We start from the raw sequence: 57,671 nt of genomic DNA, 5'->3' as shown, positions 1-57,671 counted from the left end.
GGCCTGCGTCGCGTAGCCGCGCAGCACTTGCCGCGCCGGCTCGGACAGGAAGGCATCCTGGGTTTCCATGTGCCGGCCCCAGCTGTAGCTCAGGCCGATCATCAGCAGGCAGAAGCCCACCAGCAGGACGGTCAGTTTCCAGAACAGCGAGTGACGGTCGAGCACGGTTCAGTCGGCCTCGCCCGCGCCGAACACATAGCCCTTGCCCCACACGGTACGCACCTGCCGCTCGTGGTAGCCGATGGCCTTGAGCTTGCGGCGGATCTGGCTGACGTGCATGTCCAGGCTGCGGTCATGCCGCGAGTAGCCACGCTGCAGCACCTGCTGGTAGAGGAAGGGCTTGCTCAGCACCTCGTCCTGGCTGCGGTGCAGGGTGTCGAGCAGGCGATATTCACTGGGGGTAAGCCCGGCCCAGGCGCCGGCGAGGCTGACATCGGTGGCCTGCTCGTCGAAATGCAATTGCCCGGCCTCCACCCCACGCGGCGCCCGAGCGCGCCGCTCGAAGGCCACCCGGCGCAGGATCGCCTCGATGCGCACCCGCAGCTCGGCAAAGCTGAACGGCTTGGGCAGGTAGTCGTCCGCGCCGCGCTCGAAGCCGCTGATGCGGTCGGCCTCGGCGCCCAGCGCCGACATCAGGATCACCGGCGTGGCGCTGCGTCGACGCAGGCTGGCCAGTGCGTCCAGGCCGTTGAGCCCGGGCAGCAGGATGTCCATCAGCACCAGGTCGAACACCTGCCGGCCCGCCGCCTCCAGGCCTTCCAGGCCATTGCGGCACCAGGTCACCTGGAAGCCGCCGCGCTGCAGCTCGTCATGCAGGTAGGCGCCCAGCACGGGATCGTCCTCGATGGCGAGGATGTTGGTCGCGTGAATCGCTTCAGGATGCATTGGCAACTGCCATCAATTCTCAATTACGCGATTATTGGACAAGCGGTCCGAACAAGGCAACCTCCGTCCGACTGGCGTGACATTGAAGTGCCCGCACCGGCAACGCCAGCCGAGAAAAGCAAAAACCATTACAAATCCTGTGCATTACCCCTCAGCGCAGAGTAACGTTCCCGCTGATGCGCGAACCGCGCCTTTAACAGCACATGACAGGAGACAGGTGTGCTCGACCGTTTGGGAATCCGCAGCCGCGTCCTGCTGCTGGCCTTGCTGCCCGCCAGCCTGATGGCCCTGGTGCTGGGCAGTTACTTCACCTGGCTGCAACAAAGCGACCTGCGCACGCAACTGCTGCAACGCGGCAAGATGATCGCCGAGCAGTTGGCACCACTGGCGGCACCGGCCCTCGCCCGCCAGGCTCCGGCGCAACTGGAGCGCATCGCCGCCCAGGCCCTGGAGCAGGCCGATGTGCGCGCCGTGGCGTTCCTTGCCGCCGACCGCACGCGCCTGGCCCATGCCGGCCCCAGCATGCTCAACCAGCCGCCCAGCGGCGGCACCGGCACGCAGCTGCTGCAGCGCACGGGCAACGACGCCACCCGCTACCTGATGCCGGTGTTCGGCCATCACCGCGACCTGGCCACCGACGCCGTGCCGGCCGAGGCCGAGCGCCTGCTCGGCTGGGTGGAGATCGAACTGTCCCACGACGGCACCCTGCTGCGCGGCTACCGCAACCTGTTCACCAGCCTGCTGCTGATCCTCGCCTGCCTGAGCCTGACCGCGCTGCTGGCCCTGCGCATGAGCCGCACCATCAACAACCCGATCAACCGCATCAAGCACGCGGTCAACCAGCTCAAGGACGGCCACCTGGACGAGCGCCTGCCGGCCATGGGCAGCCACGAGCTCGACGAGCTGGCCGCCGGCATCAACCGCATGGCCGAAACCCTGCACAGCGCCCACGAAGAGCTGCAGCACAGCATCGACCAGGCCACCGAGGACGTGCGCCAAAACCTGGAGACCATCGAGATCCAGAACATCGAGCTGGACATGGCGCGCAAGGAGGCCCTGGAGGCCAGCCGCATCAAGTCTGAGTTCCTCGCCAACATGAGCCACGAGATCCGCACCCCGCTCAACGGCATCCTCGGCTTCACCCACTTGTTGCAGAAGAGCGAGCTGACCCCGCGCCAGCTCGACTACCTCGGCACCATCGAGAAGTCCGCCGACAACCTGCTGGGGATCATCAACGAGATCCTCGACTTCTCCAAGATCGAGGCCGGCAAGCTGGTGCTCGACAGCATCCCGCTGAACCTGCGCGACCTGATCCAGGACACCCTGACCATCCTCGCTCCGGCCGCCCACGCCAAGCAGCTGGAACTGCTGAGCCTGGTCTACCGCGACACGCCGCTGTCGCTGGTCGGCGACCCGCTGCGGCTCAAGCAGATCCTCACCAACCTGGTGAGCAACGCCATCAAGTTCACCCGCGAAGGCACCATCGTCGTGCGTGCCATGCTCGAGGACGAGCAGGAAGACAGCGTGCAACTGCGCATCAGCGTGCAGGACACCGGCATCGGCCTGTCGCCCCAGGATGTGCGTACCCTGTTCCAGGCGTTCAGCCAGGCCGACAACTCGCTGTCGCGCCAACCCGGCGGCACCGGCCTGGGGCTGGTAATCTCCAAGCGCCTGATCGAGCAGATGGGCGGCGAGATCGGCGTCGACAGCACCCCTGGCGAGGGCTCGCAGTTCTGGATCAGCCTCAACCTGCCCAAGGCCCACGACGACGCCGAGGAACAACCCGCCCAGGCCCTGCTCGGCCGCCGCGTGGCCATCGTCGACGGCCACGACCTGGCGCGCCAGGCACTGGAGCACCAACTGGAGGACTGCGGCCTGGCGGTCAGCGTGTTCGCCTCCTGCGACCAGCTGCTGCAAGGCGTGCAGGCCGCCAGCCAGGCCGGGCAGCCGTTCGAGTTCGCCGTGCTCGGGGTCAACCTGGGCAGCCTGGCCCCGGAACAGCTGGGCCAGTACCACCAGCAGCTCGAACGTCTCGGCTGCCAGTGCGTGGTGCTCTGTCCGACCACCGAGCAGCCGCTCTACCACCCTTACCTGCCCAATGCCCATGGCCAACTGCTGGCCAAGCCGACCTGCACCCGCAAGCTGCGTCGCCTGCTGCTGGAGCTGGTGCAGCCGCGCCGCCCGGTGTGCGAACAGCGCAACCACGGTGGCCAGCGCATGCCGAAGATCCTCTGCGTCGACGACAACCCGGCCAACCTGCTGCTGGTACAGACCCTGCTCGAAGGCATGGGCGCCGAGGTGCTGGCAGTGGACAACGGCTACGGCGCGGTACAGGCCGTGCAGGACGAACCGTTCGACCTGGTGCTGATGGATGTACAGATGCCCGGCATGGATGGCCGCGCCTGCACCGAGCAGATCCGCCAGTGGGAAAGCAGCCAGAGCGGCCCGCCCCTGCCGATCGTGGCCCTCACCGCCCACGCCATGGCCAACGAAAAGCGCGCCCTGCTGCACAGCGGCATGGACGACTACCTGACCAAGCCGATCAGCGAGCGCCAGCTGTCCCAGGTGGTGATGAAGTGGACCGGCCTGAGCCTGGGCTCACCGCCACCGGAACGCGCCAGCGAACGCCTGGCCGACAGCAGCGAGCTGAAGGTGCTCGACCCGGAGGAAGGCCTGCGCCTGGCGGCCGGCAAGCCGGACCTGGCGGCGGACATGCTGGCCATGCTGCTGGCCTCGCTGGAGTCCGACCGTGAAGCCATCCGCGCCGCGCGCAACGCCGCCGACCGCACGGCGATGATCGAGCGCGTGCACCGGCTCAACGGTGCCTCGCGCTATTGCGGCGTGCCGCAGTTGCGGGCGGCCTGCCAGCGCAGCGAAACCTTGCTCAAGCAGGACAGTCCCCAGGCGCTGCAGGCGCTGGATGAACTGGACCAGGCCATCAGCCGACTGGCCGAACAGGCGCGCGAGAGCGCGTAGGTAACTGTCCCCTGTGGGAGCGGGTTTACCCGCGAAGAATCCAGCGCGATGGATGGCACCGGCTGCGCCGGTGTTCGCGGGCAAGCCCGCTCCCACAGGGACCGCGCCAGATTCTAAAAATTGAGCAAGACAGTTGCTCCCGCAGGGTGCGCGGATCACCTGTGAAGTCAGTTCCCAGCGCGACAGCGCAGCCCGACGGACTGGGCGATCTCCCACAGGAGACACAGGTCAACGCCCAGACTGACCATTTGGCTAGACTGGTGGCATTTCAGATAGGACTCAGACCATGCGCGCCCTGTTGTTCAGCAGCCAGCACTACGACCAGGAAAGCTTCACCCGCGCCGCCAGTGCGGGCACGGTGGAGCTGCACTACCAGCCCGCCCGCCTGACCCTCGACACCGCGCCGCTGGCCCAGGGCTTCGAGGTGGTCTGCGCCTTCATCAACGACGAGCTCGACGCACCGGTGCTGGAACGCCTGGCCGCCGGCGGCACGCGCCTGATCGCCCTGCGCTCGGCCGGCTACAATCATGTCGACCTGGCTGCGGCGCAGCGCCTGGGCCTGACCGTGGTCCGCGTGCCGGCCTACTCGCCCCACGCCGTCGCCGAGCACGCCGTGGCCCTGATCCTGGCCCTCAACCGCCGCCTGCACCGGGCCTACAACCGCACCCGCGAAGGCGACTTCACCCTGCACGGGCTGACCGGCTTCGACCTGCACGGCAAGACCGTCGGCGTGGTCGGCACCGGCCAGATCGGCGCCGCCTTCGCCCGCATCATGGCCGGCTTCGGCTGCCAGCTGCTGGCCTACGACCCCTACCCCAACCCCGAGCTGGTCGCCCTCGGCGCCCGCTACCTGGAACTGCCCGAGCTGCTGCGCCAGGCGCGCATCATCAGCCTGCACTGCCCGCTGACCGAGCACACCCGCCACCTGATCAACGCCCAGAGCCTGGCCCAGCTGCAGCCCGGCGCCATGCTGATCAACACCGGTCGCGGCGCGCTGGTCGACACCCCAGCGCTGATCGACGCGCTCAAGAGCGGCCAGCTCGGCTACCTGGGGCTGGATGTGTATGAAGAGGAAGCGCAGCTGTTCTTCGAGGACCGCTCCGACCTGCCGTTGCAGGACGACGTGCTGGCGCGCCTGCTGACCTTCCCCAATGTGATCGTCACCGCCCACCAGGCATTCCTCACCCGCGAGGCCCTGGATGCCATCGCCGCGACCACCCTGGACAACATCAACCGCTGGGCGGCAGGCAATCCGCACAATCTTGTAAACGGTTGATGCTAGGATACGCGGCAATTTTGGAGGACCCATGGTCGAACACGATTTTCGCTACACCCTTTTCAACCCGCAACACACCCTGATCGAGTGCCGCGCGCTGGTGCCTGGCCGCTACCAGGTTACCGGCAACGGCGGCTCGATCCAGAAGGGCGACGTCCTGCTGGTCACCCTCAAGGGCAGCAAGGACCTGTCCATGCGACTGACCGTCGAGACCGTGCGCCACCTGATCAACCCGCATGGCCAGTGGGTCGCCGTGGCCCAGGGCCCGGCGTTCAACGAGCTGGAGATCCTCAACTGGCAGGTCAAGTGCGACAGCTGCGACGCGGTGCTGGACTTCGAGTTCGCCAACGACGCCAAGCTGGGCAAGAAGGGCCAGGCCCCGGCCGCCAGCGCGCGTATCCAGGAACTGGGCTGGGCGAGCAAGGGCGACAAGCACCTGTGCCCGCAGTGCCGGGAGCGTGGTTGAGTGAAACAGCTGCTGACCGGCGCGCTGATCGCCTGCGGCCTGCTGGGCTGCGCCGCACAACCCTCGAAGCTGCAGCAGGAGCAGAGCTACGTGCTGGAGTGGATCGGTGAGCGCCCGCTGATCGACTACAGCCACCTGACGCTGACCCTGGCCAGCGATGGTCGCGCCTACGGCAACGGCGGCTGCAACCACTGGTTCGCGCCCTACACGCTGGAGGGCGAGCGTATCAGCTTCGGCAAGGTCGGCAAGACCCGCAAATTGTGCGCGCCAGCGCTGATGGACCAGGAAAAACGCTTCCTGCAGGCGCTGGAAACGGTGCAGCGCTGGGATGTGTCGCCGATCGAGCAGATCCGTTTCTGGCCGGCCGAGGGCAAGCCGCTGCGCTTCTGGCCTGAGGAAGGCTGATCATCGCCGGGGGCTGCTTTGCAGCCCATTCGCGGCACAAGGCCGCTCCTACAGGGGTTCGCATTCCCTTGTAGGAGCGGCCTTGTGCCGCGAAAGGGCCGCAAAGCGGCCCCAGGATCGATCAGGCGCCGCCTTTCAAAGCCCTGATCTTCGCCTGCAGCCCTTCAAGCGTCTGCTCACCCATCAACTGCTCACGCACCTTGCCCTTGTCGTCGATGATGTAGGTCACCGGCAGCGCCTCGCTGCGCGGCAACTCGTAGCGCTCGGCCGGGTCCTGGGCCAGCACGGTGAAACCGATCCCCAGGGTATCGGCGGCGGCTTTCAGGTCCGGCCCCTGCAGGCCATCGAAGTTCACCCCCACCACCCGGATGCCCTGCGCCTCCCACTGCTTGGCAGCGGCATTGAGTTCAGGGATTTCCGTACGGCACGGGCCGCACCATTCGGCCCAGTAGTTGAGCACCAGCCAGTGCCCGTCGATCTGTTCGGCCTTTACCGTGTTGCCGTGCTGGTCCACGCCGTAGTCCGCACCGCAGCCGCCGAGCAACAGGCTCGCGGTGATGGCCAGTGCAGCTGCCAAACGCCTTGCCATGGGTCAATCCTTCTCGAAGTTTTCAAGCATTGAAGTCGGTCGCTGCGGTTAGAATAGCCGCCACACCCAGCTGGATGCGACCCGTCATGACCGATCTGACCCTCTATCATAACCCGCGCTGCTCGAAATCCCGCGGCGCCCTGGAACTGCTCGAGGCACGCGGCCTCGCGCCGACCATCGTGCGCTACCTCGAGACCCCGCCGGACGCCGCCACCCTCGAACAGCTGCTTGCCAAGCTGGGCATCGGCGCGCGCCAGCTGCTGCGCACCGGCGAAGACGAATACAAGGCCCTGGAGCTGGCCAACCCGGCCCTGAGCGACGCCCAGCTGATCAAGGCCATGGTCGAGCATCCCAAGCTGATCGAGCGCCCGATCCTGGTGGCCGGTGACAAGGCCGTGGTCGGCCGCCCACCAGAGAAGGTCCTGGAGATCCTGCCGTGAGCGAACCCTACATCCTGGTGCTGTACTACAGCCGCCACGGCTCGACCAGCGAGATGGCCCGGCATATCGCCCGCGGTGTCGAGATGGCCGGCCTGGAGGCGCGCCTGCGCACCGTGCCGGCAATCTCCACCGAGTGCGAGGCCGTGGCCCCGGACATCCCGGCCAGCGGCGCGCTTTACGCCACCCTCGACGACCTGCGCCACTGCGCGGGCCTGGCCATGGGCAGCCCGACCCGCTTCGGCAACATGGCCGCGCCGCTCAAGTACTTCCTCGACGGCACCAGCAGCCTGTGGCTGGGCGGCGAGCTGGTGGGCAAGCCGGCGGCGGTGTTCACCTCCACCGCCAGCCTGCACGGCGGCCAGGAGACCACCCTGCTGTCGATGCTACTGCCGCTGATGCACCACGGCATGCTGGTCACCGGCCTGCCCTACAGCGAATCAGCGCTGCTCGAGACCCGTGGCGGCGGCACGCCGTACGGCGCCAGCCACCATGCCGGCGCCGACGGCAAGCGTGAGCTGGACCCGCACGAGATCACCCTGTGTCGCGCGCTCGGGCAGCGCCTGGCGAAGACGGCCAAGGCCCTGGGTGGCGAACGTGGCTAGAAAGCCGAAGGTATTGCCGCCACTGGACTGGCTGGCCCCCCGGGTGCGCTTTACCCGCGCCCTGAGCCTGGCCTGCTTCTTCGGCCTGATCGCCCTGCTGGTGGTGAACAACCTGTGGTTCGCCGACCTGCACGGGGCGCGGGTCGAGGTGATCATGGCCATCGAGCTGATCCCCCTGCTGCTATTGCTGCCGGGCATGCTGATGGGCAGCGCCCGGGCGCACGCCTGGACCTGCTTCGTGGTGAACATCTATTTCATCAAGGGCGTGCTGGCGGCGTTCGATCCGGCGCGGGCGCTGTTCGGCTGGGTCGAGGTGCTGGTGAGCCTGGGGTTGTTCGTCAGCGGGTTGCTGTTTGTGCGCTGGAAGTTCCAGCAGGAGCGGCGCCTGGCGGGTGAAGGGCAGTAGACCTCGTCTGGCCTCTTCGCGGGTAAACCCGCTCCCACAGGATCTTCACTGCATCTGAAAGCAGTGCAGTACCTGTGGGAGCGGGTTTACCCGCGAAGAAGGCAACACCGATATCAGTGGTTGACGGTATGCGCCAGCATCACCGACAACTGGCACAGCGGCCGCCCGCTCTCGGCATGCCACTGGTTGAACGCCTGCTGCACCAACGCCAAGTCACGCTGGCTGGTCGGCGGCTTGTCGATGATCTTCTGCGCGATCAGCGCCGCCGCCATGTCGTCGGTGGGGATGAAGGTGTCCTTGCCGACCATCCGCAAGAACCGCGGCGCCGACAACCCGCCCAGCTGGTTGCCATGCTTGGCCAGGTACTTCCACAACCCGACGATATCGGTCTCAGGCCAGTCGGCGATGAACGCGCCGAAACTGCCCTTCTCCTTCGCCACGTCCAGCACCATCTGCGCATTGCGCGGCACGCTCTTGAGCTTGCCCAGGTGGCGGATGATGCGCTCGTCGTGCATCAGCCGCTCCAGGTGCTCGGCGCCCATCAGCACCACCTTCTGCGGATCGAAACCGAAGAACACCTGCTCGAACGCCGGCCACTTGGCGTCCACCAGGCTGTGCTTGAGCCCGGCGCGGAACACGCGCAGGGCCAGGGTCGACAGGTAGCGATCGTCAGGGATGTCGCGCAGCTGCGCGGGCGTGCGCGGCTGCGGCAGGAAGGCTTCCAGCGCCTGGGCCGAACCGAAGCGGTTCAGGCAGTACGCGTGCAACCACTGATAGTCGCGCATGCGGTCAGATGTTCAGCACGTCGAGGAAACGCGGGGTGGCGCTCTCGTCGATCTTCAGGCTGGTGAAGTCGAACAGGTTGCGGTCGGCCAGCTGCGACGGCGCGACGTTCTGCAAGGCGCGGAAGATACTCTCGGTACGGCCCGGGTGCTTGCGCTCCCACTCCACCAGCATGTCCTTGACCACCTGGCGCTGCAGGTTCTCCTGCGAGCCGCACAGGTTGCACGGGATGATCGGGAATTCCTTCATGTCCGAGTAGGCCTGGATGTCCTTCTCGCTGCAGTAGGCCAGTGGGCGGATCACCACGTTGCGGCCGTCATCGGCGCGCAGCTTCGGCGGCATGCCCTTGAGCGCGCCGTTGAAGAACATGTTGAGGAAGAAGGTCTCGACGATGTCGTCGCGGTGGTGCCCCAGGGCCATCTTGGTCGCGCCGATCTCGTCGGCGAAGGTGTACAGGGTGCCGCGACGCAGGCGCGAGCACAGCGAGCAGGTGGTCTTGCCCTCGGGTACCAGCTCCTTGACCACCGAGTAGGTGTCCTTCTCGACGATGTGATACTCGACGCCCAGCTCTTTCAGATAAGCCGGCAGCACGTGCTCGGGGAAGCCCGGCTGTTTCTGGTCCATGTTCACCGCGACGATGTCGAACTTGATCGGCGCCACCTTCTGCAGGTGCAACAGAACGTCGAGCATGGTGTAGCTGTCCTTGCCGCCGGACAGGCAGACCATGACCTTGTCGCCATCCTCGATCATGTTGTAGTCGGTGATGGCTTCGCCAGCGAGACGACGCAGGCGTTTTTGCAGTTTGTTCTGGTTGACCGAGAGGGTGCCCATAGCGCTTGGATCCGCGAGGTGTGACAAAAGCCGGCTATTTTACGCACAAACCGCACGGCGCAGTAGGTGAATCCGATAAAGACTTCAAGGGAATCAGCACCACGCCTGACAGCGCAATTTGCTCTAAAAAGCCGGTTTTGTGCCGGGATCCGCTTCCTATACTGCGACATAAGGCCACATTGGCGCAGCACTTGGTGTCCTGGCCTCGGGCCATAGGCGCTCCATCCGGGGGGCGTTTGGCAACGACGATAGGAGTGACCCGTATGATTCATCACGTTGTTGGGCTGTTCACCCACCCTGACCAGGAGTGGCGGGAGATCCGTGGCGAGGAAGAAAGCATCAGCCACATGTACCTGACGCACACGCTGATCCTGGCGGCGATCCCCGCCGTCTCGGCGTTCATCGGCACCACCCAGGTCGGCTGGGTGATCGGCGAGCGGCCAGCGGTGATGCTGACCATGGAAAGCGCGCTGTGGATGAGCATCATGTCGTACCTGGCGATGCTCGCCGGGGTCGCGGTGATGGGCGCCTTCATCCACTGGATGGCGCGCACCTACGACGCCAACCCGAGCATGGCGCAGTGCATCGCCTTCGCCACCTACACCGCCACCCCGCTGTTCATCGGCGGCCTCGCGGCGCTGTACCCGCACCTGTGGCTCGGCATGCTGATCGGCACGGCGGCCATCTGCTACACCGTGTACCTGTTGTATGTCGGCTTGCCGACGTTCATGAACATACCGTCGGATGAAGGCTTCCTGTTCTCCAGCTCCGTGCTGGCGGTGGGCCTGGTGGTACTGGTGGCGATCATGGCCGCGACCGTGATCATCTGGGGACTGGGCGTGGGGCCCGTCTACACCAACTGAACGCATACCTATCAGATCCAACCAACACTGGGGCATCACCCGAGGCCGCCGCAAGGCGGCTTCGTTTCGTGTGCCTGACCGGCGGCTCGGCAGCCGGCCATTGCCTGCGGCATAATGCCCGGTCAGGAGAACTGCCCCGCCATGCCCGAGCTGCTCAGACAACGCGTCGAAACCTGTTACCAGCAAGCCGAAACCTTCTTCAAACGCCCTTTTCCGCGCCCGCAGGTCAGCTTCAAGCTGCGCGGCCAGAAAGCCGGTGTCGCCCACCTGCACGAGAACCTGCTGCGCTTCAACCTGCAGCTGTACCGCGAGAACCAGGACGACTTCCTGCGCCAGACCGTGGCCCACGAGGTGGCCCATCTGGTGGCCCACCAGCTGTTCGGCGAGCGTATCCAGGCCCATGGCGAGGAGTGGCAGTTGATCATGCGCGGGGTGTACGAGCTGCCGCCGAACCGTTGCCACAACTATGAAGTGCAGCGGCGGGTGACGACGCGCTACATCTACCGCTGTCCGTGCCCGGAGAGTGATTTCCCGTTCACCGCCCAGCGGCACAAGCTGGTGCGCCAGGGCCGGCGGTACCTGTGCCGGCGGTGTCGGGAGATTCTGGTGTACAGCGGCGAGACCCGCGTCGAGTGAAAGATTGCATTCGCGGGTAAACCCGCTCCCACAGGTACCCCACCGTCCTGAGGGCAGCATTTTCCTGTGGGAGCGGGTTTACCCGCGAAAGGGCCGGCACTGACAGCACAGAACTCCCGGCACAAAAAAGGCGACCCGAGGGTCGCCTTCTTCATTTCACATCGCGATCAACGCGCCGGGCCTTCGGCCACGCCCAGGTCGTCGGTCGGACGGGTGTCGATCAGCGGCGAGCCGCCGGATGCCAGTTCCGCCTGCAGGGTGTCGGTGTCCAGCTCCTTGACCCACTTGGCCACGACCACGGTGGCCACGGCGTTGCCGATCAGGTTGGTCAGGGCGCGGGCTTCGGACATGAAGCGGTCGATACCCAGGATCAGCGCCAGGCCCGCCACCGGCAGGTGGCCGACAGCCGACAGGGTCGCGGCCAGCACGATGAAGCCGGAACCTGTGACGCCCGCAGCACCTTTGGACGCTACCAGCAGCACCAGCAGCAGGGTGATCTGGTGGGTGATGTCCATGGTGGTGTCGGTGGCCTGGGCGATGAACACCGCGGCCATGGTCAGGTAGATCGAGGTACCGTCCAGGTTGAACGAGTAGCCGGTCGGGATCACCAGGCCAACCACGGATTTCTTCGCGCCCAGGCGCTCCATCTTGGCCAGCATGCGCGGCAGGGCCGACTCGGAGGACGAGGTGCCCAGCACGATCAGCAGCTCTTCACGGATGTAGCGGATCAGCTTGATCACGCTGAAGCCGTGGGCGCGGCAGATACCGCCCAGCACTACCAGGATGAACAGCACGCAGGTGATGTAGAAGCAGGCCATCAGGTAGCCCAGTTGCACCAGCGAACCCACGCCGTACTGGCCGATGGTGAAGGCCATGGCACCGAAGGCGCCGATCGGGGCCAGCTTCATGATCATGTTGATGATGTTGAACATGACATGGGCGAAGCGATCGATCAGGTCGAGCACCGGCTTGCCGTAGCTGCCCAGGCGATGCAGGGCGAAGCCGAACAGCACCGAGAACATCAGCACTTGCAGGATATCGCCGTTGGCGAAGGCGCCGACCACGGTGTTGGGGATGACGTTGAGCAGGAAGCCCACGGTGGTCTGCTGCGCGCCGGCGGCGGCGTAGGCGGCCACGCTGCTGGCGTTCAGGGTGCTGACGTCGACGTGCATGCCGGCGCCCGGCTGGACCACGTTGACCACGACCAGGCCGATGATCAGGGCGATGGTGGAGACGATCTCGAAGTACAGCAGCGCGTAACCGCCGGTCTTGCCAACCGACTTCATGCTCTGCATGCCGGCGATGCCGCTGACCACGGTGCAGAAGATGATCGGGGCGATGACCATCTTGATCAGCTTGACGAAGCCGTCACCCAGGGGTTTGAGGGCTACGCCGGTTTCCGGGTAGTAGTGGCCGAGCAGGATACCGATGGTGATGGCGACGATCACCTGGACATACAGCGATTTGTACAGCGGCTGACGAGTCGTCATGGCTAGTTTTTCCTCAAGTGGGCCGGCGCATCCTTCCCAGGATGTCGGGGCACCTGAATCGCGAACCCTCCTGTACCCGGAGGGATTTGTCGTTGTGGGCGAGTGCCTGGGCAGGCCTCTGCCAGCTGAATAGCAAGGGCGATGCCAAAGTGCCCGCTTGAGGTGCACAGCCAATGATTACAGGGTGTGAATGCCCCGGGACGGGGCGAAGAACCACGTAGGAAATGGCGGATTTCCGCCCGATGGCGGAAATCGTACAGGGCAGGTTGGCGGGAATCCGCCTCAGAGGTATTCAGTGGGACTTTCCGGTGGGAGCGGGCTTGCCCCGCGATGAGGCCCGGGCCGGATGGCACCGGCTTCGCCGGTATCGCGGGGCAAGCCCGCTCCCACGCACCGCCCCCTGCACTGGAAAGGCAGAATCAATCGAGTCGGAAAGCGATGCGGAACGCAGCCCCGCCCAACGGCGAATCGCCCAGGCTCAGCTCGGCGTCATAGCTGTCGATGATGTCCTTGACCACCGCCAGCCCGATCCCCTGCCCCGGGTGCTGGCGGTCAAGCCGCTCGCCGCGCTCGAGAATCCGTTCGCGTTGATCCGCCGGCACGCCCGGCCCGTCGTCCTCGACGCACAGCTGCAGCAGCCCCGGCGACTGCTGCAGGCTGACCCGCACCTGCCCCAGGCATAACCGGTAGGCGTTTTCCAGCAGGTTGCCCAGCAACTCCAGCAAGGCGCCCTGCTCCATCGGCACCCGTGCCAGGGCCGGAATATCGAGGCTGACCTCGACGCGCTTGTCGCGATAGACCTTGGCCAGGGTGCTGCACAGGCTGTCGAGCAACGGCTTGAGCTCGACCTGGTGCTTCACCAGGCCGCTCTTGCGCAGGCTGGCGCGCTGCAGCTGGTAGTCGATCTGCTGGCTCATGCGCTCGATCTGGCTCTGCAGCACCCGCGCCTGTTCGCGGTCGCCCTGCTCCATGCTCTCGCCAACGCCCTGCAGCACCGCCAGCGGGGTCTTGAGGCTGTGGGCCAGGTCGTCGAGCGAGTCGCGGTAGCGCTGACGCTGCTCGCGCTCGCTGCGCAGCAGGCGGTTGAGCGAGCCGGTCAGGCGCAGCAGCTCGCGTGGATGCTCGCGACTCAGCCCATCTCTGGCTCCGCTCTCCACATCGTCGAGCTCGGAGCTGAGCCGGCGCAATGAACGCAGGCCCCAGGTCAGGCCGGCCCAGAGCAGCACCATCAACGCCAGCAGCGCCGCGCCGAAGCCCAGGTAGAGTTTCTCGCGCAGGCCGTTGAGGGTGTCCTGGTATTCACGCACCGGCTGCAGGGCGACGATGCTGAACGCCGCGCTCTTGCCGCCGAGCAGCTTGACCTCGACGTCGTAGACGAAGAATTCGTCGCCGTCGTCCTGGTGAATGCGGGCGAACTCGTTGCCGCGTCCGTCATAGCGGGGGTGATAGTTGATATTGCGGTTACGGGTGGCCCGCGACTGCCACACCAACGTGCCCTGGCGGTCGAAGATGTAGCCAAGCAGACCGGTGTAAGGCAGGTTGTAGCGTTCGTCCGGCAGCAGCGCCGGCATCTGCAGCTGGCCGCGCTCGATGCGCGCGGCCGAAATCAGGGTGGTCACGTCCGAGGCCAGGCGCTGCTCGATCGACTCCTGCAACGCCAGGCTGAAGGCCTTCTGCAAGGCCGGCAGCAGCGCCAGCATGAACAGCAGCGCCAGCAACGCCGCCGCCAGCATCAGGCGCACCCGCAGCGAACGGATCATCGGCAGCGCTCGGTGAACAGGTAGCCCAGGCCGCGCACGGTGTCGATCGGCTTGAAGCCGTTGTCGCCCTCGAGCTTGCGGCGCAGGCGGCCGACCAGCACCTCGATGACGTTCGGGTCGCGCTCCTCGTCGTCCGGGTACAGTTGCTCCATCAGGCGGTCCTTGGCCACCACTTGCTGGTGATGACGCATGAGGTACTCGAGGATGCGGTATTCGTAGGCGGTCAGCGCCAGCGGTTGCTCGTCCAGGGTCGCCTGCTTGCGGTTGAGGTCAAGCACCAGGGGCCCGGCAGCGATGGTCGACTGGGTGAAGCCGCTGGAGCGGCGCAGCAAGGCGTTCAGGCGGGCCTCCAGCTCCTCGAACTGGAACGGCTTGACCACGTAGTCGTCGGCGCCGGCAGCCAGGCCCTCGACCTTGTCCTGCCAGTTGCCGCGGGCGGTCAGGATGAGGATCGGGAACGTCTGGCCGAGGCTGCGCAGCTGGCGGATCAGATCCAGCCCGCTCATGCCCGGCAGGCCCAGGTCGATCACCGCCAGGTCGTGGTTGTACTGCTCGGCCTGGTACAAGGCCTCTTCCGCGTTGGCCACCGCCTGCACCACATGGCCGCCCTCGCCGAGGCGGGTGAACAGGTGATGACGCAGCAGCGCCTCGTCCTCGACCACCAGCAATTTCATGTGGATCTCCTTTCAATGGGAATGCCCTGTGCCGGCCTCTTCGCGGGTAAACCCGCTCCCACAGGGTTGTGCACCACCTGTGGGAGCAGGTTTACCCGCGAAGAGGCCGGCACAGGATAACAGCGACCTCAGAACTTGTAGGTAGCCGCCAGGTAGGTCTGCGCGCTGCTGGTCAGGCGCAGGGTACCGTCCTTCGGCCCGCCGTGGGCGCCGATCTCGGTGGCGGCGTTGCTGCGCAGGTAACGGTAGCCCAGCTCCACCGAGGTGTTGTCGGTCACTTCCTGGATCACACCGGCCTGCAGGCCGACGGCGTAACCGTAGTCGGTATCGCGGCGGGCGCCCGGCGAATCCTGGGTCAGCTTGGTCATGCCCAGGCTGCCGCCGCCGAACAGTTTGGTGGTATCGCCCACCGGCAGGAACAGGTCGTAGCTGCCCAGCAGGTTCTCCTGGCGCAGCTTGACGCCGCTGTGATCGCCCGAGACGTTGTCGTAGGTCAGGTAGTAGCGGCCCTGGTCGTTGATCTTGCCCAGGCGCGCGCCCCAGGTGCTGTCCTTGCCGATGATGCCGTCGGCGTTCAGGCCGTCGGTGTTGCGCTGCAGCAGGCCGGACTTGCGGACTTTGTCGCTGGTCTGGCCGTAGGTCAGGCTGGCGAAGTTGTCATCGGCCTGGGCAACGCTGGTGAGGCCGGCGGCGCAAACCGCCATGGCGGCGATCAGGGTGTTGAGGGTTTTCATGGTTCAGGTACTCCGGGTTGGATGCGTTGTTGCTGTCTGGGGGCTAGAGTAGGGAGGGCGCCCTGAACCCCTGCTGAACCCGGCCTGAACCTTGGCTGAACGAACCGAAGAAGGAGCTCGACCATGCGTACCCTGCTTGCCCTGGCCTTGTTGTGCAGCGCCAGCCTTGCCCAGGCGGCGGTGCAGACCCGCGAGATTCCCTACCAGGATGCCGACGGCAAGCGCCTGGTCGGCTACTACGCCTATGACGACGCTATCGAGGGCAAGCGCCCGGGCGTGGTGGTGGTGCATGAGTGGTGGGGGCTGAACGACTACGCCAAGCGCCGCGCCCGCGACCTCGCGGCGCTGGGCTACAACGCCCTGGCCATCGACATGTACGGCGACGGCAAGAACACCGAGCACCCCGCCGACGCCCAGGCGTTCATGGCGGCGGCGATGAAGGATCCGAAAGCCGCTGCCCGGCGCTTCGACGCCGGGCTTGAGCTGTTGAAGATCCAGCCCAACACCAACAAGCACCAATTGGCGGCCATCGGCTACTGCTTTGGCGGCAAGGTGGTGCTGGATGCGGCGCGCCGGGGCGAGAAGCTCGATGGCGTGGTGAGCTTCCATGGTGCGCTGGTGACCCAGACGCCGGCCAAGCCCGGGGTGATCCGGGCGAAGATCCTGGTGGAGCACGGCGAGGCCGACAGCATGGTCACCCCGGAGCAGGTGGCGGCGTTCAAGGCGGAGATGGATGCGGCCAAGGCCGACTACAAGTTTGTCGGGATTCCGGGTGCCAAGCATGGGTTCACCAACCCGGATGCGGATCGGTTGGGGCATGGGGGGCATGGCGGGCCGGATATCGGGTATGACAAGGCGGCTGACGAGAGCTCCTGGAAGGATATGCAGGCGTTCTTGAAAGACGCGTTCGACTGATGATCGCCGGGGCCGCTTTGCGGCCCTTTCGCGGCACAAGGCCGCTCCTACAGGAGACCGCATGCCCTTGTAGGAGCGGCCTTGTGCCGCGAAAGGGCTGCAAAGCAGCCCCAAATATCTGCTCCACCACCAGTCACCAGGCTGGCACAATACCCGCCATGAACAGACTCCCCACCTGCTGCGCCCCGCTCCAGCACCACTGGCCCCTGCCCCGCCCGGTCCCCGGCGCGGTGCTGGTCAGCTGCGCCTTCGACCCGGCCCGCCTGGCCGCCGACGACTTCCAGCGCGCCGGCATCGAGCAGACCGCCAGCCTGCAACGCTCGGTGGCCAAGCGCCAGGCCGAGTACCTGGCCGGTCGGATCTGCGCCCGCGAGGCACTGCGGATTCTCGATGGTCGAAGCTACGTTCCCACCCCTCATGAAGACCGCTCGCCAATCTGGCCCGCCGGCATCCACGGCTCGATCACCCACGGCCAAGGCTGGGCCGCCGCGGTTGTCGCAGCCGACGGCCAATGCCGTGGCCTGGGCCTGGACCAGGAAACCCTGCTCAGCGAAGAGCGCGCCGAACGCCTGACCGGGGAGATCCTAACGCCCGCCGAGCTGGAGCGCCTGGACCACAGCCAGCAGGCCCTGGCCGTGACCTTGACCTTCTCGCTCAAGGAAAGCCTGTTCAAGACCCTCTACCCGCTCACCCGGCAGCGCTTCTATTTCGAGCACGCCGAGCTGCTGACATGGTCCGCCGACGGCCATGCCCGCCTGCGCCTGCTCACCGACCTGTCGGCCGAGTGGCGCCATGGTGTCGAACTCGATGGCCAGTTCTGCCTGCAGGACGGCCATCTGCTCAGCTTGATCAGCGTCTAGTCGCGCGGCTGCTCGCGCGGCCAGCTCAGGCTGAAACACGCCCCGCCCAGCTGCTCGCTGTGCCCGACCAGGGCGCGGCCGCCGTGCCAGTAGATGATCCGCCGCACGATCGACAGCCCCAGCCCATGACCGCCCGAGGCCCGGGTGCGGCTGTCGTCGAGACGGGTGAACGGGGTGAAGATGCGGTGCCACACGCCTTCGGGAATTCCGGGGCCGTCATCCTCCACATCGATGCGGCAACGCTGCTGGCCGATCTGGTAGCTCAGCCGCACTTGCGATTCGGCATGGCGCATGGCATTGCGCACCAGGTTCTGCAGGGCCCGGTGCAGGTAGCGCGGCTCGGCCTCGACCCGGGCGTCACCGCCATCGAGCCCGTGGCACACCCCGCGTACCACCCGCACCTCGGCCCGCAGCGGCGCCAGTTCCTCGATCACCCGCGCCAGCAGCTCGTCCAGGTCCACCACCTGGAAATGCAGGGCCGGCGCGCCCTGCTCCAGGCGGGCGTAGGTCAGCATCTCGTCGACCAGCTTGTCCAGGTCCTGGATATCGCCGTCCATGCCGGCCAGGTGCTTGGCCCGGGCCTCGTCAGTGCTGGCGCTCTCGATCATCTCCAGGCCGAAGCGCAGGCGCGCCACCGGCGTGCGCAACTCGTGGGACACCGCCCGCACCAGCTCGCGCTGCATGGTCAATGAGCGCTGCAGGTGCTCGGCCATGCCGTTGAAGGCCTCGGCCAGGCGCCCAACCGAGTCGGCGTCGCCGGCCGGCACGCGGGTGTCGAGGCTGCCCTGGGCGATACGCGTGGCCGCCACCTCCAGGCCCGACACCCGTCTTTCCAACTGGCGCACCAGCAGGTAGACCACCAGCCCGATCAGGCACAGGCCGAGGAAGGCGATCAGGACCAGCAACTGCGGCGGATACGGGTTGAGCTGGTACAGCGGGCCAATCTCCAGCACCCAGGGCGAACCGGACAGCCCCGCGAACACGCGGATCGAATCGCCGTCCCGGCCCAGGGCCATCACCGTGTCGCCCTCCTCCACCCGGCGGCGCTGGTCGTCGTCCAAAGCGGCGCGCTCGATGCGCTGCAGGGCGATGTCGAAGCCGAAGCCCTTGCTCTGGCGCAGCTGCGCCAGACGCGCCTGCTGCTCGGTCACCGGGTAGCGCACCAGTTCGTCGGCCAATAGGTAAAGCGTGGCGCGGGCCAGCTGTTCGCTGATCTGCTTGACCTCGGCCACCAGCAACAGATCCTCGTGACCAACCCGGCGCAACACCCGGGCGGCATGCGGGCCGGTCTTCTCCACCACCACCAGGTCGCGGTACAGCCGCGCCCGCTGCCCGCCGTCGAGGGTGAACGCCGACAGCGGCTGCAGGTCCAGCGGCACGCCGAGCAGGCGCTCCCAGATCACCAGCGAACGGGTGCGTTCCACCGCGTTCTGTTGCGCCAGGTTGTCGGCCATCAGGCTGAAGGTGCCCTGGGCCAGGCGCTCGCGGTGCTGGCCGGCGCGGATCTCGTTGAGCAGGTGCAGGCTGAGCACGCCGAGCACGGCCACCAGCACCAGCACCGCGAGCATGCCGCCATAGATGCGCAGGAAGATCGAATTCATGGCGCCTCGCCGACGAACAGGTAGCCCTTGCTGCGCAGGGTCTTGATCAGCCGCGGGGTGATCGGGTCGTCGCCGATCTTGGGGCGGATCTTGGAAATGCGCACATCGATTGAGCGGTCCTGGCCGTCGTAGGCGACGCCGCGCAGCGAGGTGAAGATCTCCTCGCGGGACAGCACCCGCCCGGCGTTGCTGGCCAGCAGCCAGAGCAGGTCGAACTCGGCGCCGGTCAGCTCGATCAACTGGCCGCTCAGGCGCGCCTCGCGCTGGCGGCTGTCTATATGCAGCGGGCCGAAGCTCAGTTCCTGGCGCCGCTCCGGAGCCTCGCTGCGGCGCAGCAGGGCATTGATGCGCGCCAGCAGCACGCGGGGGCGCACCGGTTTGCAGACATAGTCGTCAGCGCCCAGGTCCAGGCCCTGGATCTGGTCCAGTTCGTCGCTGCGGGCGGTGAGCATGAGGATCGGGCCGGCGTACTGGCCGCGCACCCGGCGGCAGATGCTCAGGCCGTCCTCGCCGGGCAGCATCAGGTCGAGGATCACCAGGTCCGGCTGGCTGTCGATGATACGCCGGGCGGCACGGCCGCCGTCGCCCTCCACCGCCACCTCGAAGCCGTTGGCCTGGAGGTACTCGGCGGTGAGCTCGGCGAGGCGCTGGTCGTCCTCGACGATCAGGATGCGGTTGATTGGCTGGTCCATGGCCTTACCCTTCTTCTGGTTTTTTTGGGCCTTGCTGTTGTCTGTACCGGCCTCATCGCGGGGCAAGCCCGCTCCCACGCATGACTCTGTACTCCACGCATGGCTCTGTACTCCACGCATGGCTCTGTATTCAGCGTGGGAGCGGGCTTGCCCCGCGATGAGGCCAGTACAACCCTTTGATTCCAACGAAAAACCGCCTTCACCAAAGCGCAACATCAGCCCCGGATACTACGTCCCGCCCTCCCCCCTGCCAACCACGCAAAACACCCCTCGACTGAACCGTTTTTTGTGATAGGGTGCGCGCCCGAAAAAAACTGCGCGACGGCGTAGCACAGACAAAAAATAGTGCAAACCTCTTGGGACAAGGGCTACAGCGAATACCCACGGATCACTCACAAAGTACCCACAAGTTATCCACAGGCGCTCACCTTGCAAAGCCCCCGAGACCGCATTATCTTGTATCCCTATCGCAGCGAACCACTAGATGTTGGGTTTCGCGCAAAATCACAAACACAAGTCGCCAGGCAAATTCAAGCGAATTTACCGACTGAACTTAACGTGATTTCAACAGCCAAACCGCTCCTGCGGAGGGCGACCGAGGCAAGCCGCAAACGGCCTTGTTCGGGTATGAGTGTTGCAGGCGGTGCCTTGCCACTCATCAGCAACAGATTTTGGGTACGCCCAGAACCTTTGACTTCGGCCAGGGAGCGGCAGGTTATTGCCCCTTATTCCTGAGTCTGTCCCGAAGTCGGTAAGCCCGAGCGGGCGTGTGCGCGTGCATGACGCCTCCCCGCCCGGGCCATCGAGCAAGTGGACGGAACGGTGGGCGCCCCAACAAGGCGCCTGAACAAACTAGAAACTGTGGAGACACCCACCCATGCAAACCGACACAACTCGCGAGAACCCGCAGGCCAAGGCGCCGCAGGCCGAATCCAACCAGGATCTGGCTGCCACCGCCCCCGGCCAACTGCGCGTGATCAAGCGCAACGGCACTGTCGTCCCCTACACCGACGACAAGATCACCGTGGCCATCACCAAGGCGTTCCTCGCAGTTGAAGGCGGCACCGCCGCCGCCTCGTCGCGCATCCACGACACCGTCGCGCGCCTGACCGAGCAGGTCACCGCCACGTTCAAGCGTCGCATGCCATCGGGTGGCACCATCCACATCGAAGAAATCCAGGACCAGGTCGAACTGGCCCTGATGCGCGCCGGCGAGCAGAAAGTCGCCCGCGACTACGTGATCTACCGCGACCAGCGTGCAAAAGAGCGCGCCACCCGCTCCAACGCCGACAGCGTGGTCGAGCCGCACCCAAGCATCCGCATCACCCTGGCCGACGGCAGCCTGGCCCCCCTGGACATGGCCCGCCTGAACACCATCATCAGCGAAGCCTGCGAAGGCCTGGCCGAAGTCGATGGCGAGCTGATCCAGCGCGAAACCCTGAAGAACCTGTACGACGGCGTGGCCCTGAAGGACGTCAACACCGCCCTGGTGATGACCGCCCGTACCCTGGTCGAGCGCGAGCCGAACTACTCGTTCGTCACCGCCCGCCTGCTGATGGACACCCTGCGCGCCGAAGGCCTGGGCTTCCTGAATGTCGCCGACAGCGCCACCCACCACGAGATGGCCGACCTGTACGCCAAGGCCCTGCCGGCCTACGTCGAGAAAGGCGTCGAGTTCGAGCTGCTCGACCCTGCACTGAAAGGCTACGACCTGGAGCGCATGGGCAAGGCGATCAACCACGAGCGTGACCAGCAGTTCACCTACCTGGGCCTGCAGACCCTGTACGACCGCTACTTCATCCACAAGGATGGCGTGCGCTTCGAGCTGCCGCAGGTGTTCTTCATGCGTGTGGCCATGGGCCTGGCGCTGGAAGAGAAAGATAAAGAAGCCCGTGCGATCGAGTTCTACAACCTGTTGTCGTCCTTCGACTACATGGCTTCGACCCCGACCCTGTTCAACGCCGGTACCCTGCGTCCGCAGCTGTCCAGCTGCTACCTGACCACCGTCCCGGACGACCTGTCGGGCATCTACCACGCGATCCACGACAACGCCATGCTGTCGAAATTCGCCGGTGGCCTGGGCAACGACTGGACCCCGGTACGTGCACTGGGCTCGTACATCAAGGGCACCAACGGCAAGTCGCAAGGCGTCGTGCCGTTCCTGAAAGTGGTCAACGACACCGCCGTTGCCGTGAACCAGGGTGGCAAGCGCAAGGGCGCCGTGTGTGCCTACTTGGAAACCTGGCACCTCGACATCGAAGAATTCATCGAGCTGCGCAAGAACACCGGTGATGACCGTCGTCGTACCCACGACATGAACACCGCCAACTGGATCCCTGACCTGTTCATGAAGCGCGTCTTCGATGACGGCAAGTGGACCCTGTTCTCGCCATCGGAAGTGCCTGATCTGCACGACCTGACCGGCAAGGCCTTCGAAGAGCGCTACGAGTACTACGAAGCCCTGACCGAGTACAACAAGATCAAGGTGTTCAAGACCATCCAGGCCAAAGACCTGTGGCGCAAGATGCTGTCGATGCTGTTCGAGACCGGCCACCCATGGCTGACCTTCAAGGACCCGTGCAACCTGCGCAGCCCGCAGCAGCACGTGGGCGTGGTCCACAGCTCGAACCTGTGCACCGAGATCACCCTGAACACCAACAAGGACGAGATCGCGGTCTGCAACCTGGGCTCGATCAACCTGCCGAACCACATTGTCGACGGCAAGCTGGACACCGCCAAGCTGCAACGCACCGTGAACACCGCCGTGCGCATGCTCGACAACGTGATCGACATCAACTACTACTCGGTGCCGCAAGCGCGTAACTCGAACTTCAAGCACCGCCCGGTCGGCCTGGGCATCATGGGCTTCCAGGACGCGCTGTACCTGCAGCACATCCCGTACGGCTCGGACGCTGCCGTCGAGTTCGCCGACAAGTCGATGGAAGCGGTCAGCTACTACGCGATCCAGGCTTCCTGCGACCTGGCCGACGAGCGCGGCGCTTACGAGACCTTCCAGGGTTCGCTGTGGTCCAAGGGCATCCTGCCACTGGACAGCCAGCAGATCCTGATCGAGGCCCGTGGCCAGAAGTACATCGACGTCGACCTGACCGAGAGCCTGGACTGGGCCCCGGTGCGCGAGCGCGTACAAAAAGGTATTCGTAACTCGAACATCATGGCCATCGCGCCGACCGCGACCATCGCCAACATCACCGGCGTGTCGCAGTCCATCGAGCCGACTTACCAGAACCTGTACGTGAAATCGAACCTGTCGGGCGAGTTCACCGTGATCAACCCGTACCTGGTCCGCGACCTGAAAGCCCGCGGCCTGTGGGACTCGGTGATGATCAACGACCTGAAGTACTACGATGGTTCGGTGCAGCAGATCGAGCGTATCCCGCAAGAGCTGAAGGACCTGTACGCCACCGCGTTCGAAGTCGAGACCAAGTGGATCGTCGATGCCGCCTCCCGTCGCCAGAAGTGGATCGACCAGGCCCAGTCGCTGAACCTGTACATCGCCGGCGCTTCGGGCAAGAAGCTGGACGTGACCTACCGCATGGCCTGGTACCGTGGTCTGAAGACCACCTACTACCTCCGTGCCCTGGCCGCGACCAGCACCGAGAAGTCGACCATCAACACCGGCAAGCTCAACGCCGTGTCGAGCGGCGGCGACAGCGCCCCGGTCCAGGCCGCGGGCCCTGCCCCGGTACCGAAGGCTTGCGCCATCGACGAGCCGGATTGCGAAGCCTGCCAATAAGGCCTTCGCAGCGCTGAGCTGAAGATGCCGCCTCAACCGCCCTCACGGGTGGCTGAGGCGGCATTTTTTTGCGCCCCGACATTCCCTGCGGGAGCGGTGCGTGGGAACGGCACGTGGGAGCGGGCTTGCCCCGCGATAGGGCCCCTACAGGCAATACACCCCCTAGGCCCTGACCAAGATCAAAACACCATATGTAGCGCCAAACAAAAAAAATCACACCACATATAGGATCTAATCCCATTTAGGGCTAGACTCTTACCCCGTGACGAACCACCGGTATCCAGTGAACGGAAGCACGTAATGCAGGTCGAAAATTTACCGCCCTGCGCCCCCTGCGCCGCCCCGATCCAAAGTGATTTCCGGTATACTTCGCGGCCCCAAAAAGGGATGAGCCAATGATCGACTGCGTGAAGCAAGCCCCCGGGGCCACACCGCAGGTTTTATCGTTGCCGTACAGCTTCCAGGTGCCCTGCCCCCTCGCCCGAGTGCAGGCCAGGCGCCGACCCGAACACCTTCAAACGTGACGAGAGCCCGCTCTCACTGCCTGCCGTAACGCCCATTGGCGTCGCGCCGTACAGGCATCACTTCAAAATCCAACCGGTTGCCCCGCGCAACCCTCTAGCAGGAGCCAGGACCATGCTGAGCTGGGACGAATTCGACAAAGAAGACGGTGAAGTCGCCGCCAAAGGCAACACCCCCGCGCAGGCCGCAGCCGCCACCACCCTCGACAAGCTCGACAGCGCCGGCGGTGCCGCCGCCCTGGAAGCCCGTGCCGCCACCGCCGCCGACTCCGACGCCGTCAAGCGCGCCAAGGCTGCGCTGGACGCCCTGGATATCGCTGAAGGCCTGGCCGAGCTGGAAGGCTCCTCGGCCCGTGTCGCCGTTGACGAAAAGCGCATGATCAACTGCCGCGCCGACCTCAACCAGCTGGTACCGTTCAAGTACGACTGGGCCTGGCAGAAGTACCTCGACGGCTGCGCCAACCACTGGATGCCGCAAGAGGTCAACATGACCGCCGACATCGCCCTGTGGAAGAGCATGGACGGCCTGACCGAAGACGAGCGCCGCATCGTCATGCGCAACCTCGGCTTCTTCTCCACCGCCGACTCCCTGGTGGCCAACAACCTGGCCCTGGCCGTGTACCGTCTGATCACCAACCCCGAGTGCCGCCAGTACATCCTGCGCCAGGCCTTCGAAGAGGCGATCCACACCCACGCCTACCAGTACTGCATCGAGTCGCTGGGCATGGATGAAGGCGAGATCTTCAACATGTACCACGAGATCCCATCGGTCGCGAAAAAAGCCGCCTGGGGCCTGAAGTACACCCGCGCCATCTCGGACCCGGAGTTCAACACCGGCACCGTCGAAACCGACAAAGAGCTGCTGCGCAACCTGATCGCCTACTACTGCGTCCTGGAAGGCATCTTCTTCTACTGCGGCTTCACCCAGATCCTGTCCATGGGCCGCCGCAACAAGATGACCGGCGTCGCCGAGCAGTTCCAGTACATCCTGCGCGACGAATCCATGCACCTGAACTTCGGCATCGACGTGATCAACCAGATCAAGATCGAGAACCCGCACCTGTGGGATGCCGCGATGAAGGAAGAGGCTACCCAGATGATTCTGCAGGGTACCCAGCTGGAGATCGAATACGCCCGTGACACCATGCCACGCGGCGTGCTGGGCATGAACGCGGCGATGATGGAGGACTACCTCAAGTTCATTGCCAACCGTCGACTGACCCAGATTGGTCTGAAGGAAGAGTATCCGGGGACTACCAACCCGTTCCCATGGATGAGCGAGATCATGGACTTGAAGAAGGAGAAGAACTTCTTTGAGACTCGGGTTATTGAGTATCAGACTGGTGGGGCGCTGAGCTGGGACTGATTTGTCCGGCTACTCCAGAAGGCTGCCTTAGGGCAGCCTTTTTTATTGCATTGATTCAACGCTTTGAAGCGTGACCGCGTGAGGGCCGGCAGGTGTTCACCGGTAATCTTGCAGCGCCTATCAGATCGAGCGCCGCCCGCGCGCCGCATCGCTGGCCAGCTCCCACATTTGTTTCGGGCCAATTATGCCTGTGAGGGTACCGTTGCCCGCCTTGGTGCATGTCTCAAGTCGGGTGAAGCGCCTGTGGTGCCCACCTCAATACCGCGTCGTACCAACAAGGCGGACAGCGATGAAAGCACAGGAGTGACTGGCCCGAAACAAATGTGGGAGCTGGCTTGCCAGCGATGCGCCGCGCGGGCGGCGCTCGATCTGATAGGCGCTACAAGATCTTCGGTGAACACCTCTCGGCCCTCACGCAATACCATTCAAGGCACCCTCGAACAGCTGGCATGCAAATCAGGAGGCGTCCTACAGGTTTACCGCTGTTTAACCCTCACAAATAACGCTAGTTTGTCCAAGCGCTAAGAACGCTCACGCGGCGGAATCCCGTTCCCGTTAGAAACGGCTCTCCTGATTCTGGAAGGCCAATCATGGACAACCACTACTCCTCCACCCTCTTCACCCGCCACAACCGTCCCCTCCACACCCTCTGGCTCGAATCCCAGGCCTGGTTCTGTGCCCACGAACTCGGCCGGATGACCGGACGCTTCTTCGACGAACACTGCATCCGCAAGCTCGACCCGGACCAGCATCGCACCGTGCAGCTGCTGCGCTACGGCCAGTACAGCGAGACCACCATGGTCAGCGAGTCCGGAGCCTATACCCTGCTGGCCCATCATCACATTCCGGAAAACCGCCACCTGCTCCACTGGCTGACCCATGAGGTGGTGGCGGTGCTGCGCGATGGGCAGGACTCGGCGCTGGAAGACCTGCCGCGCCTAGGCATGATGTGCTGGCCGGGTGGGCATACGGCGAGTCTGTTGTATTGGCAAAGTGAGCCTTGGGTACGGATGCGGGATATGCCGGTGGTGATGGCGGCGGAGTTGCCCGTGGTGGTGCCCGAGCGGCGCAAGCTGAGCTGGAAGGAATGTGCGCAGCGGGCGTTGCGGTTGCATGGGGTGGGGGATTGAAGATCCCCGTGTGTATTGCGGCCCAATGTCACGAAACAGTTCCGATTTAACCTCAAGCCTTGCGCGATCTTTGTAGGAGCGGCCTTGTGCCGCGAAAGGGCTGCGTAGCGGCCACAGAATCTCAGAACTGAGCACATAGTGCCGGGGCCGCTTTGCGGCCCTTTCGCGGCACAAGGCCGCTCCTACAGGGGGCTATAGCGGCCTGGGAAATAGCGCTCTCTGCGATCCGCATCATCTACTTACGTTTTCTGCTTGGACACAGCTAAAATTAAGATCTAGCGTACATTCCTATGTCAGAAACTATTAAATTTTTTCTGACTACGATGGAGGTCTCCGTGTCCGTAGCGGAATCAATTGCCAGCCACATCAAATACCTGCCCAAAGGCACGCCGTTCACGATCGATCGCTTTATCGAGGCGGGGTCGCGGGCGTCGGTGGACAAGGCGCTGTCCCGCCTCGTCCAGGCGGGTACGTTGGAGCGGGTCGCGCGTGGGGTGTACATGCGACCGAAAGTAAGCCCCTATGTGGGCAAGGTACGGCCCAGCCCCACGACGGTGATGATGGTCATCGCCAAGGCCAGGGGTGAAACCATCCAGGTCCATGGCTCGGAGGCGGTTCGTCTGTTCAGGCTCAGCACACAGATGCAGGTACGCCCCACCTACTACACCAGCGGCACCACCCGCGATATCCGGGTCGGGGACGCGGTTGTCCATCTGCGGCATGTCTCACCCGACAAACTGCAATGGGCCGGCACCCAAGTGGGCTTGGCATTGTGTGCGCTGTTTTACATCGGCAAGAGCAAGCTGAACGTGGCCACAGCCGAAGCCATTCTGGCTCGGCTCAGCACGGCGGAAATCTCCAGATTACTGTCCAGTCGGATGCCTGCATGGATGCGAGAGGTGCTCCGTAACACGCAAGGGATGCTCCATGAACGATTGCTACCTGAATCTTCCCGCAACAGCCCAACGTGAAATCCTCGAGGCCGCCGCCGCGGCCTCCAATCGCTCCGCCGCCATTCTGGAAAAGGATATCTGGCTGACCTTTCTGCTTGGCCAACTGTTCAGCATGCCGGATCGCCTGCCCATGGCGTTCAAGGGCGGTACTTCGTTATCCAAGGCCTATTCGGTGATAAATCGGTTTTCCGAGGATGTCGATATCACCGTCGATTACCGTAGCCTTGCCCCTGACTGGCCCATAACCGAACTGCTCAAACAAGGAACGCGCTTCCGAAGCCGCTTTGGCGACAGTCTGCGGGAAGACGTGAAGCGCCATACCCACAACGTGATCAGACCCTATCTCCAGCGTCAGCTGAGTGCCTTGCCCTGTGCTGATGAATGTTCGATCAACCTGAGCTGCGACGGTGAACAGTTGGAGGTGCAATACCCCTCTCGTGTCAGCGTTGGCGGTGAATACCTTCGGGATCACGTGCTGATCGAGTTCGGCGGGCGGAATATCATTGACCCCAATTCGATATTCACCATTCGCCCGGATATCGCCTCGATGATACCGGCAGTGGATTTTCCACAAGCCGAGGTCGTGGTGCTGGCCGCAGAACGAACCTTCTGGGAGAAAGCCACGCTGATCCATGCCGCATGCAACCGGCTGCTACCGGAGGGAATCAACCGCTACTCCCGGCATTGGTACGACCTGGCCATGTTGGCGCGTCACGCCTGTGGCAAAACCGCCAAGACTGACATGGCCTTGCTGAGTGATGTGATCGATTTGAAGAACACTTTCTACCGAAGCCAGACCACCCAGTACCAGCGCTGCCTGGAAGGTGAGCTCAAGCTGATTCCCTCGGGTGACAACCTGGAGCGGTTACGCACTGACTTCGAAGCGATGCGCGCTGCTGGCATGTTCTATGGGGTCTGCATTGAGTTGGAGCAAGTGCTGGATGACTTGAGCGTGTTGCAGGAGGACATCAATCGAACAGCGCTGCGTTGGACCGCCCTGCAATCTCAGCGCTAGCCATCACATCGCGGGACAAGCAGGTTGCGCAAAAAGCTGTGGGAGCGGGCTTGCCCGCGAACACCGGCGCAGCCGGTGCCATGCATCGCAAGTCTTGAAAGTAAGCAGGTACCAACCTCACAAGCTCCGGAATTTTATGAGTGATAAGAGCTGCTGTAGTAACTCTTACCACTCATAAGAACTGCCAAGGCAGGCTTTACAATGAATGTTTTTCCGTTGGCATGCGCCGACAGGCTAATGAAAATAGGGCTTCTGGCCAGAACCAGGCGTCTTGAGCGAAAAATTCGCCAGAAAGATCTAGCCGCCCAATCCGGGTTGTCCATCACCACGCTCGCTAAAATCGAGGCAGGTACACCTACTGTTGAGATGCGCAGCTACATGATCGCGCTGTGGCATCTGGGTTTGCTTGATGAGGTGTTCCAGGATGTGCCGATGTCCTCCCCCGCTTCCTTCGCCACTGAGCACCGAGTGCGTCTTAAGAAAGTGTCCGAGGACAATTTCTGATGAATGAGGCGTGCGAGCGGCGCCACGCCGCAGGGGCTTACCCCGCGAAGCCGGTGCCACCCTTCGCGGGGCAAGCCCGCTCCCACGCCCTCATCTGCTCACAATGGACTTAGTGAGCAACATCCAGCGGCATCCGATACTCGATCACCCCCGGCTTCTCGGCAATCCAGTCATACAACCGCTGCGCAGTCCGGTTGGTCTCCTGGGTATGCCAGTACAACCGGTCGCACTGCTGCTGCCGGGCCTGGTCCTGGACGAACTCGATCAGTTGCTTGCCGATCATCCGCCCCCGGGCGCTCGGGCACACGAACAGATCTTCCAGGTAGCAGAAGTCGTTGCGCCCCCAGGTCGAGCGGTGGAACACATAGTGGACGAAGCCGAAGAGCCGTTCGCCGTCGGTGGCCACGGCGCAGTGCATGGGCTCGGCTGGGTCGAAGAAGCGGGCCCAGGTGCGCTCGGTGATGGCTGGGCCCAGGTCTACCTGGTAGAAGGCCTGGTATTGCGCCCAGTAGTCGTGCCAGGGCTGGAGGTCGGTTTGCTTCACTTCGCGGATGAAGACAGGTAGTTGGGTGGTGGTCATTGGTGGAACCCCTTTTTGGGCAACGCAGTGTGGATGAGTGAGGGGGCCGGCCTGCCCGTAGCGCTTGCCTTCCTTGGTGGTTGCTTGCGGGCTGGGGTTTTATAGCGGATAAATGGTTGGTTTTTACCTGCCAATTAGTTGGAAGTTTCCAGACCATTTTGGGGTTCTGGATAGGGGTAAGGCTTGAGATTGCCGGGGGCGCTTTGCGCCCCGGCATTGGCATCCATAAATCAGGTTTAACAGCCAGGGAATCAGGCCAATGTTCAAACACGCGCAACTGGAATCGGTGAAAGCCTGGATCAACGACCCCGCCCATGCTGCGCTGGCCTTGCATGTACGTATTCAACGGGCTATCCGTCAGTTGATCCTCGACGGCGCACTGCCGGTGGGCAAGGCGCTGCCCGCCTCGCGTCCGCTGGCCCAGTCCCTGGGCGTCTCGCGGGATACCGTGGAGTCGGCCTACAGCCAGTTGCACGTCGAGGGCTTTATCGAGCGGCGCGTGGGCAGTGGCAGCTTCGTGTCGCAACGGGCCCGCTGCCTGCCATCGCGCAAGCGCCAGCATCCGGCACATCAGCAAGCCCCCGTGCAGTTGAGCCGCCGAGGTGAAGCGGTGTTGCACAGCGGTGGCGTCCACAACTTCCAGTCGCCCCGCCCCTTCGCTCCGGGCGTGGCCGAAACCCGGCATTTCCCCCTGGCCATCTGGGAGAAGCTGGAACGACAGGTGTACAAGGAATACGGCACGCGGGCGCTGGAACACAGCGAGCCGCAGGGCATGGCCCCGTTGCGCAGGGCAATCGCCGACTACCTCAACCTCGAGCGCGGGGCCCAGGCATCCGCCGAGCGCATCCTGATCCTCACCAGCTCGCAGCAGGCCCTTGGCCTGTGCGCCCAGGTGCTCATGGACGCAGGCGACCAGGTGCTGGTCGAGGACCCGCTGTACCAGGGCACCCGCAAGGCTGTCACCGCCGCCGGCCTGGCATGCGTGCCGGTCCCGGTGGACGCGCACGGCCTGCATGTGGACGCCATGGCACGGCTGGCGCCGGATGCCCGGGCGGTGTTCCTCACCCCTTCGCACCAATACCCGACCGGCGCGACCCTGGCGCTGGACCGGCGCCTGCTGGCGATCGAATGGGCCCGCCAGCAACAGGCCTGGATCATCGAGGACGACTACGACAGCGAGTTCCACTACGCCGGCCGCCCCACCGCCTGTGTGCAGGGCCTGGACCCACACGACCGCACGCTGTACATCGGCACCTTCACCAAATCGCTGTTCGCCGGCCTGCGCATCGGCTACCTGCTGCTGCCGCCCCAGCTCGTCACGCCGATGACCGCCGCTCGCACGCTGCAGGACGGGCATAACGCCTCCATCGCCCAGCTGACCCTGGCCCGGTTCATGGAGGGTGGCCACTTCAACGCCCATGTGCGGGCCATGCGCGCGCTCTACGCCGAGCGGCGGGATGTACTGGCGGATCTGCTGCGCAGGCACCTGGGGGCGTTTCTCGTGCCGCAGGTGCCCGCCGGCGGGCTGCAGATGCCCTGCCATTTCGTGCAGGGCTTGCCTGAAGACGCCGTGGTCAGGGCGGCACGCGGAGTAGGGATCGATCTGTTGGGGCTGGGCAGCTTGTACGCGGTGCCGAGGAACGATGCCGGCTTGCTGATGGGGTTTGCGGCACTGACACCCGCTGAGATGAGGGCGGCGGTGGTGAAACTGGAGAAGGTGTTGGCAGGTGCCCAGAAGAAAATAGGCTCGCCCACGCCACAAATCGGCATCTAAAGTGCCAGACAGGAAATCCTGTCGAACGTGGTCATGGGCGAGTTAATAGTTGAGCGTAGCGCGGATATCCAAGTCTGCAAACGCAGGCCCCATTGCCCCCTCGATACCTGCCAGAGCTGTATTGAAAAACCCAGCCCCCCTGTATCTATTGCAGTCCCACCCTTCCCTCCACCATCCCTTCCACACTCCCCTGGATGGCTAAAGGAACCCGCATCATGGCTGCCCTGCTGCTGCAAATGTCCCCCATTGGCCTGGTGATCGCCCTGATCCTGCTGCTGCGCCGCCCGCCCGTGCAAGCTGCGCTGGCCGGCGTGGCCGGTGTCCTGCTGCTGTGGGGCCTGGGCGCCGCGCAGCCGCTGTCGACGGCGGTGTCCGGCGCGATCCTGCAAGACACGCTGATCCTGTTTCTCAGCACCGCCGGCGTGATCGTCCCGGGCCTGGCCTTTGCCATTCTGGTCGAGCGCGCTGGCGCCCCGCAGGCTATCGGGGCCTGGGTCCGGGAACTGGGCTGGACGCCACCGATGCAGGTGATCTTCATCGTCCTGGGCTTGGCGCCGCTGCTGGAGGCGATGACCGGGTTCGGGGTGTCGCTGATCGCCACCGTTCCGTTGCTGATGGGGCTGTTTTCGCGCCAGACAGGCATGAAAATGGCGTTGGCGGGGATGGTGGTGATGCCGTGGGGCACCCTCGGGCTGGCCACGGTGATCGGCGCTCTGTTGGCTCATTTACCGGCGCAGGAACTGGGCAGCCATTCGGCGCTGGTCAGCGCACCGGTGTTTCTCTGCCTGGCCGCCGTGGCACTGGCCTTGGCGGGGATCCGCAGTCTCAAGGCATGGCTAGGGCTGGCGGTGATCTCGCTGCTGTTCAGCACAGTGCTGTATACGGTCAACCGCTGGATCGGGCCCGAGGCTTCGGGCGTGCTGGCCGGGCTGGCGGTGGCCTGCACAGGCCTGGGACTGTCCTGGGCACGGCGAGGAACGTTGGTGCACTGGCCGCGGGCGGCATGGCCGTACCTGGCGTTGCTCGGGGTGATCGTCGCCTCGCGTGGGCTGTTCCTGGTCTCGGGCTGGGACGGCGGGTGGGTGGTGCACGGCGCCAATGTGGCGTGGAAGCCACTGGCTTCGCCGGGGCTGGCCTTGCTGCTGGTGGTGCTGATGATGGTCGGGCGCCAAGGCGCGGGCTTCCCATGGCAGGCGTTGGTCACCCGGGCGCGGTTCCCGGTGGCGACGATCTTCCTGTTCCTGCTGCTGTCGCAGGTGATGGTCAAGGCCGGCTTCCTGGTCGAGGCGCAACGGGCCTTGCAGTCGCTGTCCGGCGTATCGCTGGCCGCGACGGTGTCGTTGCTGGCAGGGCTGGCCGGCTATGTCACCAGCTCCAACGTCGGCGGCACCACCCTGGTGATGCCCGCCATCGCGGCACTGTCCGACAGCCATGGTGCCTGGCTGGCCGCCATGGCCAACAGTGCCGCCGGGCACGGCGCGCTGGGATCGTTGTCGATCCTGTCGCTGATCATCGGGCTGGCCGGTGCCAACCGCACCGAGGAGCACGGGCTGATCCGCTTCGGCTTTACCCTGGTCGTGTTGAACATCGTCATCGTGGCTGCAACCGGCGTAGTTTTGCTCTACCTTTCCGGGGCCTGAACCTGACTCGACAAAGAGCCCTCATGGACCGCATTTCCAAGCCCGACAAACGCTGGCACACCGTCAACGCCTGGCTGCTGCGCCAGATCGACAGCGGCGAATGGCCCAGCGGCATGCAATTGCCTTCGGTGCGTGAACTGGCGCGGCTGTTCGACAGTAGCATCGCCACCGTGCAACGGGCACTGGCGGAGCTGGAGGCCAATGCCTATGTGCAGGCCACGCCACGGGTGGGCTATTTCGTCGCCAAGGGCGCGGCCCAGGTGCAGGGGTTCGACCTGGCCAGCGTCACCGTCAACGTCGACCACGCGGTGGTCGCCATGCTTGCCCAGGCGGCCAGCAACACCACGCTTTCGCTGAGCTCGGCGGTGCTGCATGACGAACTGGCGCCCCAGGTTCTGCTGAGCAGATGCCTGGCCTCCCTGGCGAGCAAGGCCGATCTGGCGCTGGCCGGGCTGATCGCCCCACCCGGCCTGGCCTCGCTGCGCCGACGCATCGCCGGGCTGATGCTGCAACGCGGCGTGGCCTGCGGGCCGGACGATATCCTGGTGACCTCGGGCGACACCGTGGCCCTGGAGCTGGCCCTCGAAGCCGTCGCCCGGCCGGGGGCCACGGTGGCCATCGAAACGCCCACCTACTACGGCATCCTGCAGACCATCGAACGCCTGGGGATGCGCGCCCTGCCCATCCGCACCCACGCCGACAGCGGCATGGACCTCGAGCACCTGGAATGGGCCCTAAAGCGCGGCAAGGTCGATGTGGTGTTCCTCAACCCGACGCTGCAGAACCCACGGGGCTTCATCATGCCCGACGCGGCGCGGGCACGGCTCTCACAGCTGGCGCAGGCGGCGGATGTGCCGATTATCGAGGACGATATCTTCTTCGACCTGGTGGACGAGGCGCAGCGGCCGAAGGCGATCAAGCACTACGACGAGACTGGGCAGACGATCTATTGCTCGTCGTTCTCCAAGACCGTGGCGCCGGGGTACCGGGTGGGCTGGTGCGTGGCCGGACGGTACCGGGATGCGATCCTGGCCCAGATGTTTTCGCGTAACCTGGCGGTGTCGAGCCTGGCGCAGCGGGTGCTGGATGAGTTTATCGGGCGGGGGTACATGGACGAGCACTGCGCGAAGCTGCGCGGGCGGCTGGTAGCGCAGACCGAGGTGATGGCGACGCTGGTGCAGTCGGTGTTTCCGGCGGGGACACGGTATGTGGCGCCGCAGGGCGGGTTTATCCATTGGGTCGAATTGCCGGAAGGGACGGACATGCTGGTGCTGCAACGGCTTGCGGCGGAGCGTGGCTGCAATGTCGGCGCCAGCGGGATGTTCTTTGCCGATGGGGAGTGTGGCACTGGGTTGCGGGTGTGCCTGGGGCGGGTGATCACGCCGCAGGTGATGGGCGGGTTGAGGGTGCTGGCGGAGTGTGCGGCGCTTTCAGGCGCTTGATTGCTGGGGGCGCTTTGCGCCCCTTTCGCGGCACAAGGCCGCTCCTACAGAGAGATGCACGCTCCCGTGTAGGAGCGGCCTTGTGCCGCGAAAGGGCTGCGCAGCAGCCCCAGCTATCTGGATCAGGCCAAATGCACCTGGCTGCGCAAATGCTCGGCCAACATATCGATAAAGGTCCGCACCTTGGTCGAGCCATATTTGCTCTCCCGATGCAGGATATGGATCGGCCAGGGCGCCTCTTCATACTCGGCCAGGATCACCTGCAAGCGCCCGGCCGCCACTTCATCCGCCACCTGGTACGACAGCAGCCGGGCAATCCCGAGCCCGGCACTGGCCGCGGCGATGGCGGCGTCGTTGCTGGTCACGGTGAGGCGCGGCTTCATGCGGATCAGCGTCGGGTCGTCGATGGCGCCGAAGCGCCAGTCCGTGCGTGGCGACAGGGTCCCGGCGGCGATGACTTCATGCTTCTGCAATTCCGAGGGATGGCGCGGTGTGCCGTGGCGTTCAAGGTACTCGGGCGAGGCGCACAGCAATCGGCGCATCCTGCCCACGCGCAACGCCTTGAGGCCCGAATCGGGCAACTGGCCGATGCGCACCGCCACGTCCATGCCCTCCTCCACCAGGTTCACCACGCGGTCGAGAAAGTACGCCGACACATCCACCTCGGGGTACTGCTGCAGGTAACGGACGATGCACGGCATGACGAACTTCTTGCCGAACAGGATCGGTGCGGTCACCGCCAGGTCGCCCTTGGGCGCGGCGTTGATGCCGGCGGCGGCTTCGTTGGCCTCGACGATGCTGGCGAGGATATGCCGGGTATCTTCCAGGTAGCGCCCGCCGGCCTCGGTCAGGCGCACACTACGGGTGGTGCGCAGCAACAGCTTGACCCCGAGTTGTTCCTCCAGGGCGCTGACGGCGCGGGTCACCGCCGCCGGCGAGATGGCCAGGCGACGGGCGGCGGCGGCGAAGCTTTCCAGCTCGCCCACGGCCACGAACACTTTCATCAGGTGGATCTGGTCCATGCCGCGCCCCACGCGTTGTCGTGGGGCGATTATCGCCGTGGTCACGCTAGAGCTCCAGTACCAGGGGCTGCACGCCGCCCTCGGCCTGGGCGGGGATGGCGCAGCAGATCAACACGCTGCCGGGCTCGGGCAATTCGGCGGGCGGGTTCGGGTAGTGGACCTGGCCGCTGACCAGTTTGGTCCTGCAGGTACCGCAAGAGCCCCCTCGGCAACTGAAGTCCGGCGACAGGCCACGGCTTTCCGCCAGTTCCAGCAGCGTGCCGCTGTCCGGCGCCCAACGCGCTTCCTTGGCGGAGCTGGCGAAGTACACCGGCACCGGCTCGCTGGCGGGAGGGGGCTGTTGCAGCGTCGGCTGGTTGTCGTCGGTGTGGCGGCGCAGGGTCGAGGGGCCGAAGGCTTCGGCATGGATGCGGGCGTCGGGCACATGCACGCCGCGCAGGCCTTCGTACAGGTCCTGGGTGAAGCTGGCCGGGCCGCAGAGGTAGAAGTCGTAGTCATCCAATGCCAGCGTGGCCTTGACCTGCTCGATGCCCAGGCGGCTGGCGAATTGGTAGTCATGCCCTGGCACGGCCGAAGGTTCGGGCTGGCTCAGGGCACGATGGATGCTCAGAAAGCCATTGGCCTGTTGCTGGAGCGCGGCAAGCTCCTGCTGGAACGGCATGTCGGCCAGTGTGCGCCCGCCATGGAACAGATGGATTCGCCGCCCCTGCCCCTTGGCCAATTGCTCGCGGAGCATGGCGATCAACGGGGTGATGCCGACGCCCGCGCCGATCAGCACAAGGGGCCGGTCGCTCTGCTGATCCAGGGTGAAGCTGCCCGTGGGCTGGCGCACCTGAAGACGATCGCCGACCTTCACCTGTTGGTGCAGATAGCGTGACGCCGGCCCCTGCGCCTTGACGCTGATGCGCAGGAAGCCATCGGACGGCGCGCTGGACAGGCTGTAGGTACGAATCAGCGGCGTCTCCCCATCGATGCGCAAACGCACGGGAATATGCTGACCAGGGGCGAAGGCCACCGCGGCGCCATCCTCGGGTTGCAGATGGAACGAGCGGATATCGCGACTCTCCTGCTCGATGCGCAGTACCCGCCAGGTCAGCCACTGGCGCTGCCGTTCGCGCTGTTGCAGGCGCTGCTCGGCCTCGCGCCAGGTGCCGGTCATCAGGCTGGTGGGTGCGTATTCCTGGAAGGCCCAGCGCAGCGATACGGCAGCAAGGCGCAGCACCACCTGCTCGATGTCCAGGGTCCAGATCCGCTCGGCGCCTTCGAAGGCGCTGATCAGCGGGCTGTCGAGAATCACCTCGGTACGCCCGGAAACCTGCAGCACATCGCCCGTGGTGAAGTCGACGAACAGCAGGCCGGCGACCGGGTTGACCAGCAGATTGCCGAGGGTATTGAAATGCAGGTTGCCGGCGTAGTCGGGAATGGTCAGGCGATTGCCCTCGACCCTGACGAAACCAGGCCGGCCACCGCGATGGGACACGTCCACCGAGCGCTGGCCAGCGTCCTGATCGACGTAGCTGGCGACAAAGAAGGTGTCGGCGCTTTCGATGATGGCGCGGGTCGCGGCATCCAGTGCCGTTGAATTCCGGCGCCCCTGCGGCGGCTCGTCGACACGGGTGTACTCACGCAGCTGAATGTACTGCGGGCAGTTGCCGAACGACTGCTCGACCACCACCTCCAACTGGCCGGCGCTGGCCCTGCGGATTAGGCCATTGAGGCGATTGCGCCGCCGCGTGTGCAGCTCGATCCCCAGCAGGCCGATGGCACCACCCGCCACCAGCCCTGGCGTGGCCGGATCGTCGCTGGAGAGGTCGGTGCCGATCAGCAGCTGCCGTGGATCGGGCGAGCTGACGAAGCCTTCCGGGCCTTCGAGCAGCGTCGCCCAGGGTTTGCCTGCGGCGTCCACGGCACCGGCCACCATAAACGGCAACTGCTGGTAGAACGTGCGATGCTGGTCGGGCATGTAGTCACGAATGACCTTCTGCCCGAACGCCTCCATGCGCTCTGCAACACCGACGTGCTCCTGCAGCTGTTTTTCACCTGCATGCCAGGGCGATTGCATGGCGGCATCCCTCGGGAGTCAGAGCGTGGTCTGCAAACCGATGACCGTACGTGGCATCGGCACAAAGCCCGGCAGCGCCTCGACACGGGCCAGCCAGGCGCGCACGTTGGGGTACGGCTCCAGCGACACGTTGCCTTCCGGCGCGTGGGCGATGTACGAGTAGTTGGCGATATCGGCGATGGTCGCCTGGCTACCGACCAGGAACGGGCCCTTGGCCAGTTCAGCGTCGATCACCTTGAGCAGGGTGTGGGCGCGGCCGATGACTTCATCGGTATTGAACGAGGCACCGAACACCGTCACCAGGCGTGCAGCCGCCGGGCCGAAGGCCAGGGGACCCGCCGCCACCGACAGCCAGCGCTGTACACGGGCGGCGCCGAGCGGATCCGCAGGCAACCAGCGCTCACCGCCGTAGGCCTTGGCCAGGTAGACCAGGATGGCGTTGGAGTCGGCGATGACGATGCCGTTGTCATCGATCACCGGCACCTGGCCGAACGGGTTGATGGCGAGAAATTCTGGCTGCTTGTGCTCGCCCTTGGCCAGGTCGACGAAGACCAGTTCGGTAGGCAGTTCGAGCAGCGACAGCATCAGCTCGATGCGGTGGGCATGGCCGGACTTGGGGAAGTTGTACAGCTTGATCGGGCTTGGCATGTGCGGGGCTCCGGATCAGCGCCGGGAGTGGCGCTGCTGGAGGACATGCTGCACCGGATCGCCCGACAGCAGAATCAGTGCTGGGAGCAATCCAGTATTTCGGTAGGTGGAATAATCACGATTGCGGGGCAAGTCGGGTCGCCGCATCGCCGCTCCCACGCGCCCGCGACTACGATCTCAATGACGGTGCTGTTTCTGGTACTGATACAGCCCTCGCGCCGCCTCGACCACCAGCGGCACACAGGCCTGATGCTCATCGAAGCTCATCGAATCGAGCAGCTCGAAATTGTCTTCCAGCCCATGCAGGGAAATGGCCTTGAGCAGACGATCCTGCTCCGGCGGCAGCTCGCTCCACTCGGCTACCTGGGTACCGCGCATGTAGCCGAAGCACCATTCCTCGAGAATGATCGTCGGGCCCTCTTCGCCTTTGCCTTCCTCGAACAGCGGTTCGAAGTGCTCAATGTCGTCGGCCAGCTCTTCCGCCACCTGGCTGGCGTAACGGAGCATCAACGCGGTGTAGGCCTCTTCATGGGCGGGCTTCTTGAACTTCGGCACCTTGCCGCCGGCGACAGCGGGTAGCCATTGCTCAGGGTTGACCTTGCTGGGGGAACAGGCCAAAGCGGTGAAGAAGCCGTTGAGTTCGGCGAGGTTGAGCACCGAATAGTCGTTGCCGTAGGTCATCAGCAGGTCTTCGAGGCGATCGAGTTCTTTTTCGCTGAGCGCGGGGAGCATGGGCGGGTGTCCTAGGGTGGAAATTTGCGTGCACCCTAGCACAGGCAACGCCTGCCCGCTCCCATCAAGGGAACGGGCATCTGGCTATTGCTGCAGCCAGTGCGCCAGGTCGGCCTGCCGCCCGCTGCCGATCAGCAGCCACAGCAAGAGTCGGCACTTGCGCGGGCAGAGCCAGCCGGCCATGTGCAGGCCCCGGGCCTGCAGGTCGATCTCACCGCCGATAAATCCGTAGGTCCCCTGGGCTGTCGGGCCATTGCCGGTGCGGGAGGCGATGATCACCGGCATGTTGCCGGCGATGCTCCCCAACGCCTCGGCCCAGGCTTCGGAAACATGGCCTGCGCCAAAGCCGGCAATCACCAGCCCTGAATAGCCCAAACTACCGATGGCTTGCAGCAGCCTCGTATCAGCATCGAGACAAGCCTCCAGCAGGACGACCTGGTGATCCACCTGCACCGGCAGGGGCAACACCCGCCTTGGCGTGGCAGCCTGGCGATAAATTGGGCGGCCCTCCACGACCTCCCCTATCGCTCCTGTGCCGGGCGACTCGAAGGCCGCCATTGCCAGGCTGGCAGTCTTGCGTACCCGGGCGGCTTGGTGGATCTGGTCATTGATCACCACCAGCACACCACGCCCCCGGCTACCATCGGCTATCGCCACCTGCACTGCCGCCAGCAGGTTCGCCGGACCATCCGCGCCCGGTTGGCTGGCCGAACGCATGGCGCCGGTCATGATCAGCGGGATGTCATGGGGCCAGAGCAGGTCAAGGAAATACGCGGTCTCCTCCAGCGTATCGGTGCCTTGGGTGAGGACCACGGCCTGGGCCCCCGCTTGCACTTGCGCGCTTGCCCAGGCCAGCGCGTTCAGCATGTCGCTGAATGCCAGCGAGGCGCTCGGCACCAGGCACAACGTGGCGGTGCTGATCTGCGCCAGTGCCTCCAGTTGCGGCAGGGACGCCAACAATGCCGCGCAATCGAGTCGGGGTGTCACCCCCTGCCCCGGCGCCCCGGATTGCATGCTGACCGTGCCGCCCAGGCTGGCGATCGAAACACGTGGTGCTGTCATGGGTTACCTCCCGCAAACAGGCCGACCAGGGGCACGATGCCCAGGGTGCTGATGGCCATGGACAGGACATTGCCGATATAGCCGTGCATGTAACCCGGCAAGCGCTGGCTGATGGCCACGGCAAGCGGTGGCGCGATCAGCGCGCCGAGCACGGCGCTGGCGACGATCACCTGCCAACTGCCGCCCAGTGTCAGCACGGCGGCTGGTACGATCGAAACGATAGGAATATAGGTCGGATACCAGCCCCGTTCTTGCCATTGCCGCCGCCAGAACAGCACACCAACCAGCGATGCCAATGCCTGCCCGGCCACCATCTGCAGCACCAGTTGCGAGCCATAGGCCGGTGCCGCCGGGGCCAATACATAAGCCAGCAACACGCCCAGCAGCAAGCCGAGGCTGGCCAGTTCATTGCCAAAAAACGGCGCCTCGCTGAAATCGGCCAGTACCCGACGCAGGGTCCAGACCACACCATAGTCGGGCTGGCTGGCCGTCGCGGCGACCACTGGACGCTGTCCGTCGCGAACCAGCGCCGGGAAGCGCTTGCACAGCAGGAACGCCAGTACACTTGCCAGGGCCATGCCACTGACATTGCCGATCACCACCGGCAACTGCAGCGGGTAGCACAGGTAGTTGACCAGCAGCAGGCTGGCGGGCGTAACCAGCACGGCACCGAGCAGCGCGCCATTGATCGTGACGCGCCAACCGCCGCCAAACAGCAGGACCATGGCCGCCGGTAACGAGACAAAGGCGACGAAGGTCGGCTGCCAGGCACCACCGTCCAGGGTCCAGCCCCACAACGCATGGCTGAGCAGCAGGCCAAGCAGCGAGCTGATGATCAGCCAGGGCCACAGCCCGGTGCCGTAGCAGATGGCAAAGCCTTGCCAGCAATACCCGCGCTGCTGGGCCCAATGCGCGAGGCTCGCCCCCAGCAGCAGCCCCAGTGCCGGCAATTCGTGCTTGTAGAAGGCGACCTCGCTGATATCACCGACAATCCAGCGCAACCTGCTCAGTGGCTGGTCGAGGGTTGCGACGAGCTGCGCATAATCGGGCCATCCACCCAACATCAGGCTGGCAACGCAAAGCAGCGCAAGGCCCAGGAGAATCAGCGACGACGACCGTTGCCGCGTTAAGGAAAGGCGCTGTTCCATGACGCCTCCTCAACGTGGCATCGGCGCATGCAGCCGATAACCCAGGGTGGCGTCGTAGAGGTCGGTGCGCCGGTCACGCGGCAGGTCGTTGAGGCTGTTCCAGATCGGCGCCGAGCGGGCGGCGCTAAGGTCGACGTCGGCATAGAGGACGCACTCCTCCTCGGCATTGGCCACCTCGCCGATAGGCCAGCCGTTGGTGCCGGCAATCAGCGAACAACCGAGGAAGCGCCCGCCCCGTTCGCGACCGATGCGATTGGCGGCGGCGATGTAGACATTGTTGACGTGGGCCGCGGTCATTGTCAGGTACGAGGCCATGCAGCGTCCGGCCTCGTCGAACAGCGGCGGCGGTGTCCAGACCCAGTTGTTCAGGCTGCAGATGATGTCGGCGCCCTGCGCCGCCATGAGCCGTGGCACCTCCGGGAACCAGATGTCCCAGCAGATCAGCAGGCCGATGCGGCCGATGGGCGTTTCGAATACCGGGAAGCCCAGGTCCCCTGGCGTGAACCAGAGCTTTTCCTGGTTCCACAGGTGCGCCTTGCGGTAATGCCCGAGCCGCCCCTGCGGGCCGAACAGCACGGCGCTGTCGAAGAGCTTGAGGCCGTCACGCTCGGCGAAGCCTGCGGCCAGATACACCTGCTGCTCACGGGCGAACTCCGCCCAGGCCTGCAGGCATCGCCCATCCTCCAGCGACTCGGCGTGACCATAGGCCTCGGCGCGGGAGTTGAAGGTGTAGCCGGTGTTGGCCAGCTCCGGCAGCACGATCAGGTTGGCCCCTTCACGCGCGGCGCGGCGGGCCAGGGCCAGGCCACGGCTCAGGTTGCCATCGCAATGGTCCAGGCCGACCTGCGGGTCGTACTGGATGACGGCAATGCGTACGGGGCTGACGGGAGTGGTGTGTTCCTGCATGGCGGCTTCCTGTTCTGGTTGTTGTGGAAGGCCGCCAGTAGAACGGGCATGGCATAAGGGACGACAGTCAGCGGAATCCTCTGGAACTGAGGGAGATTGCGAAAATACCTGGAGGAGCACTCCTACAAAGTTGTTTCAAAGCGCCTGTCGAGGTACCTGATAATGCGGATAGTGCTCCAGGCTGAAGCCCCCCTTGAAACGTGCGCCGGTGTTGTTGCAGAGGTTGATCACGGTGTCGATGGCAGTACGCAGACACGGCTCGGTCCAACCGGCATCGACAGAGAAAGACTCCCCGGCGAGGTAGAGCCCTGAATGGGCACTCAGGTCGCGGTTGTACTTCATCAGGCTTACCGCGTCGTAATAGGCGCCCGCCCGGTACAATTTCGCACAGCCAAGTGCACTCCTGTCTGTCATCCATCTTTGTATGCGGGTGTTTCCAAGATCGATATGCGGCGAGATGGGCTCGCTGATGTTGGTACAACGCAACAGAATTCGATCGAGTTCCGCTACGCATTTTTCCACCAACTCGGTGTCTGAATAGGCCGCCAGCTTGGTGGCATCGTCCTCCCAGGTGTAGCTGAGCAGGATGCAATCGCGGGTGTGCTGATCGTTGTAACGGTAGGCGTATACATCGTGCACGAAGCTGTCGGTGACCAGGATCTGCGGCAGATGGGGATGCTGGTCGAGAAAGCTTTTACGCAGCGGTGCATAAACCTTGCAGCTGGTTTCCCAATGGGCGTGCTTCCAGGCCTCGACAATGGCCGGTGGCAGCATGTTCCGGGAGACCCCTTCCAGGAGCATCCCAGTTTCGATCAACCAGGACGGCGTGGTAAGCACCACACTGTCGAATACCTCACTCATCGGCTGAGCCTTGGCTTCATCGCTGTGCCGCCAACGGTAATCGACGCGGATGCGGCCATCGGCCAATTTGTGCAGTCCATGAACCGAGCTGTCCGTCAGCAGGCCATCCTTACGCGCCACGCACTGGCTATACAAGGATTCGCCCGAGCTTGCGATGTCCATGAACAACAGGGCCTCATCCAACGCGGCGATCCCCAGGTAGGCAGGAGCCTGGAAGTACAGGCCTTTGCTGTCGGGCACGGCCTGGACATCCTGATACGGCGCTGCAAGCACTTGCCCCCTTTCATCTACACGCCCATGCACAAGCTGCAGGTGGCTGCTGAACCCGAAAATGGCGGTGCGCAGCGGATAGAGGCAACACACGTCGTAGAAGGCGCCCCAGCTGCCATCACCGATGCCGATTGCATAGAAGATCACCGACTCGTCACGGTCCATGCCAAGGCCACCGAAATCGCCTGGATTGCCAGGGTCCCAAGCCTCCCGGATCGGCAGCAGTACCAGGTCACGGAACGACAGCCTGTGATATCGCTCGACGATTGCCGACCACATCGCCAGCCAGCCTTCTGTGCCGTAGATGGCGGCCACCTGTTCGGCGAAACGCTCGGCAAAACGCCGCCACTTGCCATGAATCCTCTGTAGTACCGCAGTAGGTGGCGGAGTGTGACCTTCGGGGTTTTTCCAGATCAGCAGCTTCGGATCACCCTCCCCTTCAAGTTGGCCTTCACGCAGATAGATACCTGTCGCATTGACCCAGGGCGTGCCAGGGTTGGGGAAGTCGGAAAGCCGCAGGTCGAACAGATCTGCGTAATACGCCATCAATGAACGGCCTGCCTTGGGCGGCTCGCCGGTTCGGTTGAAGAACGGCATGCGCATGGCGCCCATCTCGAAGGGGGCGGTGTGTGCTGGTGGCTTGTCAGCAGAGGATGACACGGTGAGATGACGCCCCCCGATTCGCCGGGCCTGCTCGATCAGGGTGATATGGGTGAAACCACAGCGCAGCAGTTCTCGTGCGACGGTGAGGCCGGTGACGCCAGCACCGACAATGCAGATGCGATGTGCAGGACGAGCAGCCTGGGCAATGCCGCCCTGTTGTTCGACAAGACGTCGGTAGTCGAAACACAGGTCAGGCGGATTCGGGAAGCGTGCGGCCCATGGCAGCACTGGAGTGTGAGGCTCGACGGCCAGGTCGGCGGGATGGTTGTGCGTTGATCCGATGGTCATGGTCTCGGGTTCTCAGGGTAGGTGAGGAACCTGAGCATGCCGGGAGCAGGGAGGTGGGGATGGGTAGATGTGTATTGTGGTGCAGCGTACGTTGTTGCCTGTACTTACGCTGTCGCGGGACAAGCCCGCTCCTACAGGGACCGCATAATACCTGTAGGAGCGGGCTTGTCCCGCGATGGGTCGTCAGCGTTTAGACCGCCAGCGCGCGCTCACGCAGCTCGCTGTTGAGGATGCGGTCGTTCTCGCTGTAGTCCACCGGGCAGTCGATCACGTGCACGCCAGGGGTCTTGATGCAGTGCTCGAGCAGCGGCAGGAAGCCTTCGGCGCTTTCCACGCGGTGGCCATTGGCACCGTAGGCTTCGGCGTATTTGACGAAGTCCGGGTTGCCGTAGTCCAGGCCGAAATCGGTGAAGCCCATGTTGGCCTGCTTCCAGCGGATCATGCCGTAGCCGTCGTCACGCAGGATCACCACGGTGATGTGCATGCCCAGACGTACCGCGGTTTCCAGCTCCTGGCTGTTCATCATGAAGCCGCCGTCGCCGCATACCGAGATGACCGGGCGATCCGGGTACACCAGGTGCGAGGCCATGGCCGATGGCAGGCCGGCGCCCATGGTCGCCAGGGCGTTGTCCAGCAGCACGGTGTTGGGCTTGTGGGCCTTGTAGTTGCGGGCGAACCAGATCTTGTAGATGCCGTTGTCCAGGGCGACGATGCCTTCGGACGGCAGGGCGCGACGGATGTCGGCGACCATGCGCTGCGGGTAGACCGGGAAGCGGTCGTCGTCGGCGCCTTCGGCGATCTGCGCTTCGTTCGCTTCACGGATGGCCATCAGGCGGGTGAAGTCCCAGTGGCTGGTGTCGGTCAGCGCTTCGCTGATCTGCCACACGGCGTTGGCGATGTCGCCGATCACTTCCACCTGCGGGAAGTACACGGCATCCACCTCGGCCGAACGGAAGCTGACGTGGATCACTTCGGTACCGCCACGGACCATGAAGAACGGCGGCTTCTCGATCACGTCGTGGCCGATGTTGACGATCAGGTCGGCGGCTTCGACGGCGCGGTGCACGAAGTCACCGGACGACAGCGCGGCGTTGCCCAGGAAGCGCGGGTGGCGCTCATCGACCACACCTTTACCCATCTGGGTGGTGATGAACGGGATGCCGGTCTTGTCGATCAGTTGCTTGAGGACCTTGGCGGTCATCTTGCGGTTGGCGCCGGCGCCAATCACCAGGATCGGGTTGCGGGCGTTCTGCAGTTTCTGCACGGCGGCTTCGATGGCCACGTGTTCGGCCAGCGGGCGACGGTGCAGGCTGCGCGGGATCGGCAGCGCATCGGTCTGCTCGGCGGCGATGTCTTCCGGCAGCTCCAGGTGCACGGCGCCCGGCTTCTCTTCTTCGGCCAGGCGGAAGGCTTCACGCATGCGCGCAGGGATGTTGTCGGCCGAGGCGAACTGGTGGGTGTACTTGGTGATGGGGTCCATCATGCCGCACACGTCGATGATCTGGAAACGGCCTTGCTTGGACTTCTTGATCGGCTTCTGGCCGGTGATCATCATCATCGGCATGCCGCCCAGGTAGGCGTAGGCGCTGGCGGTCACCAGGTTGGTCGCGCCAGGGCCGAGGGTCGACAGGCTGACGCCGGTCTTGCCGGTCAGGCGGCCGTAGGTGGCGGCCATGAAGCCCGCGGATTGCTCGTGGCGGGTCAGTACCAGCTTGATCTTCGACTTGCGCAGGGACTCGAGCAGGTCGAGGTTTTCCTCACCGGGAATGCCGAACACATACTCGACACCTTCGTTTTCCAGGCATTGCACAACGACATCGGCGGCCTTGGCCATCTTGCTTCTAACCTCAAGTAATAGGACGGTGAAAGTCCAGAAATGCGCAGCACGGTACGCTGGCATCGCTCGGTCCGGGTGCCAGGATTGCCCCGAACCTAAGCCTTGACGCAGGGTAGGTACGGGGAAGTCACGTAATTGTGACGGCAATATTGTCGCACCTGTGACGAGGCGATGTGAGGTAGCCGACGAGCAAAGGATATTTGCATGATCGTCAGCAAACGGATCCGCTGTAGGAACAGAATACCGTGGGAGCGGGCTTGCCCCGCGATGAGGCCAGCCCAGGCAACATCACCGCCTGATCCGGCCTCATCCGGGCGGTGCGGCGTTCCGACAAGCCCGCTCCCACGTTGTGTATTCCACAGCAGAGGTGCGTTGCTTTTCGGGACGCAGAAAAGACAAAACCCCTACCTGCTCGCGCAGATAGGGGTTTTGCGAAATGAATCTTGACGATGACCTACTCTCACATGGGGAAACCCCACACTACCATCGGCGATGCATCGTTTCACTGCTGAGTTCGGGATGGGATCAGGTGGTTCCAATGCTCTATGGTCGTCAAGAAATTCTGTTGCCAGAACATCCAGATGGATACTCCAGCCAATTCGGATATGTGATTTTGTGAAGCTGCGAACTTTCGGTTCTTTCGTCTTCACCACCACAATTTGGCCTCAGCGCAAATTGCTTGGGTGTTATATGGTCAAGCCTCACGGGCAATTAGTATTGGTTAGCTCAACGCCTCACAGCGCTTACACACCCAACCTATCAACGTCGTAGTCTTCGACGGCCCTTCAGGGAGCTCAAGGCTCCAGTGAGATCTCATCTTGAGGCAAGTTTCCCGCTTAGATGCTTTCAGCGGTTATCTCTTCCGAACATAGCTACCCGGCAATGCCACTGGCGTGACAACCGGAACACCAGAGGTTCGTCCACTCCGGTCCTCTCGTACTAGGAGCAGCCCCTCTCAAATCTCAAACGTCCACGGCAGATAGGGACCGAACTGTCTCACGACGTTCTAAACCCAGCTCGCGTACCACTTTAAATGGCGAACAGCCATACCCTTGGGACCGGCTTCAGCCCCAGGATGTGATGAGCCGACATCGAGGTGCCAAACACCGCCGTCGATATGAACTCTTGGGCGGTATCAGCCTGTTATCCCCGGAGTACCTTTTATCCGTTGAGCGATGGCCCTTCCATACAGAACCACCGGATCACTAAGACCTACTTTCGTACCTGCTCGACGTGTGTGTCTCGCAGTCAAGCGCGCTTTTGCCTTTATACTCTACGACCGATTTCCGACCGGTCTGAGCGCACCTTCGTACTCCTCCGTTACTCTTTGGGAGGAGACCGCCCCAGTCAAACTACCCACCATACACTGTCCTCGATCCGGATAACGGACCTGAGTTAGAACCTCAAGGTTGCCAGGGTGGTATTTCAAGGATGGCTCCATGAGAACTGGCGTCCCCACTTCAAAGCCTCCCACCTATCCTACACAAGCAAGCTCAAAGTCCAGTGCAAAGCTATAGTAAAGGTTCACGGGGTCTTTCCGTCTAGCCGCGGATACACTGCATCTTCACAGCGATTTCAATTTCACTGAGTCTCGGGTGGAGACAGCGCCGCCATCGTTACGCCATTCGTGCAGGTCGGAACTTACCCGACAAGGAATTTCGCTACCTTAGGACCGTTATAGTTACGGCCGCCGTTTACCGGGGCTTCGATCAAGAGCTTCGCTTGCGCTAACCCCATCAATTAACCTTCCGGCACCGGGCAGGCGTCACACCCTATACGTCCACTTTCGTGTTTGCAGAGTGCTGTGTTTTTAATAAACAGTCGCAGCGGCCTGGTATCTTCGACCGGCGTGGGCTTACGCAGCAAGTGCTTCACCCTCACCGGCGCACCTTCTCCCGAAGTTACGGTGCCATTTTGCCTAGTTCCTTCACCCGAGTTCTCTCAAGCGCCTTGGTATTCTCTACCTAACCACCTGTGTCGGTTTGGGGTACGGTTCCCAGTTATCTGAAGCTTAGGAGCTTTTCTTGGAAGCATGGCATCAACCACTTCGCGCTCTAATGAGCACTCGTCATCAGCTCTCGGCCTTGAGATCCCGGATTTGCCTAAGATCTCAGCCTACCACCTTAAACTTGGACAACCAACGCCAAGCTGGCCTAGCCTTCTCCGTCCCTCCATCGCAATAACTGGAAGTACAGGAATATTAACCTGTTTTCCATCGACTACGCTTTTCAGCCTCGCCTTAGGGACCGACTAACCCTGCGTCGATTAACGTTGCGCAGGAAACCTTGGTCTTTCGGCGTGCGAGTTTTTCACTCGCATTGTCGTTACTCATGTCAGCATTCGCACTTCTGATACCTCCAGCAAGCTTCTCAACTCACCTTCACAGGCTTACAGAACGCTCCTCTACCGCATCACCAAAAGGTGATACCCGTAGCTTCGGTGCATGGTTTGAGCCCCGTTACATCTTCCGCGCAGGCCGACTCGACTAGTGAGCTATTACGCTTTCTTTAAAGGGTGGCTGCTTCTAAGCCAACCTCCTAGCTGTCTAAGCCTTCCCACATCGTTTCCCACTTAACCATGACTTTGGGACCTTAGCTGACGGTCTGGGTTGTTTCCCTTTTCACGACGGACGTTAGCACCCGCCGTGTGTCTCCCATGCTCGGCACTTGTAGGTATTCGGAGTTTGCATCGGTTTGGTAAGTCGGGATGACCCCCTAGCCGAAACAGTGCTCTACCCCCTACAGTGATACATGAGGCGCTACCTAAATAGCTTTCGAGGAGAACCAGCTATCTCCGAGCTTGATTAGCCTTTCACTCCGATCCACAGGTCATCCGCTAACTTTTCAACGGTAGTCGGTTCGGTCCTCCAGTCAGTGTTACCTAACCTTCAACCTGCCCATGGATAGATCGCCCGGTTTCGGGTCTATACCCAGCGACTAAAGCGCCCTATTAAGACTCGCTTTCGCTACGCCTCCCCTATTCGGTTAAGCTCGCCACTGAATATAAGTCGCTGACCCATTATACAAAAGGTACGCAGTCACCTAACAAAGTAGGCTCCCACTGCTTGTACGCATACGGTTTCAGGTTCTATTTCACTCCCCTCTCCGGGGTTCTTTTCGCCTTTCCCTCACGGTACTGGTTCACTATCGGTCAGTCAGTAGTATTTAGCCTTGGAGGATGGTCCCCCCATGTTCAGACAAAGTTTCTCGTGCTCCGTCCTACTCGATTTCACTGGCAAGAGATTTTCGTGTACGGGGCTATCACCCACTATGGCCGCACTTTCCAGAGCGTTCCACTAATCTCAAACCAGCTTAAGGGCTGGTCCCCGTTCGCTCGCCACTACTAAGGGAATCTCGGTTGATTTCTTTTCCTCAGGGTACTTAGATGTTTCAGTTCCCCTGGTTCGCCTCTTGCACCTATGTATTCAGTACAAGATAACCAGCTTGTGCTGGCTGGGTTCCCCCATTCAGAGATCTCTGGATCACAGTCTGTTTGCCGACTCCCCAAAGCTTATCGCAGGCTACCACGTCTTTCATCGCCTCTGACTGCCAAGGCATCCACCGTATGCGCTTCTTCACTTGACCATATAACCCCAAGCAATCTGGTTATACTGTGAAGACGACATTCGCCGAAAATTCGCACGTCGCTCTTTCGAGCAGAACTCACAAATTTTACCTTAGCCTGATCCACCAGCAGTGAAACTGGTGTTCAGTCTATTTCTATCACATATCCGAATTTTTAAAGAACGATCTGACAAAAGTCAGAAATCAACATTCATCAACGAATGTTCATTTCTAAGTTCTGAGCAGTGCTGCGAAACCTGAAAGAGTGGTGGAGCCAAGCGGGATCGAACCGCTGACCTCCTGCGTGCAAGGCAGGCGCTCTCCCAGCTGAGCTATGGCCCCATTTACTAGGCCGCACCAAGTAATTGGTAGGTCTGGGCAGATTTGAACTGCCGACCTCACCCTTATCAGGGGTGCGCTCTAACCAACTGAGCTACAGACCTATAACAGGGTCGCGTTACAGCATCGTCTTTACACAATGAATCAAGCAATTCGTGTGGGAGCTCATCAGCAGGCTGATGTCTTCGATTAAGGAGGTGATCCAGCCGCAGGTTCCCCTACGGCTACCTTGTTACGACTTCACCCCAGTCATGAATCACACCGTGGTAACCGTCCTCCCGAAGGTTAGACTAGCTACTTCTGGTGCAACCCACTCCCATGGTGTGACGGGCGGTGTGTACAAGGCCCGGGAACGTATTCACCGCAACATTCTGATTTGCGATTACTAGCGATTCCGACTTCACGCAGTCGAGTTGCAGACTGCGATCCGGACTACGATCGGTTTTGTGAGATTAGCTCCACCTCGCGGCTTGGCAACCCTCTGTACCGACCATTGTAGCACGTGTGTAGCCCAGGCCGTAAGGGCCATGATGACTTGACGTCATCCCCACCTTCCTCCGGTTTGTCACCGGCAGTCTCCTTAGAGTGCCCACCATTACGTGCTGGTAACTAAGGACAAGGGTTGCGCTCGTTACGGGACTTAACCCAACATCTCACGACACGAGCTGACGACAGCCATGCAGCACCTGTGTCAGAGTTCCCGAAGGCACCAATCCATCTCTGGAAAGTTCTCTGCATGTCAAGGCCTGGTAAGGTTCTTCGCGTTGCTTCGAATTAAACCACATGCTCCACCGCTTGTGCGGGCCCCCGTCAATTCATTTGAGTTTTAACCTTGCGGCCGTACTCCCCAGGCGGTCAACTTAATGCGTTAGCTGCGCCACTAAAATCTCAAGGATTCCAACGGCTAGTTGACATCGTTTACGGCGTGGACTACCAGGGTATCTAATCCTGTTTGCTCCCCACGCTTTCGCACCTCAGTGTCAGTATCAGTCCAGGTGGTCGCCTTCGCCACTGGTGTTCCTTCCTATATCTACGCATTTCACCGCTACACAGGAAATTCCACCACCCTCTACCGTACTCTAGCTTGCCAGTTTTGGATGCAGTTCCCAGGTTGAGCCCGGGGCTTTCACATCCAACTTAACAAACCACCTACGCGCGCTTTACGCCCAGTAATTCCGATTAACGCTTGCACCCTCTGTATTACCGCGGCTGCTGGCACAGAGTTAGCCGGTGCTTATTCTGTCGGTAACGTCAAAATTGCACGGTATTAGCGTACAACCCTTCCTCCCAACTTAAAGTGCTTTACAATCCGAAGACCTTCTTCACACACGCGGCATGGCTGGATCAGGCTTTCGCCCATTGTCCAATATTCCCCACTGCTGCCTCCCGTAGGAGTCTGGACCGTGTCTCAGTTCCAGTGTGACTGATCATCCTCTCAGACCAGTTACGGATCGTCGCCTAGGTGAGCCATTACCTCACCTACTAGCTAATCCGACCTAGGCTCATCTGATAGCGCAAGGCCCGAAGGTCCCCTGCTTTCTCCCGTAGGACGTATGCGGTATTAGCGTTCCTTTCGAAACGTTGTCCCCCACTACCAGGCAGATTCCTAGGCATTACTCACCCGTCCGCCGCTGAATCAAGGAGCAAGCTCCTCTCATCCGCTCGACTTGCATGTGTTAGGCCTGCCGCCAGCGTTCAATCTGAGCCATGATCAAACTCTTCAGTTCAATACTGCTTGGGTTTTTAAGAAACCCTAAACTTGGCTCAGCAATCTCAAATGACTATGTGATTTCTCGCATGGCCACTTGTGATGCTGATAATCTTGGCGACTATCAGTCCATACTCACAAGCACCCACACGAATTGCTTGATTCAATTTGTTAAAGAGCGTTTGGCTGAGAGCTTTTCGTCTCAACCGAGGCGCGCATTCTACGCTTTCCTCATTTGCTGTCAAGCGTTATTTTGAAGTTTATTTCGAAGTCGTTTTCTGCAAACACCTTCAACCTCAACAACTTACCGCTTGCCTCGTGGCGTTCAACGCTGCGAGGAGGCGAATAATACGCGGTTTGATTTCAGAGTCAACACCTTGATCTGAAAAAACTTTCGATCGCCATCCGGCGGCCGCTCGGCAACTATTCGGCGCGGTTGCCGCTCTGTAGAGAAACACGCAAGCGGAGCGGCTGCCATGAGCGATGCACAGAGCGAGAAGACCCCGGGGCTGTCGCCGGACGAAGAGCAGGAAGTCAGCCATAACCAGCCGCCCCGGGCGGCGGTGCTGCACGAGATCATCCGCGCCCAGGGCGACCAGGAGTTGGAGCGCACCCTCGCCGCCCTGTGGTGGTCGGCGCTGGCGGCCGGCCTGACCATGGGCCTGTCATTGATGGCCATGGGGCTGTTCTATGCTCGCCTGCCCGAGGGCGACAGCGCCCAGGTAGTCGCCAGCCTGGGCTACAGCGCAGGCTTTCTGGCAGTGATCCTCGCCCGCCAGCAACTGTTCACCGAGAACACCCTGACCGCCGTGCTGCCGTTGATGACCACCCCCACCCTCATCAACCTGGGCCGCCTGCTGCGCCTGTGGACCATCGTCCTGCTCGGCAACCTGGCCGGCACCCTGCTGGTGGCCTGGGTAATGCTCGAACTGCCGATCTTCGATAGCAAGACCGACATCGCCTTCCTGGATGTGGGCCGCAAGGTGATGGAGAACGATATCGGCCAGATGTTCGCCAAGGGCATCGTTTCGGGCTGGATGATCGCCACCATGGTCTGGATGATCCCGTCCATGGAGCACGCCAAGATCTGGATCATCCTGATGATCACCTACCTGATGGCCCTGGGCGACTTCACTCATATAGTAGTGGGCTCGGTCGAGGTGTCTTATCTGGTCTGGGCCGGCGAGCAGAGCTGGAGCGCCTTCTGGCTCGACTTCGCCCTGCCCACCCTGGCCGGCAACATCATTGGCGGCAGCTTCATTTTCGCCTTGATCAGCCATGCCCAGGTGCGCAGCGACAGCGGCAAGCCGCCCTCGAAACTGTTGAAGGACGACAAGCAGGTCAAGGATTAGCGCGCGACAACCGCCCGCTCGGATGACCTGCCCCGCTGCGGCAATGGCCGCGGCCGCCACCAGTTCTGCCCCGGATGCGGCGAGTCGAGGCTGAGCCGCTCGCCCATCTGTGGCGTGCTCAGTTGCACCTGGGCGGCATTGGCCAGCGCCAGGATGCGCTCGAAGGGTTCCTGCCAGCTGTGGATCGACAGGTCGAAGGTACCGTTGTGAATCGGCAGCAGCCAACGGCCTTTCAGATCCCGGTGCGCCTGCAGGGTCTGCTCCGGCTGCATGTGCACATTGGGCCAGGCAACGTTGTAGGCGCCGGTCTCCATCAAGGTCAGGTCGAACGGCCCATAGCGCTCGCCGATCTCGCGCAAACCGGCGAAGTAACCGGTGTCGCCGCTGAAGAACAGCCGCAGCCCTTCGTCGATCATCACCCAGGACGCCCACAGCCTGCGGTTGCTGTCGAACAACCCGCGCCCGGAGAAGTGCTGCGCCGGCGTGGCGGCGAAGCGCACGCCTTCGACCTCGGTTTCCTGCCACCAGTCCAGCTGCCGCACCTTGGCCGGCGGCACGCCCCACTCGATGAGCAGGTCGCCCACCCCCAGCGGCGCGAGAAAGTGCTCGGTGCGCGGCGCCAACCGGCGGATGGCCTGCTCGTCGAGGTGGTCGTAATGGTCATGGGACAGGATCACCGCGGTCAGCGGCGGCAGGTCGTCGAGCGCCAACGGTGGCGCATGGAAGCGCAGCGGCCCGGCCCACTGCACCGGTGAGGCGCGTTCGGCGAACACCGGGTCGGTAATGAAGAAGCGCCCGCGCAGCTTGAGCAGTACCGTGGAGTGGCCGAGGCGCCACAGGCTGTGATCCGGTGCTTCGGCCACCTGCTGGCGGGTCATCGGCTGCAGGCTCAGCGCCGCGTCTGGCCGGGTTTGCGGCGGCTTGCGCAACAGCAGGTACTTGACGCCGATGCGTAGCTTCTTGAGCACGCCATCCCGGGGCAGCTCGACCTGGTTGTGAAAGCGTCCGTCCCGGTGCGGTGCCGGCTCGCCGGCGGGGGTAGCCATGGGGACCATGAGCAGCAGCACTCCGCATAAGAGGAAAGCCTTCATATTACTCCACAGGGTCGGATCAACCGTGAAATGGCTTGTAAGGTCATTTTTCGCCGATGAACGATTGTTCAACAATATTCACACGACTTATGCGATAAACGGCGCCCCACAGAAGAACGACAACCATGATCGACAACCGCAGCGGCAAGGGGCTCTCTTTCGTCAGGCGCATCTACCTGCCGCGCATCATCGGCCTGGGGATCGGCCTGTTCAGCGTGATGGCCGCCATCGCCCCGCTGAACCCGCCGCAGTGGGCCTGGGCCCTGCTGCTGTTCAACGGCCTGCTCTGGCCTCATGTGGCCTATCAGTGGGCTCGGCGCTCGGCCACGCCCTACCAGGCCGAACAGCGCAACATCCTGCTGGACTCGCTGATGGGCGGGTTCTGGACCGCGGCGATGCATTTCAACCCGCTGCCCACCGTGACCATCCTGTCGATGATGACCATGAACAACGTCGCCGCCGGTGGCAAACGGGTGCTGCTGCGCGGCCTGCTGGCCCAGCTGGGCGGCATGCTGCTGGCCAGCGCCCTGCTCGGCACCGGCCTGCAGCTCCAGGCCACGCAGTTGCAGGTGCTCGCCTGCCTGCCGATGCTCACCTTCTACCCCCTGGCCCTGGGCTGGGTGTGCTACCAGCTGGCGATCAAGCTGGCCGAGCACAAGCGCCGCCTCAGCGCCCTGAGCCGCACCGACAGCCTCACCGGCCTGCTCAACCATGGCTCATGGAAAGACCTGCTGCTGCTCAAGTTCCAGATCTGCCAGCAACAACAGCTGCCGGCGGTCATCGCCCTGATCGACATCGACCACTTCAAGACCATCAACGACACCTACGGCCATGTGGTCGGCGACTGCGTGCTGCGCCAGCTCAGCCAGGAACTGCGGCGCAGCCTGCGCGAGGACGACCTGGCCGGGCGCTACGGCGGCGACGAGTTCTGTGTGATCCTCCCCGGCGCCCAGGAGGCCCAGGCCTGCCAGGCCATGGAACGCCTGCGCGAGCGCGTCGGCGCCTACCGCAACCCGCAACTGCCGGACCTGCGCATCAGCCTGAGCATCGGCCTGGCGGACTTCCGCGCCACCCTCGCCTCGCCCGAGCATTGGCTGGAACAGGCCGACAAGGCCCTGTACGCCGCCAAGCACCAGGGTCGCGACCAGGTCAATTTCGCCCGCGGCGAGGCCGCCATGCTCAAGCTGGCCTATCCTGACTGAACCTTCGCCCAGGCCTGGGCGCAGACAGCAGTTGAAGGAGTCGCCCGTACATGGACAGGAACGTCGACCTTTCATCCTCCAGCCCCACCTCGCGCCTGCAGGTGCGCCGCCTGGTCGGCGGCTTCTGCGCGCTGTTCGGGCTTGCCTGCGTGTTCACCCTGGTGGCGCTGTTCAACATCGCCGCCACGCTGGACCACCAGGCGCAGCAGCAAAGCACCTTCCAGGCCACCCAGGCACTGGAGCAGCGGCTGGTGGCCTCGCGCCAGTTCCTCTCCAGCTACGCCGTCTGGGACGTCGCCTACGAACATCTGGTCGGCAAGGTCGACTGGCAGTGGGCCTATGACGAGAAGAACGTCGGCGAGTCGCTGTACAGCGCCAGCGGCTACGAAGGCGTGTTCGTGGTCGAGGATGGCCGCACCACCTACGCCCTGTTCAAGGGCAAGCCCACCGACTCGCCGGCCAGCGCCCATATCGACAGCCCCCTGGCGGCGCTCATCGACGCGGCGCGCAAGGCGGCCCCCGCCCGCGAGCAGGTGACCCACTTCGTGCGTTTCAACGGCTGGCCCGCAGTGCTCAGCGCGGCGGCGGTGCGCCCGGATAAAGAGGTGAGCGAGGCGGATGTGCGCCAGGCGCCGGTGATGGTGTTCGTCGACCAGCTGACCGAGGCCAAGCTCGCCGTGCTGGGCAAGGGCGCTGGCCTGACCGGCATGCGCCTGGAGAAGAACGGCTCTGCCCAGGCCGGACAACCGTATATAGCCCTGGGCGAAACCGGCTATCACCTGGCCTGGAACACGCCGCTGCCGGGCCGCCAACTGCTCCACGCCTTCCTGCCACCGCTGCTGGCGGTGCTGCTGGTGCTCGGCCTGGTGCTGCTCTACCTGTTTCGCCATGCCCTGCGCAGCTCCCGCGCCATCGACGACAGTCTGCTGCGCCTGCAGCAGAGCAACCGTGCCCTGGAGGCGAGCGAACAGCGCTTTCGCGCGGTAGCCGAGGCCGCGTCGGACTGGATCTGGGAAACCGACCGCCAGCACCGCCTGACCTACCTGTCGCAGCGCTTCGTCAGCGTCACCGGTTACCGGCTAGAGGACTGGATAGGCCAGCCGCTCAACCAATTGCTGGCCTGCGACACTACACCGCTTTTGCCTTGGCTCGACAGCCAGGCCGACGAAAACCCGCAGCAACTGGCCAACCTGCGCTGCAACTACGATGACGCCAGCGGGCAGAACCGCTACTGCCGCGTATCGGCGCGCTCGATCATCTACGAGGGCAAGCTTGTCGGCTTTCGCGGTACCGCCAGCGACATCACCGACGAGGTCGCCGCCCATGCCCGCATCCAGCACCTGTCGATGCACGATGCCCTGACTGGCCTGGCCAACCGCAACAAGTTGTCACGCCACCTTGAGCAGGCACTGTTGCGCGGCAGCGATTCACCGCCGCTGACCTTGCTGCTGCTCGACCTGGACAGTTTCAAGCCGATCAACGATTCCCTCGGCCACCCGGCCGGCGACGCGGTACTGCAGGAGGTGGCCGGCCGCCTGCGCGACACCACTCGCGACAATGACCTGGTCGCCCGCCTGGGCGGCGACGAGTTCGTCCTGGTGCTGCATGGCCTGGACAACCGCAGCGAGATCGACCGCTTCTGCGCCCGCCTGCTCGACCTGCTGCAGCAACCCATCGCCTACGAGGAACATCAGTTGCACATCGGCGCCAGCATCGGCATCGCCCAGACCCGGGTCCAGGGCTACGACGCTGGCGAGCTGATCCGCTGCGCCGACATCGCCCTGTACCAGGCCAAGGCCGACGGCAAGAACACCTGGCGTTACTTCTCGCCGGAGATGAACCAGCAGATCCAGTACCGCCGGCAACTGGAAAACGACCTGCGTCGGGCGATCAAACAGCACGAGTTCGTCCTGCACTACCAGCCGCGCTACCGCCTGGACGACCTGAGCATCGTCTCGGTGGAGGCCTTGTTGCGCTGGCAGCATCCCGAGGAAGGCCTGCTCGGGCCGGACACCTTCATTCCCCTGGCCGAGCAGAGCGACCTGATCGTGCCTCTTGGTCGCTGGGTGCTGGCCGAGGCTTGCCGCAATGCCCGCGACTGGCCCGACGAACTGCTGGTCTCGGTCAACCTGTCGCCGGCGCAGTTCTCCCGCAGCGATGTGGTCGCTGATGTGCGCCAGGTGCTGCTGGACACCGGCTTCCCGGCCCAGCGCCTGGAACTGGAGATCACCGAGAACGTGATGCTCAACGACATCGAAGGCGCGTTGGGCACCATGCTCGCGCTCAAAGAGCTGGGCGTGCGCCTGAACATGGACGATTTCGGCACCGGGTACTCGTCGCTGGGTTACCTGCGC

General features: G+C 63.5%; 45 protein-coding genes, 2 tRNA genes and 3 rRNA genes (2 of these 50 only partly in view). 23 read left to right on the top strand and 27 right to left on the bottom strand.

Annotated features, from left to right (window positions below; all coding sequences use genetic code 11):
* Positions 1-165: the start of a sensor histidine kinase gene (locus AC0MAZ_RS10240; RefSeq protein WP_203647696.1), read on the bottom strand. It extends 1,230 nt beyond the left edge of the window; 165 of the gene's 1,395 nt are visible here — the first part of the coding sequence; it begins with the start codon at positions 163-165; the stop codon falls past the left edge of the window.
* Between the two features lie 3 nt (positions 166-168).
* Positions 169-885 (bottom strand): response regulator transcription factor, encoded by a 717-nt coding sequence (locus AC0MAZ_RS10235; RefSeq protein ID WP_203647697.1) that lies wholly within the window; start codon positions 883-885, stop codon positions 169-171.
* Between the two features lie 219 nt (positions 886-1,104).
* Here AC0MAZ_RS10235 and AC0MAZ_RS10230 point away from each other — a divergent pair, with 219 nt between their 5' ends.
* From AC0MAZ_RS10230 to AC0MAZ_RS10215, 4 genes are all read left to right on the top strand, one after another.
* The gene (locus AC0MAZ_RS10230; RefSeq protein ID WP_232856703.1) at positions 1,105-3,861 is read left to right on the top strand and encodes a response regulator; all 2,757 of its coding nucleotides are present in this window, start codon (positions 1,105-1,107) and stop codon (positions 3,859-3,861) included.
* 286 nt (positions 3,862-4,147) lie between these two features.
* Positions 4,148-5,137: a 2-hydroxyacid dehydrogenase gene (locus AC0MAZ_RS10225; RefSeq protein WP_475860997.1), complete on the top strand. Its 990-nt coding sequence runs from the start codon at positions 4,148-4,150 to the stop codon at positions 5,135-5,137.
* A 31-nt stretch (positions 5,138-5,168) separates the two neighbouring features.
* Complete coding sequence (locus AC0MAZ_RS10220) at positions 5,169-5,603, top strand: hypothetical protein (protein ID WP_028690922.1); 435 nt, start codon at positions 5,169-5,171, stop codon at positions 5,601-5,603.
* Entirely contained in the window at positions 5,604-6,008 is a 405-nt protein-coding gene (locus AC0MAZ_RS10215) for an META domain-containing protein (RefSeq protein ID WP_203647700.1), read from the top strand.
* 121 nt (positions 6,009-6,129) lie between these two features.
* Here AC0MAZ_RS10215 and AC0MAZ_RS10210 read toward each other — a convergent pair whose 3' ends face one another.
* Complete coding sequence (locus AC0MAZ_RS10210; RefSeq protein WP_028690924.1) at positions 6,130-6,597, bottom strand: TlpA disulfide reductase family protein; 468 nt, start codon at positions 6,595-6,597, stop codon at positions 6,130-6,132.
* Positions 6,598-6,683: 86 nt separating this feature from the next.
* On the opposite strand from AC0MAZ_RS10210, the gene arsC reads away from it, so the two are divergent.
* The 3 genes from arsC to AC0MAZ_RS10195 are packed head-to-tail and all read left to right on the top strand — an operon-like array spanning position 6,684 to position 8,045.
* Positions 6,684-7,037 (top strand): arsenate reductase (glutaredoxin), encoded by a 354-nt coding sequence (gene arsC / locus AC0MAZ_RS10205; protein ID WP_203647701.1) that lies wholly within the window; start codon positions 6,684-6,686, stop codon positions 7,035-7,037.
* Complete coding sequence (gene wrbA / locus AC0MAZ_RS10200; protein WP_050704525.1) at positions 7,034-7,639, top strand: NAD(P)H:quinone oxidoreductase; 606 nt, start codon at positions 7,034-7,036, stop codon at positions 7,637-7,639. The genes arsC and wrbA overlap by 4 nt, the downstream gene beginning before the upstream one ends.
* On the top strand, positions 7,632-8,045 hold the full coding sequence (locus AC0MAZ_RS10195; protein WP_262974207.1) for a DUF2069 domain-containing protein: 414 nt from the start codon (positions 7,632-7,634) through the stop codon (positions 8,043-8,045). Before wrbA ends, AC0MAZ_RS10195 begins: the two co-directional genes overlap by 8 nt.
* Before the next feature lie 113 nt (positions 8,046-8,158).
* Here AC0MAZ_RS10195 and AC0MAZ_RS10190 read toward each other — a convergent pair whose 3' ends face one another.
* Both AC0MAZ_RS10190 and ttcA read right to left on the bottom strand, forming a co-directional pair.
* Complete coding sequence (locus AC0MAZ_RS10190; protein WP_254464783.1) at positions 8,159-8,830, bottom strand: DNA-3-methyladenine glycosylase I; 672 nt, start codon at positions 8,828-8,830, stop codon at positions 8,159-8,161.
* A gap of 4 nt (positions 8,831-8,834) precedes the next feature.
* The gene (gene ttcA / locus AC0MAZ_RS10185) at positions 8,835-9,659 is read right to left on the bottom strand and encodes a tRNA 2-thiocytidine(32) synthetase TtcA (protein ID WP_011532643.1); all 825 of its coding nucleotides are present in this window, start codon (positions 9,657-9,659) and stop codon (positions 8,835-8,837) included.
* Positions 9,660-9,922: 263 nt separating this feature from the next.
* Here ttcA and AC0MAZ_RS10180 point away from each other — a divergent pair, with 263 nt between their 5' ends.
* Both AC0MAZ_RS10180 and AC0MAZ_RS10175 read left to right on the top strand, forming a co-directional pair.
* The gene (locus AC0MAZ_RS10180) at positions 9,923-10,522 is read left to right on the top strand and encodes a Yip1 family protein (protein WP_028690929.1); all 600 of its coding nucleotides are present in this window, start codon (positions 9,923-9,925) and stop codon (positions 10,520-10,522) included.
* Positions 10,523-10,663: 141 nt separating this feature from the next.
* Complete coding sequence (locus tag AC0MAZ_RS10175; protein ID WP_232856699.1) at positions 10,664-11,158, top strand: SprT family zinc-dependent metalloprotease; 495 nt, start codon at positions 10,664-10,666, stop codon at positions 11,156-11,158.
* 167 nt (positions 11,159-11,325) lie between these two features.
* Here the strand turns inward: AC0MAZ_RS10175 and AC0MAZ_RS10170 are convergent, their stop codons facing one another.
* The 4 genes from AC0MAZ_RS10170 to AC0MAZ_RS10155 form a co-directional block, all read right to left on the bottom strand.
* On the bottom strand, positions 11,326-12,648 hold the full coding sequence (locus AC0MAZ_RS10170) for a dicarboxylate/amino acid:cation symporter (protein ID WP_110736363.1): 1,323 nt from the start codon (positions 12,646-12,648) through the stop codon (positions 11,326-11,328).
* 419 nt (positions 12,649-13,067) lie between these two features.
* On the bottom strand, positions 13,068-14,408 hold the full coding sequence (locus AC0MAZ_RS10165; RefSeq protein WP_475860992.1) for an ATP-binding protein: 1,341 nt from the start codon (positions 14,406-14,408) through the stop codon (positions 13,068-13,070).
* Complete coding sequence (locus tag AC0MAZ_RS10160; protein WP_028690933.1) at positions 14,405-15,082, bottom strand: response regulator; 678 nt, start codon at positions 15,080-15,082, stop codon at positions 14,405-14,407. The genes AC0MAZ_RS10165 and AC0MAZ_RS10160 overlap by 4 nt, the downstream gene beginning before the upstream one ends.
* Before the next feature lie 128 nt (positions 15,083-15,210).
* Complete coding sequence (locus AC0MAZ_RS10155; protein ID WP_475860990.1) at positions 15,211-15,816, bottom strand: outer membrane protein; 606 nt, start codon at positions 15,814-15,816, stop codon at positions 15,211-15,213.
* Positions 15,817-15,939: 123 nt separating this feature from the next.
* Between AC0MAZ_RS10155 and AC0MAZ_RS10150 the strand changes: the two genes are divergently transcribed.
* On the top strand, positions 15,940-16,731 hold the full coding sequence (locus AC0MAZ_RS10150; RefSeq protein ID WP_475860988.1) for a dienelactone hydrolase family protein: 792 nt from the start codon (positions 15,940-15,942) through the stop codon (positions 16,729-16,731).
* A 158-nt stretch (positions 16,732-16,889) separates the two neighbouring features.
* Positions 16,890-17,591, top strand: coding sequence for a 4'-phosphopantetheinyl transferase family protein (locus tag AC0MAZ_RS10145; protein ID WP_475860987.1), 702 nt, complete (start codon positions 16,890-16,892; stop codon positions 17,589-17,591).
* Here the strand turns inward: AC0MAZ_RS10145 and AC0MAZ_RS10140 are convergent.
* Complete coding sequence (locus AC0MAZ_RS10140) at positions 17,588-19,192, bottom strand: ATP-binding protein (RefSeq protein ID WP_475860985.1); 1,605 nt, start codon at positions 19,190-19,192, stop codon at positions 17,588-17,590. The genes AC0MAZ_RS10145 and AC0MAZ_RS10140 overlap by 4 nt on opposite strands.
* Entirely contained in the window at positions 19,189-19,884 is a 696-nt protein-coding gene (locus tag AC0MAZ_RS10135) for a response regulator (protein ID WP_475860983.1), read from the bottom strand. Before AC0MAZ_RS10135 ends, AC0MAZ_RS10140 begins: the two co-directional genes overlap by 4 nt.
* Positions 19,885-20,761: 877 nt before the next feature.
* Here AC0MAZ_RS10135 and AC0MAZ_RS10130 point away from each other — a divergent pair.
* From AC0MAZ_RS10130 to AC0MAZ_RS10105, 6 genes are all read left to right on the top strand, one after another.
* Complete coding sequence (locus tag AC0MAZ_RS10130; RefSeq protein ID WP_203647706.1) at positions 20,762-23,638, top strand: ribonucleoside-diphosphate reductase subunit alpha; 2,877 nt, start codon at positions 20,762-20,764, stop codon at positions 23,636-23,638.
* A gap of 636 nt (positions 23,639-24,274) precedes the next feature.
* Positions 24,275-25,525, top strand: a complete 1,251-nt coding sequence (locus tag AC0MAZ_RS10125; protein ID WP_050704266.1) for a ribonucleotide-diphosphate reductase subunit beta — start codon at positions 24,275-24,277, stop codon at positions 25,523-25,525.
* A gap of 590 nt (positions 25,526-26,115) precedes the next feature.
* Positions 26,116-26,655 (top strand): BRO-N domain-containing protein, encoded by a 540-nt coding sequence (locus AC0MAZ_RS10120; protein ID WP_475860980.1) that lies wholly within the window; start codon positions 26,116-26,118, stop codon positions 26,653-26,655.
* 335 nt (positions 26,656-26,990) lie between these two features.
* On the top strand, positions 26,991-27,626 hold the full coding sequence (locus AC0MAZ_RS10115; protein WP_234563091.1) for a DUF6088 family protein: 636 nt from the start codon (positions 26,991-26,993) through the stop codon (positions 27,624-27,626).
* Positions 27,583-28,623, top strand: a complete 1,041-nt coding sequence (locus AC0MAZ_RS10110; protein WP_234563092.1) for a nucleotidyl transferase AbiEii/AbiGii toxin family protein — start codon at positions 27,583-27,585, stop codon at positions 28,621-28,623. Before AC0MAZ_RS10115 ends, AC0MAZ_RS10110 begins: the two co-directional genes overlap by 44 nt.
* Positions 28,624-28,824: 201 nt before the next feature.
* Positions 28,825-29,127 carry a helix-turn-helix domain-containing protein gene (locus tag AC0MAZ_RS10105; RefSeq protein ID WP_213659915.1) on the top strand — a complete coding sequence of 101 codons (303 nt, stop codon included), beginning with the start codon at positions 28,825-28,827 and terminating at the stop codon, positions 29,125-29,127.
* 109 nt (positions 29,128-29,236) lie between these two features.
* Here the strand turns inward: AC0MAZ_RS10105 and AC0MAZ_RS10100 are convergent, their stop codons facing one another.
* Positions 29,237-29,707, bottom strand: coding sequence for an N-acetyltransferase family protein (locus tag AC0MAZ_RS10100; RefSeq protein WP_475860978.1), 471 nt, complete (start codon positions 29,705-29,707; stop codon positions 29,237-29,239).
* Between the two features lie 259 nt (positions 29,708-29,966).
* Between AC0MAZ_RS10100 and pdxR the strand changes: the two genes are divergently transcribed.
* From pdxR to AC0MAZ_RS10085, 3 genes are all read left to right on the top strand, one after another.
* Positions 29,967-31,481 (top strand): MocR-like pyridoxine biosynthesis transcription factor PdxR, encoded by a 1,515-nt coding sequence (pdxR, locus tag AC0MAZ_RS10095; protein WP_475860976.1) that lies wholly within the window; start codon positions 29,967-29,969, stop codon positions 31,479-31,481.
* A 215-nt stretch (positions 31,482-31,696) separates the two neighbouring features.
* The gene (locus AC0MAZ_RS10090) at positions 31,697-33,121 is read left to right on the top strand and encodes an L-lactate permease (protein ID WP_234563095.1); all 1,425 of its coding nucleotides are present in this window, start codon (positions 31,697-31,699) and stop codon (positions 33,119-33,121) included.
* Positions 33,122-33,144: 23 nt separating this feature from the next.
* Positions 33,145-34,563, top strand: coding sequence for an aminotransferase-like domain-containing protein (locus tag AC0MAZ_RS10085; protein ID WP_475860974.1), 1,419 nt, complete (start codon positions 33,145-33,147; stop codon positions 34,561-34,563).
* Between the two features lie 122 nt (positions 34,564-34,685).
* Here AC0MAZ_RS10085 and AC0MAZ_RS10080 read toward each other — a convergent pair whose 3' ends face one another.
* The 14 genes from AC0MAZ_RS10080 to AC0MAZ_RS10015 form a co-directional block, all read right to left on the bottom strand.
* Entirely contained in the window at positions 34,686-35,585 is a 900-nt protein-coding gene (locus tag AC0MAZ_RS10080; protein WP_186656140.1) for a LysR family transcriptional regulator, read from the bottom strand.
* Positions 35,586-35,631: 46 nt separating this feature from the next.
* Positions 35,632-37,647, bottom strand: a complete 2,016-nt coding sequence (locus tag AC0MAZ_RS10075) for a pyridoxamine 5'-phosphate oxidase family protein (protein WP_475860972.1) — start codon at positions 37,645-37,647, stop codon at positions 35,632-35,634.
* An 18-nt stretch (positions 37,648-37,665) separates the two neighbouring features.
* Positions 37,666-38,295 carry a glutathione S-transferase family protein gene (locus AC0MAZ_RS10070; RefSeq protein WP_232856678.1) on the bottom strand — a complete coding sequence of 210 codons (630 nt, stop codon included), beginning with the start codon at positions 38,293-38,295 and terminating at the stop codon, positions 37,666-37,668.
* 177 nt (positions 38,296-38,472) lie between these two features.
* Positions 38,473-39,027, bottom strand: a complete 555-nt coding sequence (locus AC0MAZ_RS10065; protein ID WP_475860970.1) for a UPF0149 family protein — start codon at positions 39,025-39,027, stop codon at positions 38,473-38,475.
* Positions 39,028-39,111: 84 nt separating this feature from the next.
* The gene (locus AC0MAZ_RS10060; RefSeq protein ID WP_475860968.1) at positions 39,112-40,089 is read right to left on the bottom strand and encodes an asparaginase; all 978 of its coding nucleotides are present in this window, start codon (positions 40,087-40,089) and stop codon (positions 39,112-39,114) included.
* The gene (locus AC0MAZ_RS10055) at positions 40,086-41,153 is read right to left on the bottom strand and encodes a hypothetical protein (protein WP_475861404.1); all 1,068 of its coding nucleotides are present in this window, start codon (positions 41,151-41,153) and stop codon (positions 40,086-40,088) included. The genes AC0MAZ_RS10060 and AC0MAZ_RS10055 overlap by 4 nt, the downstream gene beginning before the upstream one ends.
* A gap of 93 nt (positions 41,154-41,246) precedes the next feature.
* The gene (locus AC0MAZ_RS10050) at positions 41,247-42,143 is read right to left on the bottom strand and encodes a nitrilase family protein (protein WP_203647720.1); all 897 of its coding nucleotides are present in this window, start codon (positions 42,141-42,143) and stop codon (positions 41,247-41,249) included.
* Positions 42,144-42,278: 135 nt separating this feature from the next.
* The gene (locus AC0MAZ_RS10045; RefSeq protein WP_475860966.1) at positions 42,279-44,225 is read right to left on the bottom strand and encodes a flavin monoamine oxidase family protein; all 1,947 of its coding nucleotides are present in this window, start codon (positions 44,223-44,225) and stop codon (positions 42,279-42,281) included.
* 190 nt (positions 44,226-44,415) lie between these two features.
* On the bottom strand, positions 44,416-46,059 hold the full coding sequence (locus AC0MAZ_RS10040; RefSeq protein ID WP_028692242.1) for an acetolactate synthase large subunit: 1,644 nt from the start codon (positions 46,057-46,059) through the stop codon (positions 44,416-44,418).
* Positions 46,060-46,503: 444 nt separating this feature from the next.
* Positions 46,504-46,619 (bottom strand): 5S ribosomal RNA (rrf, locus tag AC0MAZ_RS10035).
* 133 nt (positions 46,620-46,752) lie between these two features.
* Positions 46,753-49,646 (bottom strand): 23S ribosomal RNA (locus AC0MAZ_RS10030).
* Positions 49,647-49,891: 245 nt separating this feature from the next.
* Positions 49,892-49,967 (bottom strand) — tRNA-Ala (locus tag AC0MAZ_RS10025).
* Between the two features lie 24 nt (positions 49,968-49,991).
* Positions 49,992-50,068: transfer RNA gene (locus AC0MAZ_RS10020), tRNA-Ile, on the bottom strand.
* Between the two features lie 86 nt (positions 50,069-50,154).
* Positions 50,155-51,691, bottom strand: a 16S ribosomal RNA gene (locus AC0MAZ_RS10015).
* Together the 16S, 23S and 5S rRNA genes with 2 tRNA genes alongside form the textbook arrangement of a ribosomal RNA operon.
* Before the next feature lie 457 nt (positions 51,692-52,148).
* Here AC0MAZ_RS10015 and AC0MAZ_RS10010 point away from each other — a divergent pair.
* Positions 52,149-53,024, top strand: coding sequence for a formate/nitrite transporter family protein (locus AC0MAZ_RS10010; protein ID WP_232855828.1), 876 nt, complete (start codon positions 52,149-52,151; stop codon positions 53,022-53,024).
* Here AC0MAZ_RS10010 and AC0MAZ_RS10005 read toward each other — a convergent pair.
* The gene (locus tag AC0MAZ_RS10005) at positions 53,021-54,115 is read right to left on the bottom strand and encodes an MBL fold metallo-hydrolase (protein ID WP_203647721.1); all 1,095 of its coding nucleotides are present in this window, start codon (positions 54,113-54,115) and stop codon (positions 53,021-53,023) included. The two genes, AC0MAZ_RS10010 and AC0MAZ_RS10005, sit on opposite strands and share 4 nt — an antisense overlap.
* A gap of 125 nt (positions 54,116-54,240) precedes the next feature.
* Between AC0MAZ_RS10005 and AC0MAZ_RS10000 the strand changes: the two genes are divergently transcribed.
* Both AC0MAZ_RS10000 and AC0MAZ_RS09995 read left to right on the top strand, forming a co-directional pair.
* Positions 54,241-55,317 carry a diguanylate cyclase gene (locus tag AC0MAZ_RS10000; RefSeq protein WP_234562514.1) on the top strand — a complete coding sequence of 359 codons (1,077 nt, stop codon included), beginning with the start codon at positions 54,241-54,243 and terminating at the stop codon, positions 55,315-55,317.
* A gap of 50 nt (positions 55,318-55,367) precedes the next feature.
* Positions 55,368-57,671 carry the 5' portion of a bifunctional diguanylate cyclase/phosphodiesterase gene (locus tag AC0MAZ_RS09995; RefSeq protein WP_232855826.1) on the top strand. Its footprint extends 282 nt past the window's final position, so only the first 2,304 of its 2,586 coding nucleotides appear in the window; its start codon is at positions 55,368-55,370; the stop codon falls past the right edge of the window.

This window comes from Pseudomonas sp. A (assembly GCF_056270345.1).
The sequence above is the reverse complement of the archived record's forward strand: the minus strand, read 5'-3'. Positions and strand labels throughout refer to the sequence as shown.

Bases quoted from the DNA above. Each gene is read 5' to 3' on its own strand.
- AC0MAZ_RS10235 (WP_203647697.1), bottom strand. From the start codon at position 885: ATGCATCCTGAAGCGATTCACGCGACCAACATCCTCGCCATCGAGGAC.
- AC0MAZ_RS10225 (WP_475860997.1), top strand. From the start codon at position 4,148: ATGCGCGCCCTGTTGTTCAGCAGCCAGCACTACGACCAGGAAAGCTTC.
- AC0MAZ_RS10220 (WP_028690922.1), top strand. From the start codon at position 5,169: ATGGTCGAACACGATTTTCGCTACACCCTTTTCAACCCGCAACACACC.
- AC0MAZ_RS10210 (WP_028690924.1), bottom strand. From the start codon at position 6,597: ATGGCAAGGCGTTTGGCAGCTGCACTGGCCATCACCGCGAGCCTGTTG.
- arsC (WP_203647701.1), top strand. From the start codon at position 6,684: ATGACCGATCTGACCCTCTATCATAACCCGCGCTGCTCGAAATCCCGC.
- AC0MAZ_RS10190 (WP_254464783.1), bottom strand. From the start codon at position 8,830: ATGCGCGACTATCAGTGGTTGCACGCGTACTGCCTGAACCGCTTCGGT.
- ttcA (WP_011532643.1), bottom strand. From the start codon at position 9,659: ATGGGCACCCTCTCGGTCAACCAGAACAAACTGCAAAAACGCCTGCGT.
- AC0MAZ_RS10180 (WP_028690929.1), top strand. From the start codon at position 9,923: ATGATTCATCACGTTGTTGGGCTGTTCACCCACCCTGACCAGGAGTGG.
- AC0MAZ_RS10175 (WP_232856699.1), top strand. From the start codon at position 10,664: ATGCCCGAGCTGCTCAGACAACGCGTCGAAACCTGTTACCAGCAAGCC.
- AC0MAZ_RS10170 (WP_110736363.1), bottom strand. From the start codon at position 12,648: ATGACGACTCGTCAGCCGCTGTACAAATCGCTGTATGTCCAGGTGATC.
- AC0MAZ_RS10165 (WP_475860992.1), bottom strand. From the start codon at position 14,408: ATGATCCGTTCGCTGCGGGTGCGCCTGATGCTGGCGGCGGCGTTGCTG.
- AC0MAZ_RS10160 (WP_028690933.1), bottom strand. From the start codon at position 15,082: ATGAAATTGCTGGTGGTCGAGGACGAGGCGCTGCTGCGTCATCACCTG.
- AC0MAZ_RS10155 (WP_475860990.1), bottom strand. From the start codon at position 15,816: ATGAAAACCCTCAACACCCTGATCGCCGCCATGGCGGTTTGCGCCGCC.
- AC0MAZ_RS10150 (WP_475860988.1), top strand. From the start codon at position 15,940: ATGCGTACCCTGCTTGCCCTGGCCTTGTTGTGCAGCGCCAGCCTTGCC.
- AC0MAZ_RS10145 (WP_475860987.1), top strand. From the start codon at position 16,890: ATGAACAGACTCCCCACCTGCTGCGCCCCGCTCCAGCACCACTGGCCC.
- AC0MAZ_RS10140 (WP_475860985.1), bottom strand. From the start codon at position 19,192: ATGAATTCGATCTTCCTGCGCATCTATGGCGGCATGCTCGCGGTGCTG.
- AC0MAZ_RS10135 (WP_475860983.1), bottom strand. From the start codon at position 19,884: ATGGACCAGCCAATCAACCGCATCCTGATCGTCGAGGACGACCAGCGC.
- AC0MAZ_RS10130 (WP_203647706.1), top strand. From the start codon at position 20,762: ATGCAAACCGACACAACTCGCGAGAACCCGCAGGCCAAGGCGCCGCAG.
- AC0MAZ_RS10125 (WP_050704266.1), top strand. From the start codon at position 24,275: ATGCTGAGCTGGGACGAATTCGACAAAGAAGACGGTGAAGTCGCCGCC.
- AC0MAZ_RS10120 (WP_475860980.1), top strand. From the start codon at position 26,116: ATGGACAACCACTACTCCTCCACCCTCTTCACCCGCCACAACCGTCCC.
- AC0MAZ_RS10110 (WP_234563092.1), top strand. From the start codon at position 27,583: ATGAACGATTGCTACCTGAATCTTCCCGCAACAGCCCAACGTGAAATC.
- AC0MAZ_RS10105 (WP_213659915.1), top strand. From the start codon at position 28,825: ATGAATGTTTTTCCGTTGGCATGCGCCGACAGGCTAATGAAAATAGGG.
- AC0MAZ_RS10100 (WP_475860978.1), bottom strand. From the start codon at position 29,707: ATGACCACCACCCAACTACCTGTCTTCATCCGCGAAGTGAAGCAAACC.
- pdxR (WP_475860976.1), top strand. From the start codon at position 29,967: ATGTTCAAACACGCGCAACTGGAATCGGTGAAAGCCTGGATCAACGAC.
- AC0MAZ_RS10090 (WP_234563095.1), top strand. From the start codon at position 31,697: ATGGCTGCCCTGCTGCTGCAAATGTCCCCCATTGGCCTGGTGATCGCC.
- AC0MAZ_RS10085 (WP_475860974.1), top strand. From the start codon at position 33,145: ATGGACCGCATTTCCAAGCCCGACAAACGCTGGCACACCGTCAACGCC.
- AC0MAZ_RS10080 (WP_186656140.1), bottom strand. From the start codon at position 35,585: ATGGACCAGATCCACCTGATGAAAGTGTTCGTGGCCGTGGGCGAGCTG.
- AC0MAZ_RS10075 (WP_475860972.1), bottom strand. From the start codon at position 37,647: ATGCAATCGCCCTGGCATGCAGGTGAAAAACAGCTGCAGGAGCACGTC.
- AC0MAZ_RS10070 (WP_232856678.1), bottom strand. From the start codon at position 38,295: ATGCCAAGCCCGATCAAGCTGTACAACTTCCCCAAGTCCGGCCATGCC.
- AC0MAZ_RS10065 (WP_475860970.1), bottom strand. From the start codon at position 39,027: ATGCTCCCCGCGCTCAGCGAAAAAGAACTCGATCGCCTCGAAGACCTG.
- AC0MAZ_RS10060 (WP_475860968.1), bottom strand. From the start codon at position 40,089: ATGACAGCACCACGTGTTTCGATCGCCAGCCTGGGCGGCACGGTCAGC.
- AC0MAZ_RS10055 (WP_475861404.1), bottom strand. From the start codon at position 41,153: ATGTTGGGTGGATGGCCCGATTATGCGCAGCTCGTCGCAACCCTCGAC.
- AC0MAZ_RS10050 (WP_203647720.1), bottom strand. From the start codon at position 42,143: ATGCAGGAACACACCACTCCCGTCAGCCCCGTACGCATTGCCGTCATC.
- AC0MAZ_RS10045 (WP_475860966.1), bottom strand. From the start codon at position 44,225: ATGACCATCGGATCAACGCACAACCATCCCGCCGACCTGGCCGTCGAG.
- AC0MAZ_RS10040 (WP_028692242.1), bottom strand. From the start codon at position 46,059: ATGGCCAAGGCCGCCGATGTCGTTGTGCAATGCCTGGAAAACGAAGGT.
- AC0MAZ_RS10010 (WP_232855828.1), top strand. From the start codon at position 52,149: ATGAGCGATGCACAGAGCGAGAAGACCCCGGGGCTGTCGCCGGACGAA.
- AC0MAZ_RS10005 (WP_203647721.1), bottom strand. From the start codon at position 54,115: ATGAAGGCTTTCCTCTTATGCGGAGTGCTGCTGCTCATGGTCCCCATG.
- AC0MAZ_RS10000 (WP_234562514.1), top strand. From the start codon at position 54,241: ATGATCGACAACCGCAGCGGCAAGGGGCTCTCTTTCGTCAGGCGCATC.